At 65.9% G+C, this 57,550-nt stretch carries 50 protein-coding genes (1 of these 50 cut by a window edge); 32 read left to right on the forward strand and 18 right to left on the reverse strand.

Annotated elements, in window-relative coordinates; all coding sequences use genetic code 11:
- Both V5F77_RS21695 and V5F77_RS21700 read right to left on the reverse strand, forming a co-directional pair.
- Positions 1–836: ABC transporter substrate-binding protein (locus tag V5F77_RS21695; protein WP_429007434.1), on the reverse strand; the 836-nt coding region annotated here is incomplete at its 3' end.
- A gap of 129 nt (positions 837–965) precedes the next feature.
- Positions 966–2,048, reverse strand: a complete 1,083-nt coding sequence (locus V5F77_RS21700; protein WP_429007435.1) for an ABC transporter ATP-binding protein — start codon at positions 2,046–2,048, stop codon at positions 966–968.
- Positions 2,049–2,313: 265 nt separating this feature from the next.
- Between V5F77_RS21700 and V5F77_RS21705 the strand changes: the two genes are divergently transcribed.
- The 6 genes from V5F77_RS21705 (at position 2,314) to V5F77_RS21730 (ending at position 12,978) form a co-directional block, all read left to right on the forward strand.
- Positions 2,314–3,279, forward strand: coding sequence for a 2-hydroxyacid dehydrogenase (locus tag V5F77_RS21705; RefSeq protein WP_429007436.1), 966 nt, complete (start codon positions 2,314–2,316; stop codon positions 3,277–3,279).
- Between the two features lie 314 nt (positions 3,280–3,593).
- Positions 3,594–4,412 carry a protease inhibitor Inh/omp19 family protein gene (locus V5F77_RS21710; protein ID WP_429007437.1) on the forward strand — a complete coding sequence of 273 codons (819 nt, stop codon included), beginning with the start codon at positions 3,594–3,596 and terminating at the stop codon, positions 4,410–4,412.
- A gap of 223 nt (positions 4,413–4,635) precedes the next feature.
- The gene (locus tag V5F77_RS21715) at positions 4,636–5,538 is read left to right on the forward strand and encodes a TorF family putative porin (RefSeq protein WP_429007438.1); all 903 of its coding nucleotides are present in this window, start codon (positions 4,636–4,638) and stop codon (positions 5,536–5,538) included.
- Between the two features lie 458 nt (positions 5,539–5,996).
- On the forward strand, positions 5,997–10,703 hold the full coding sequence (gene gltB, locus V5F77_RS21720) for a glutamate synthase large subunit (RefSeq protein ID WP_429007439.1): 4,707 nt from the start codon (positions 5,997–5,999) through the stop codon (positions 10,701–10,703).
- Positions 10,704–10,959: 256 nt separating this feature from the next.
- A complete protein-coding gene (locus V5F77_RS21725; RefSeq protein ID WP_429007440.1) occupies positions 10,960–12,384 on the forward strand; it encodes a glutamate synthase subunit beta in 1,425 nt (474 codons plus the stop codon).
- Positions 12,385–12,723: 339 nt separating this feature from the next.
- Complete coding sequence (locus V5F77_RS21730; RefSeq protein ID WP_429007441.1) at positions 12,724–12,978, forward strand: hypothetical protein; 255 nt, start codon at positions 12,724–12,726, stop codon at positions 12,976–12,978.
- A gap of 141 nt (positions 12,979–13,119) precedes the next feature.
- Here the strand turns inward: V5F77_RS21730 and V5F77_RS21735 are convergent, their stop codons facing one another.
- On the reverse strand, positions 13,120–13,701 hold the full coding sequence (locus V5F77_RS21735) for a YqaA family protein (protein WP_429007442.1): 582 nt from the start codon (positions 13,699–13,701) through the stop codon (positions 13,120–13,122).
- 704 nt (positions 13,702–14,405) lie between these two features.
- Positions 14,406–15,443, reverse strand: coding sequence for a 2-dehydropantoate 2-reductase (locus tag V5F77_RS21740; protein ID WP_429007443.1), 1,038 nt, complete (start codon positions 15,441–15,443; stop codon positions 14,406–14,408).
- Between the two features lie 222 nt (positions 15,444–15,665).
- Here V5F77_RS21740 and V5F77_RS21745 point away from each other — a divergent pair, with 222 nt between their 5' ends.
- The 17 genes from V5F77_RS21745 to V5F77_RS21825 all read left to right on the forward strand — a co-directional run bounded on the left by V5F77_RS21745 (position 15,666) and on the right by V5F77_RS21825 (position 33,959).
- Entirely contained in the window at positions 15,666–16,517 is an 852-nt protein-coding gene (locus V5F77_RS21745) for an IclR family transcriptional regulator (RefSeq protein ID WP_429007444.1), read from the forward strand.
- A gap of 346 nt (positions 16,518–16,863) precedes the next feature.
- Positions 16,864–17,877 (forward strand): Bug family tripartite tricarboxylate transporter substrate binding protein, encoded by a 1,014-nt coding sequence (locus V5F77_RS21750; protein WP_429007445.1) that lies wholly within the window; start codon positions 16,864–16,866, stop codon positions 17,875–17,877.
- A gap of 71 nt (positions 17,878–17,948) precedes the next feature.
- On the forward strand, positions 17,949–18,455 hold the full coding sequence (locus V5F77_RS21755) for a tripartite tricarboxylate transporter TctB family protein (protein WP_429007446.1): 507 nt from the start codon (positions 17,949–17,951) through the stop codon (positions 18,453–18,455).
- A gap of 148 nt (positions 18,456–18,603) precedes the next feature.
- A complete protein-coding gene (locus V5F77_RS21760) occupies positions 18,604–20,118 on the forward strand; it encodes a tripartite tricarboxylate transporter permease (RefSeq protein WP_429007447.1) in 1,515 nt (504 codons plus the stop codon).
- Positions 20,119–20,541: 423 nt separating this feature from the next.
- A complete protein-coding gene (locus tag V5F77_RS21765; RefSeq protein WP_429007483.1) occupies positions 20,542–21,177 on the forward strand; it encodes a GntR family transcriptional regulator in 636 nt (211 codons plus the stop codon).
- A 50-nt stretch (positions 21,178–21,227) separates the two neighbouring features.
- Positions 21,228–21,374 (forward strand): hypothetical protein, encoded by a 147-nt coding sequence (locus tag V5F77_RS21770; RefSeq protein WP_429007448.1) that lies wholly within the window; start codon positions 21,228–21,230, stop codon positions 21,372–21,374.
- A 49-nt stretch (positions 21,375–21,423) separates the two neighbouring features.
- Positions 21,424–23,163: an oxalyl-CoA decarboxylase gene (oxc, locus tag V5F77_RS21775; protein WP_429007449.1), complete on the forward strand. Its 1,740-nt coding sequence runs from the start codon at positions 21,424–21,426 to the stop codon at positions 23,161–23,163.
- Between the two features lie 122 nt (positions 23,164–23,285).
- A complete protein-coding gene (gene frc, locus V5F77_RS21780) occupies positions 23,286–24,563 on the forward strand; it encodes a formyl-CoA transferase (RefSeq protein ID WP_429007450.1) in 1,278 nt (425 codons plus the stop codon).
- Positions 24,564–25,123: 560 nt separating this feature from the next.
- The gene (gene frc, locus V5F77_RS21785; RefSeq protein ID WP_429007451.1) at positions 25,124–26,374 is read left to right on the forward strand and encodes a formyl-CoA transferase; all 1,251 of its coding nucleotides are present in this window, start codon (positions 25,124–25,126) and stop codon (positions 26,372–26,374) included.
- Positions 26,375–27,003: 629 nt separating this feature from the next.
- A complete protein-coding gene (sucC, locus tag V5F77_RS21790) occupies positions 27,004–28,221 on the forward strand; it encodes an ADP-forming succinate--CoA ligase subunit beta (protein WP_429007452.1) in 1,218 nt (405 codons plus the stop codon).
- Entirely contained in the window at positions 28,221–29,105 is an 885-nt protein-coding gene (gene sucD / locus V5F77_RS21795; protein ID WP_429006915.1) for a succinate--CoA ligase subunit alpha, read from the forward strand. Before sucC ends, sucD begins: the two co-directional genes overlap by 1 nt.
- A gap of 63 nt (positions 29,106–29,168) precedes the next feature.
- A complete protein-coding gene (locus tag V5F77_RS21800) occupies positions 29,169–29,942 on the forward strand; it encodes a fumarylacetoacetate hydrolase family protein (RefSeq protein WP_429007453.1) in 774 nt (257 codons plus the stop codon).
- A 79-nt stretch (positions 29,943–30,021) separates the two neighbouring features.
- Positions 30,022–30,483, forward strand: coding sequence for a PaaI family thioesterase (locus V5F77_RS21805; RefSeq protein ID WP_429007454.1), 462 nt, complete (start codon positions 30,022–30,024; stop codon positions 30,481–30,483).
- Positions 30,483–31,196, forward strand: a complete 714-nt coding sequence (gene sfsA / locus V5F77_RS21810) for a DNA/RNA nuclease SfsA (protein ID WP_429007455.1) — start codon at positions 30,483–30,485, stop codon at positions 31,194–31,196. The genes V5F77_RS21805 and sfsA overlap by 1 nt, the downstream gene beginning before the upstream one ends.
- Before the next feature lie 125 nt (positions 31,197–31,321).
- Positions 31,322–32,149 (forward strand): type I methionyl aminopeptidase, encoded by an 828-nt coding sequence (gene map / locus V5F77_RS21815; protein WP_429007456.1) that lies wholly within the window; start codon positions 31,322–31,324, stop codon positions 32,147–32,149.
- Between the two features lie 2 nt (positions 32,150–32,151).
- Positions 32,152–32,859 carry a RadC family protein gene (gene radC / locus V5F77_RS21820; protein ID WP_429007457.1) on the forward strand — a complete coding sequence of 236 codons (708 nt, stop codon included), beginning with the start codon at positions 32,152–32,154 and terminating at the stop codon, positions 32,857–32,859.
- Between the two features lie 140 nt (positions 32,860–32,999).
- Positions 33,000–33,959: a hypothetical protein gene (locus V5F77_RS21825; protein ID WP_429007458.1), complete on the forward strand. Its 960-nt coding sequence runs from the start codon at positions 33,000–33,002 to the stop codon at positions 33,957–33,959.
- Positions 33,960–33,965: 6 nt separating this feature from the next.
- On the opposite strand, the gene V5F77_RS21830 is transcribed toward V5F77_RS21825, so the two are convergent.
- Positions 33,966–35,324 carry an ABC1 kinase family protein gene (locus tag V5F77_RS21830; RefSeq protein WP_429007459.1) on the reverse strand — a complete coding sequence of 453 codons (1,359 nt, stop codon included), beginning with the start codon at positions 35,322–35,324 and terminating at the stop codon, positions 33,966–33,968.
- Between the two features lie 30 nt (positions 35,325–35,354).
- Positions 35,355–35,843, reverse strand: a complete 489-nt coding sequence (locus V5F77_RS21835) for a DUF6790 family protein (protein WP_429007460.1) — start codon at positions 35,841–35,843, stop codon at positions 35,355–35,357.
- Between the two features lie 151 nt (positions 35,844–35,994).
- Here V5F77_RS21835 and V5F77_RS21840 point away from each other — a divergent pair, with 151 nt between their 5' ends.
- The gene (locus tag V5F77_RS21840) at positions 35,995–36,360 is read left to right on the forward strand and encodes a hypothetical protein (protein ID WP_429007461.1); all 366 of its coding nucleotides are present in this window, start codon (positions 35,995–35,997) and stop codon (positions 36,358–36,360) included.
- A 42-nt stretch (positions 36,361–36,402) separates the two neighbouring features.
- A complete protein-coding gene (locus tag V5F77_RS21845; protein ID WP_429007462.1) occupies positions 36,403–37,392 on the forward strand; it encodes a DUF1775 domain-containing protein in 990 nt (329 codons plus the stop codon).
- 36 nt (positions 37,393–37,428) lie between these two features.
- On the opposite strand, the gene V5F77_RS21850 is transcribed toward V5F77_RS21845, so the two are convergent.
- Positions 37,429–38,304: a LysR substrate-binding domain-containing protein gene (locus V5F77_RS21850; protein ID WP_429007463.1), complete on the reverse strand. Its 876-nt coding sequence runs from the start codon at positions 38,302–38,304 to the stop codon at positions 37,429–37,431.
- Between the two features lie 97 nt (positions 38,305–38,401).
- Between V5F77_RS21850 and V5F77_RS21855 the strand changes: the two genes are divergently transcribed.
- From V5F77_RS21855 to V5F77_RS21865, 3 genes are all read left to right on the forward strand, one after another.
- A complete protein-coding gene (locus tag V5F77_RS21855; RefSeq protein WP_429007464.1) occupies positions 38,402–38,809 on the forward strand; it encodes a tautomerase family protein in 408 nt (135 codons plus the stop codon).
- A 57-nt stretch (positions 38,810–38,866) separates the two neighbouring features.
- A complete protein-coding gene (locus V5F77_RS21860) occupies positions 38,867–39,130 on the forward strand; it encodes a hypothetical protein (RefSeq protein WP_429007465.1) in 264 nt (87 codons plus the stop codon).
- A 129-nt stretch (positions 39,131–39,259) separates the two neighbouring features.
- Positions 39,260–40,135 (forward strand): alpha/beta fold hydrolase, encoded by an 876-nt coding sequence (locus V5F77_RS21865; RefSeq protein ID WP_429007466.1) that lies wholly within the window; start codon positions 39,260–39,262, stop codon positions 40,133–40,135.
- Positions 40,136–40,278: 143 nt separating this feature from the next.
- Here V5F77_RS21865 and V5F77_RS21870 read toward each other — a convergent pair whose 3' ends face one another.
- The 4 genes from V5F77_RS21870 to V5F77_RS21885 are packed head-to-tail and all read right to left on the reverse strand — an operon-like array spanning position 40,279 to position 43,474.
- Entirely contained in the window at positions 40,279–41,676 is a 1,398-nt protein-coding gene (locus tag V5F77_RS21870) for an NAD(P)(+) transhydrogenase (Re/Si-specific) subunit beta (protein WP_429007467.1), read from the reverse strand.
- A 10-nt stretch (positions 41,677–41,686) separates the two neighbouring features.
- Positions 41,687–42,142 carry a proton-translocating transhydrogenase family protein gene (locus V5F77_RS21875; protein WP_394086197.1) on the reverse strand — a complete coding sequence of 152 codons (456 nt, stop codon included), beginning with the start codon at positions 42,140–42,142 and terminating at the stop codon, positions 41,687–41,689.
- Positions 42,139–43,290: a Re/Si-specific NAD(P)(+) transhydrogenase subunit alpha gene (locus V5F77_RS21880; protein ID WP_429007468.1), complete on the reverse strand. Its 1,152-nt coding sequence runs from the start codon at positions 43,288–43,290 to the stop codon at positions 42,139–42,141. Before V5F77_RS21880 ends, V5F77_RS21875 begins: the two co-directional genes overlap by 4 nt.
- A 31-nt stretch (positions 43,291–43,321) precedes the next feature.
- Positions 43,322–43,474 (reverse strand): aa3-type cytochrome c oxidase subunit IV, encoded by a 153-nt coding sequence (locus V5F77_RS21885; RefSeq protein WP_429007469.1) that lies wholly within the window; start codon positions 43,472–43,474, stop codon positions 43,322–43,324.
- 437 nt (positions 43,475–43,911) lie between these two features.
- Between V5F77_RS21885 and V5F77_RS21890 the strand changes: the two genes are divergently transcribed.
- Together V5F77_RS21890 and V5F77_RS21895 are read left to right on the forward strand one after the other, a co-directional pair.
- The gene (locus tag V5F77_RS21890; RefSeq protein ID WP_429007484.1) at positions 43,912–45,015 is read left to right on the forward strand and encodes a PA0069 family radical SAM protein; all 1,104 of its coding nucleotides are present in this window, start codon (positions 43,912–43,914) and stop codon (positions 45,013–45,015) included.
- Between the two features lie 10 nt (positions 45,016–45,025).
- On the forward strand, positions 45,026–45,508 hold the full coding sequence (locus V5F77_RS21895; protein ID WP_429007470.1) for a VOC family protein: 483 nt from the start codon (positions 45,026–45,028) through the stop codon (positions 45,506–45,508).
- 173 nt (positions 45,509–45,681) lie between these two features.
- On the opposite strand, the gene V5F77_RS21900 is transcribed toward V5F77_RS21895, so the two are convergent.
- Together V5F77_RS21900 and V5F77_RS21905 are read right to left on the reverse strand one after the other, a co-directional pair.
- On the reverse strand, positions 45,682–47,511 hold the full coding sequence (locus tag V5F77_RS21900) for an ABC-F family ATP-binding cassette domain-containing protein (RefSeq protein WP_429007471.1): 1,830 nt from the start codon (positions 47,509–47,511) through the stop codon (positions 45,682–45,684).
- Between the two features lie 140 nt (positions 47,512–47,651).
- Entirely contained in the window at positions 47,652–48,077 is a 426-nt protein-coding gene (locus V5F77_RS21905; protein WP_429007472.1) for a YdcH family protein, read from the reverse strand.
- Here V5F77_RS21905 and V5F77_RS21910 point away from each other — a divergent pair.
- Positions 47,998–48,204: a YdcH family protein gene (locus V5F77_RS21910; RefSeq protein WP_429007473.1), complete on the forward strand. Its 207-nt coding sequence runs from the start codon at positions 47,998–48,000 to the stop codon at positions 48,202–48,204. The genes V5F77_RS21905 and V5F77_RS21910 overlap by 80 nt on opposite strands.
- 57 nt (positions 48,205–48,261) lie before the next feature.
- Here the strand turns inward: V5F77_RS21910 and V5F77_RS21915 are convergent, their stop codons facing one another.
- Together V5F77_RS21915 and V5F77_RS21920 are read right to left on the reverse strand one after the other, a co-directional pair.
- Complete coding sequence (locus V5F77_RS21915; protein WP_429007474.1) at positions 48,262–48,747, reverse strand: peroxiredoxin; 486 nt, start codon at positions 48,745–48,747, stop codon at positions 48,262–48,264.
- A gap of 97 nt (positions 48,748–48,844) precedes the next feature.
- Positions 48,845–49,732 (reverse strand): protein-disulfide reductase DsbD domain-containing protein, encoded by an 888-nt coding sequence (locus V5F77_RS21920; RefSeq protein WP_429007475.1) that lies wholly within the window; start codon positions 49,730–49,732, stop codon positions 48,845–48,847.
- 156 nt (positions 49,733–49,888) lie between these two features.
- Between V5F77_RS21920 and V5F77_RS21925 the strand changes: the two genes are divergently transcribed.
- The gene (locus V5F77_RS21925) at positions 49,889–50,506 is read left to right on the forward strand and encodes a YqgE/AlgH family protein (protein WP_429007476.1); all 618 of its coding nucleotides are present in this window, start codon (positions 49,889–49,891) and stop codon (positions 50,504–50,506) included.
- A gap of 61 nt (positions 50,507–50,567) precedes the next feature.
- Here the strand turns inward: V5F77_RS21925 and V5F77_RS21930 are convergent, their stop codons facing one another.
- The 3 genes from V5F77_RS21930 to V5F77_RS21940 form a co-directional block, all read right to left on the reverse strand.
- On the reverse strand, positions 50,568–54,866 hold the full coding sequence (locus V5F77_RS21930) for a translocation/assembly module TamB domain-containing protein (RefSeq protein WP_429007477.1): 4,299 nt from the start codon (positions 54,864–54,866) through the stop codon (positions 50,568–50,570).
- 8 nt (positions 54,867–54,874) lie between these two features.
- Positions 54,875–56,710: an autotransporter assembly complex protein TamA gene (locus V5F77_RS21935; protein WP_429007478.1), complete on the reverse strand. Its 1,836-nt coding sequence runs from the start codon at positions 56,708–56,710 to the stop codon at positions 54,875–54,877.
- Between the two features lie 440 nt (positions 56,711–57,150).
- Positions 57,151–57,550, reverse strand: partial view of a TetR/AcrR family transcriptional regulator gene (locus V5F77_RS21940; RefSeq protein WP_429007479.1) — the 3' portion only. The gene runs 200 nt beyond the window's last position; the window shows 400 of its 600 coding nt (coding positions 201–600); its start codon lies off the right edge, out of view; it ends in the stop codon at positions 57,151–57,153.

Consider the following 57,550-nt stretch of genomic DNA (forward strand, 5'->3'; position numbering starts at 1 on the left):
CCGTTGGCGGTCACCGAAATCTCGCCCGCGATGAACGCGCGGTTGTTGTTGACGTCGAGCCAGCTTTCGGTGCCGGGAATGAAAGTCTTGTAGAGCTCGGCGGCATATTTCAACGCGGCGACCGTCTCAGGGCTATTGATCACAACCTTGGACTTTTCATCCACCATCTTGCCGCCGTGGCTCCACAGCACCCAATGGCAGAAATTATTGCCGTCGCCCACACCGTGGCCCAGCGTGAAGCCCATGGGATGATTCTTCGCCTTCAGGGCCTTGGCGAGCTCAAGGAAGCCCTTGGTCTCGTTCGGAAACTGCGAGAATCCGGCGTCCTTCACCCGGCTGTCGCGATAGCACACCGCATTGCCGATGGTGGCGAGCGGCAATGCGATGAACTTGCCGTCGGCTTTCGCATAGGCCTCGTTGCCGGGATACCAGCCGCCATATTTCGCGCCGAGGGCGTTGGCGAGCGGGGTCACGTCCAGAAGCTTGTCGGGATATTGCTGCGCATCGTCGAACCAGACCCAGACGATGTCGGGGCCGGAGCCCACGTTCGCCGCCACCGCGGCCTTGGGCCGAATGTCTTCCCAGCTCTCCTTGTCGATCCGCACTTCGATGCCGGTCGCCTCTGTGAACTTCTTGGTATTGGCGATCCAGGCATCCTCCTCGCCCTTCACGAACGGGGCCCAGCGCAGCACCCGCAGGGCCGCGCCCTGCTCGGGCTTGAACTGGGGCATCGCGGCGCCTTGGGCGAAGGCAGGCATCGCGCCGAGGCCCGGCAGGGCCGCCGCGCCGGCAAGCCCGGCACCGCCGAGCAGAACATTACGTCTGGAAATGGTCATTGCGTTCCTCCACAGTGACTTTGTTTGGCGTTGTCACTTCATACCGGCCGCGTGGGTCTTTTTGCCCTTCGGTCTTTCGGCAGAGTCGGTTGGGCGCGCTTTCCGCGCGCGCCTTCGAAGCGTCCCGCTTCACGCCTCCAGGCGTGCGCCGGTGGCCTCGTCAAACAGATGCTGCAATCCCAGCATGGGGGCGACGTGGATCGTCTCCCCCGGCGAGAACATCAGTCGTTCGCGGAACAGCAGTGTGACCTCCTGCGAGGTCGCCTCGTCCGCCCCGAGGCGCGCGACCACCAGCAACTCGGAGCCCGTGGGCTCCACCACCACCACGCGCGCCGGCACGCCGTCCTCGTCGATCCGCACATGCTCGGGTCGCAGGCCGTAGACGGCGCGGCGACCGCTGGCCGACCCGGGCACCCGATCGAGCGGCAGCACCACGCCTCCGTCGGTCATGAAACGGGCGCTGCCATTAACCTGCACGGTGCCCTTGATGAAGTTCATCGAGGGCGAACCGATGAAGCCGGCAACGAACTGGTTCGCCGGGCGATCATAGAGGTCGAGGGGCGCGCCGATCTGCTCCACGACGCCGTCGTGCATCACCACGATCTTGTCCGCCATGGTCATGGCCTCGATCTGATCATGGGTGACGTAGACGGTCGTGGTCTTGAGGCGCTGATGCAACTCCTTTATCTCGGTGCGCATCTGCACGCGCAGCTTGGCGTCGAGGTTGGAGAGCGGCTCGTCGAACAGGAACACCTGGGGATCGCGCACGATGGCGCGGCCCATGGCGACGCGCTGGCGCTGGCCGCCCGACAACTGGCGCGGAAAGCGATCCAGCAGCTGGGAGAGCCCGAGAATCTCGGCCGCCCGCGCCACCCGAGCATCGATCTCGGCTTTGGGCGCACTCCGCAGCTTGAGCGAGAAGCCCATGTTCGCGCCCACCGTCATGTGCGGATAGAGCGCGTAATTCTGGAACACCATGGCGATGTCGCGTTCCTTGGGCGGAACGTCGTTCACCACGCGGTTGCCGATGAGGATTTCGCCCCCGGTGATATTCTCCAGGCCGGCGATCATGCGCAGCAGGGTGGACTTGCCGCATCCGGAGGGACCAACGAGGACGACGAATTCGCCGTCGCAAATATCCACATCAACGCCGTGGATGACCGCAGTCGATCCATAGGCTTTCTTCACACCGCGAATATCGACGGTCGCCATCCCGCTCCGCTCCTTGAACCATCCGCCCGATGCGCTCTTTAAGCTCCGCCGCGTGCGGAGAATGGCGCTTCAATTGGGCTGCCATGCGGCAGCCATGCCCCGGCTTGTGCCGGGTGCGCGGCGATCATGGTGCGGCGCCGATTTTGGATCAAGTGCTTTTTAAAACGATTGAACCAAAGCATAAGGCGGCTTATCCAGAACCCCTGGGCCTGCGTCCGCGCCCTCCGGACGCAGGCCGCCCGCCACACGAACCCCGAGCGCTGTCATGACAGAAGACTCACGCCCCAAGTTGCTCCTCACCGGCCCAATCATGGACACCGTGGTCGAGCGCCAGTTGGCCGAACGCTTCACCTTGCTGGGGCTCGACGATTTCGAGGCCGCAATCACCACCCACGGGCCTGAGATTCGCGGCATCGCCACAAAGGGCAAGCGCAAGGTGGACGCCGCCCTGATGGCGCGCCTGCCGAAGCTTGAGATCGTCTCCAATTTCGGCGTCGGATACGACACCGTGGACGCCGCCGCAGCCGCTGCCCGCGGGGTCCTGGTGAGCAACACCCCCGACGTGCTGAACGAAGAGGTTGCCGACCTCGCCCTGGGTCTGCTGCTGGCGACGGTGCGCGAGATTCCCCAGGCTGACCGGTTCACCCGCTCGGGCGCCTGGAAGACCGGCACGTTCCGGCTCGGCGCGACCCTGCGCGACCGCACCATCGGCATCGTCGGCATGGGTCGCATCGGCAAGGCGATAGCCAAGCGCATCGAAGCGTTCGGGCTGCCGGTGGTCTACCACACCCGCCGCGCCCAGCCGGATGTCGCCTATAAGCATTACGAGAACCTCGTCGCCATGGCGAAGGACGTGGACACCATGATCCTGATCCTTCCTGGCGGCGCAGCCACGCGCGGCCTCATCAATGCCGAGGTGCTGGCGGCGCTCGGACCGAACGGCATTCTCATCAATGTGGCCCGCGGCACCGTGGTGGATGAGCCCGCCCTGGTGGACGCCCTGGTGAACAAGACCATCCTCGCCGCCGGCCTCGACGTGTTCGTGGACGAGCCCAATGTTCCCGAAACCCTGTTCGGCCTCGACAACGTGGTGCTGCTGCCGCACGTCGGCTCGGCCACGCACTTCACCCGGACCGCCATGGGGCAGTTGGTGGTGGACAATCTCGTCTCGTGGTTCGACGGCAAGGGACCCGTGACTCCGGTCGCCGAGACACCTTGGCCGCGGAGCTGAAAGGCCACGCTTTCTGGCGATTCTTGAAATAGGACCGAGAAGCGGCCGGACCGGTCGCCTCTGCGGCACACGCCCGGCCGCCAGGCGGAGCATGTGCGGGCCATCCCCTTCCGCCGTCCGCCCTCCCGCACCGCATGGCGCGAATGCGCCGTGACGACTCCGCGTTGGGACCGGCATAAACATCAAGCCCAAAATTGCCCGCCTTGAGCCTGCGCAAACCTGGGCGCGATGTGATGACGCCAGCGGCAAGCGTTCTTTTTTGCCCCGACATGCTTTAGCTTGCGCCATTCGCCGTGATGGAACGGATTTGGACCATGCGCCGCCTTCGCCTTGCCTGCGCGCTCGCGCTGGCCGCCCCTGCTCTCACGTTGGCTCCCTTTCCCACAGCGGCACAAACCCAGACTGACATCCTGGCGCAGACCGGCCCATCCACCTCGAAACCAGCCCCCGCCAGACCCGCCCCGCCCCCCAAGCCGTCTGCCGCGAAGCCGGAGCCGGCGAAGACTGACCCTGCCTTGCGCGCACAGGCAGAGCAGGCGGCGGGGACATTCGTTCTCACAAGCGCGGATGGCGAGCGCAAATGCCCGCTCACGCTGAAGACCGATCCGGCCGCCCCGGCTTTCTCGCTCGTGTTCGACGGCATGGCCTGCGCGGGGATCGGCTTCATGCAGCAGGTCACGGCATGGACGCCGGATTCCTCGGGATCGATCCGGATGCTGAACGCACAGGGCCGGCTGGTGGTGGAGTTCGATCAAGCGACCGCCGGCAATTACGAAGCGCTACGCGAAGGCGATGGGGTCTATTTTCTCGCAAGCCCGACGTCGACTGACGAGAGCAATGTGCGCGTCGAAGACATGCTCGGCGCGTGGGATCTCGCCCGAACCGCCGGCGCGCCCATCTGCCATGTGACGTTCCTGGAAGATCCCGTGCCCGGCGGCGGCCGTGGCCTGCGACTTGGGACCCCATGCGACGCGGCCATCACTCAGTTCGGGCCGGTGTCCTGGAGCATCGAGGGTGGGAATGTGCTGATGGCATCCGGTTCTGGCACTCCGCTGCGATTCGCGCGGCAGGAGGATGGAAACTGGGCGAAGGTGCCGGAACGGGGCAGGCCACTGCTTCTGTTGCGTCAGTAACACATCAAGAGCCCATAAAATAATTGTGGCATAGCCTCGCCGCGGTTTCGCCCGAGCAGCCGGTTGTATCGGTTTCATCTACGCGTTGCACTTTTGCAACATGAAAACCTAGCATCCACGGCGTTTTGCCTAAAGTGCGGGCAGATCATGCCTTAATTTTCTCATTGGAACGGCTGCAAAAATTTGGTCTCAATCTGGGCAGATATCCATTGGGGGTCACTTGATGAAGAAGATCGTTCTCGCCGCCGCCGCCAGCTTGATGCTGACGGGCGCCGCTTCCGCCGCCGACCTGAGCACGATGCCGGTGAAGGCCGTTGCCCCCGCGCCTGTCGCTCCGATGTGGGATCTGGCGTTCGGCGTGACCGGGACCTCTGATTACCTCTTCCGCGGTATCAGCCAGACGAACAACAACCCCGCCATTCAGGGCTTCGTCGAGCTCCAGCTGTTCGACTGGGTCTACTTCAACGTGTGGGCGTCCAACCAGAACTGGGTCGAGAACTTCCTCTGGGACGGCAACAGCTCGCTTGAAGTCGACTTCGCCGGTGGCCTGCGCCACACCTGGGGTAACTTCAGCCTCGACGTCGGCGGCGCCTACTACACCTATCCCGGCAGCAGCAACAGCCTTGACCCTGTGACCCTGCTGAAGACCGCCAACGGCTCGACCGACTACAATTACTGGGAAATCTATGCGAAGCCCAGCTATGTGGTCGCTCCTTGGCTGACCGTCGGCCTGAACCTGTTCTGGTCCAGCGACTTCGCCGCCACCGGCACGGACGGCACCGCCCTGTCGGGCACCGCCAAGGTTCCTCTGCCGGCGTTCGGCCCGGGTGGCGACTTCGGCTGGTACCTGTCGGGTGAGTTCGGCCATCAGTGGCTTGACACCAACTCCTACAATTATGCCGTGACCAATTTCTCTGGCATCACCTTCGACCAGACGATCCCCGGCTACAACTGGTGGAATGCTGGCATTGCCTTCACCTACAAGGCTGCTACGCTTGACCTGCGCTATTCCGGCACAGACCTGAGCGGCAACGACTGCAACTTCATCATCGGCAACAACAATGCCTGCGGTGACAAGATCGTCGCCAGCCTGTCGTTCGCGACCTCCTTCAACGCTCTGAAGTGATCATTAGTCCCCGTCTTCGGACGGGGACTTCTTAAGCGCCGCGTACCACGCGGCGCTTTTTTTATGCCTGCTCGTCCGTCCGGGCTTCAGGCCTTGCTCGCGCCGCATGGGTCGCGAAGAGGCGCCGCTCTCGTCCAGCGCCGGCGCGACGCCGGCCGCACCGCAGCAACACCATTGCGCGGAAGCCTTCGCCGCCGTACCGTTCTTTCGTCAAGCGGCAGCTATGCGCAATTTCCTCTGCTGGGCCCAGCCAAAAGCGGGGGCGGTGAGCTTGTGAGTTTGCCGCTTTTCTGTCATGTTCGATGAGATAGGGCAGCGCTACTGCCCTATCAGATGCGTCTCAGCGGTCGGCCATGGCGTGCGTCTTCCGGACGTGCGCCTTTTCGCGCCAAGGTGCGGCCCGCCTGCGAGACGAGCGGTCTGCCGGCATGGCCCGGCGTCAGGGAGAGGGCGAAATCATGGATGCGACCGATCGCAAGGAAGGTTTGACCGGACAGGTGGCCCAGCGCGCCGCCGCCGTGAATGCCGGCGCGATTGTGGGTCGGCCCAAAGCCTTCGGCCTGTTCGATCCCGCGCAGGAGCGCGACGCCTGCGGCGTCGGCTTCATCGCCGACATCAAGGGCCGCAAGTCCCATCGCATCATCGAGGACGGCATCCAGATCCTGCTCAACCTGGAGCATCGCGGCGCCGTGGGCGCTGACCCCCGCGCGGGCGACGGCGCGGGCATGCTGGTTCAGATCCCCCACCGCTTCTTTTCCAAGGAGGCGGCACGCCTCGGCTTCTCCCTGCCCGAGCCCGGCCAATACGCCGTGGGTCATATCTTCCTGCCCCGCGACGCCGAGGGCGAAGCCATCGTGCGCGCCGCGTTCGAGCGCCTGGTTGCAGAAGAGGGCCTGAGCCTGCTCGGCTGGCGCGACGTGCCCACCGACAATTCCTCGCTCGGCGCAAGCGTGCTGCCCACCGAGCCGCGCCACGTGCAGATCTTCCTTGGCCGGAGCGAGAGCATCGCCGACGAGGATGCTTTCGAGCGCCGCCTGTTCGTGCTGCGCAAGGTGATCTCCAACGTCATCTATGACGCCAAGGACCCGCGCACGGCCGGATACTATCCCGTGTCCCTGTCCTGCCGCACGCTGGTCTACAAGGGCATGTTCCTGGCGGACCAGTTGGGCGCCTATTATCCCGACCTGCACGATCCCGACTTCGAGAGCGCGCTCGCGCTGGTGCACCAGCGCTTCTCCACCAACACCTTCCCCGCCTGGCCGCTGGCCCATCCCTACCGAATGGTCGCCCATAACGGCGAGATCAACACGTTGCGCGGCAACGTGAACTGGATGGCGGCCCGGCAGGCGTCGGTCGACACTGAATTGTTCGGCGCCGACATCTCCAAGCTGTGGCCGATCTCCTATGAGGGGCAGTCGGACACCGCCTGCTTCGACAATGCGCTCGAATTCCTGACCCAGGGCGGCTATTCGCTGCCCCACGCGGCCATGATGCTGGTGCCCGAGGCCTGGGCGGGCAATCCGCTCATGGATGAGGAGCGGCGCGCCTTCTATGAATACCACGCCGCCCTCATGGAGCCGTGGGACGGGCCGGCGGCCATCGTCGCCACCGACGGGCGCCAGATCATCGCCACCCTCGACCGCAACGGCCTGCGGCCGGCGCGCTATATGGTGACCAGCGACGACACCATCGTGCTCGCGTCCGAAATGGGCGTGCTGACCCTGCCGGAAGAGAAGATCGTCACCAAGTGGCGCCTTCAGCCCGGCAAGATGCTGCTGGTGGATCTGGTGGAAGGTCGCCTCGTGCCCGACGAGGAGATCAAGACTACGCTCGCCCGCGCCCATCCCTACAAGGAATGGCTCAAGCGCACCCAATTGGTGCTGGAAGACCTGCGCAAGGTGGAGGCGCGCGAGGTGCGCACCGACGTGTCGCTGCTCGATCGCCAGCAGGTCTTCGGCTATACCCAGGAAGACCTCAAGCTGCTCATGGCCCCCATGGCCGTGACCGGCCAGGAAGCGGTCGGCTCCATGGGCACCGACACCCCCATCTCGGTGCTCTCCAACAAGTCGAAGCTGCTCTATTCCTACTTCCAGCAGAATTTCGCGCAGGTGACCAACCCGCCCATCGACCCGATCCGCGAGGAACTGGTCATGAGCCTGGTGTCGTTCATCGGCCCGCGGCCGAACATCTTCGATCTGGAAGGCAACGCCCGCCGCAAGCGGCTGGAAGTGCGCCAGCCCATCCTGACCAATGAGGATCTGGAGAAGATCCGCTCCATCGGCTTTATGGAGGAGCGGTTCGACACCCGCACGCTCGACATCACCTACGCCTCCGACAAGGGAGCGGCGGGCATGGAAGGCGCGCTGGAGCGTTTGTGCGAACGCGCCGAGGCGGCGGTGCATGGCGGCTACAACATCATCATCCTTTCGGACCGCATGACCGGGCCGGACCGCATCCCGATCCCCTCCTTGCTGGCGACGGCGGCGGTGCACCATCACCTCATCCGCACCGGCCTGCGCACCTCCGTGGGTCTTGTGGTGGAAACCGGCGAAGCCCGCGAAGTGCACCATTTCGCCTGCCTCGCCGGCTATGGCGCAGAGGCGATCAACCCCTATCTTGCCTTCGAAACCCTGCTGGGCATGAAGGAAGACATCCCCGAAGAGGTAGACGAGACCGAGATCGTCAAGCGCTTCATCAAGTCGGTGGACAAGGGATTGCTGAAGGTGATGTCCAAGATGGGCATCTCCACCTATCAATCCTATTGCGGCGCGCAGATCTTCGACGCGGTCGGCATCTCGTCCGAACTGGTGGCGAAGTATTTCTTCGGCACCGCCACCACCATCGAAGGCGTGGGCCTCGCCGAGGTGGCGGAAGAGACCGTGCGCCGGCACAAGCTCGCCTTCTCCGACGCTCCGGTCTTCCGGCTCGCGCTGGATGTGGGCGGGGAATATGCCTATCGCATCCGCGGCGAGGAGCACGCTTGGTCGCCGGATAGCGTCGCGACGCTCCAGCACGCCGTGCGCGGCAATGCCCAGGATCATTATCGCGCCTTCGCCAAGATGATGAACGCGCCGGGCGACAACCAGGCGTTGACCATCCGCTCGCTGTTCCGCCTGCGCGACGCGGGCGAGATCGGCAATGCCCCGGTGGACCTCGCCGAGGTCGAGCCGGCGGCCGAGATCGTCAAGCGCTTCTCCACCGGCGCCATGTCGTTCGGCTCCATCTCGCGCGAAGCGCACACCACCCTCGCCATCGCCATGAACCGGATCGGCGGCAAGTCGAACACCGGCGAGGGTGGCGAGGAGGCGGAACGCTACAAGCCGCTGCCCAACGGCGATTCCATGCGCTCGGCCATCAAGCAGGTGGCCTCTGGCCGGTTCGGCGTGACCACGGAATATCTGGTTAATTCCGACGTCATGCAGATCAAGGTCGCGCAGGGCGCAAAGCCCGGCGAAGGCGGACAATTGCCCGGCCATAAGGTCGATGCGGTGATCGCCAAGGTGCGCCACTCCACTCCCGGCGTCGGCCTCATCTCGCCGCCGCCGCACCACGACATCTATTCCATCGAAGATCTGGCGCAGCTCATCTATGACCTGAAGAACGTCAACCCGGCGGCGGACGTCTCGGTGAAGCTGGTGTCGGAAGTGGGAGTCGGCACGGTCGCGGCGGGCGTCGCCAAGGCACGAGCCGACCACATCACCATTTCCGGCTTCGAGGGCGGCACGGGCGCGTCCCCGCTCACCGCCATCAAGCACGCCGGCTCGCCCTGGGAGATCGGCCTTGCCGAGACCCAGCAGACGCTGGTAGCCAACCGCCTGCGCGGCCGCATCGTGCTGCAGGTGGACGGCGGGCTGCGTACCGGCCGCGATGCCGTGATCGGCGCGCTGCTGGGCGCCGACGAGTTCGGCTTCTCCACCGCGCCCTTGATTGCGGCGGGCTGCATCATGATGCGCAAATGCCACCTCAACACCTGCCCGGTGGGCGTGGCGACCCAGGATCCGGTGCTGCGCAAGCGCTTCAAGGGCACGCCCGAGCACGTGATCAATTATTTCTTCTTCATCGCGGAGGAGATGCGCGAGATCATGGCGCAGCTCGGCTTCCGCTCGGTGGAAGAGATGGTGGGCCGGGTGGACGCCTTGGACCGCCAGCCGGCCATCGACCATTGGAAGGCCAAGGGCCTCGACTTTTCCAGGATCTTCGCCCAGCCGAACATGCCGGCGGACGTCTCGATCCGGCACAATGAGCGCCAACACCACCCGATCGAGAAGGTGCTCGACCGCACCCTCATCGCCAAGGCCATGCCCGCGCTGGAGCGCGGCGAGAAGGTGGTGATCGACAGCCCGATCCGCAGCGTCGACCGGTCGGTGGGCGCCATGCTCTCGGGCGAGGTGGCCAAGCGCTACGGCGGGGCGGGCCTGCCCGACGACACCATCGAGGTGAACCTTTCCGGCACCGCGGGCCAAGCGTTCGGCGCCTTCCTGATGACCGGCGTGACGCTGAACCTCGTCGGCGAAGCCAATGACTATGTGGGCAAGGGGCTATCGGGTGGCCGCATCGTAGTGCGCCCGCCGGCCAACTCGATCATCATCGCGGAAGAGTCGATCATCGTCGGCAACACCGTGATGTATGGTGCCACCGACGGCGAATGCTATTTCCGCGGCGTCGCCGGCGAACGCTTCGCCGTGCGCAATTCCGGGGCAATCGCCGTAGTTGAAGGCACTGGCGACCATGGCTGCGAATATATGACCGGCGGCATCGTGGTGGTGATCGGCCAGACCGGGCGCAATTTCGCCGCCGGCATGTCGGGCGGCGTCGCCTATGTGCTGGACGAGGACAAGAGCTTCGCCAAGCGCTGCAATCTTTCCATGGTGGATATCGAGCCGGTGGAGGAGGAGGAAGACCTTCTCGAACGCCTGCACCACCATGGCGGAGATCTGGAATTCAAGGGCCGCATCGACGTGCAGGGCGACATGTCCCGCCACGACGAGGAGCGCTTGCACCAGCTCATCGCCAAGCACCTGCATTATACCGGCTCGACGCGTGCCCAGATGATCCTGGACAATTGGGCCGACTACCGCAGCAAATTCGTCAAGGTGATGCCGGTCGAGTACCGCCGCGCCTTGCGCGAAATGGAAAAGCGCCGCGGTCTTCAGGCGGCCGAATAGCTTTCGGGGCGACGCGCCGCACGCCCCCTCCCGCTTGCGGGGGTGGGCTCGGGAGGGCGCCGAGCGAAACAAGCAGGCGTCCTGCGGCTCCCAACGATGACATCCGCCGCTGCGCAGCGCCCCTCCCAGCCCTCCCCCGCAAGCGAGAGAGGGCTTCCAGGGCGCACGCCGCAAAAGCGGAGTCCTCAAGCTGGAACAATTCTTGTAATGGAGCTACCGGCGCCGTGCGCGCGACGCGGCTCCTGGAGGGGATCGAATGGGTAAGGTTACGGGGTTCCTGGAAATTGATCGGCGCGAGCAGAAGTATCAGCCCGCGTCCGACCGCATTCGCCATTTTCGCGAATTCACCTTGCCCCTGCCCGACCCCGAGGTGGCAAATCAGGCCGCCCGCTGCATGGATTGCGGCATTCCCTTCTGCCACGGTCCCACCGGCTGCCCGGTGCACAACCAGATCCCGGACTGGAACGACCTCGTCTACCAGGGCGATTGGGAAGAGGCCTCGCGCAACCTCCATTCCACCAATAATTTCCCCGAGTTCACCGGTCGCATCTGCCCCGCCCCGTGCGAGGAAGCCTGCACGCTGAACCTGGAAGACGTGCCGGTCACCATCAAGACCGTGGAGCAGGCGATCGCCGACAAGGCGTGGAAGAACGGCTGGATCAAGCCGGAGCTGGCGCAGGTGAAGACCGGGCGCGCAGTGGCCGTGATCGGCTCCGGCCCGGCCGGCCTTGCCGCCGCCCAGCAGCTTGCCCGTGCCGGCCACGACGTGCATGTGTTCGAGCGCGAGCCCAAGGCTGGCGGCCTGCTGCGCTACGGCATCCCCGACTTCAAGATGGAGAAGGTGCACATCGATCGCCGCGTCGCCCAGATGGAGGCGGAAGGCGTCACCTTCCATTACGGCGTGAATGTCGGCGTGACCAAGCCGATCCAGGAATTGCTGGATAATTACGACGCTGTCCTGCTCGCCGGCGGCTCGGAATCGCCCCGCGACCCGCGTCTACCGGGTCAGGAGTTCGAGGGCGTGCATTTCGCCATGCCCTATCTGGTGCAGCAGAACCGCCGGGTCGGCGGCGAGGATGTCGGCCGCGAACAGCCGCTGCTGGCTTCGGGCCGTCATGTGGTGGTGGTCGGCGGCGGCGATACCGCCTCCGACTGCGTGGGCACGGCGTTCCGCCAGGGCGCGCTCTCGGTGTCCCAGCTCGACATCCGCCAGGTGCCGCCCATGAAGGAGGACAAGCTGGCGGTGTGGCCCTATTGGCCCACCAAGTTCCGCACCTCCTCCTCCCAGGCGGAAGGGGCCGAGCGCGAGTTCGCCTGCGCCACCCTCGGCATCGAGGGCCGCAACGGCCGCGTCACCGGCGTGAAGTGCGTGCGTGTGGACGAGAGCCGCCAGCCCATCCCCGGCACGGAATTCGTGCTGCGCGCCGACCTGGTGTTCCTCGCCATCGGCTTCGCCGCGCCGGTGCACGAAGGGATGCTGGACCAGTCCGGCGCCGCCTATGACAAGCGCGGCAACGTGGTGGCCGACGAGACCACCTATCTCACCTCGGTTCCCAAGCTGTATGCGGCGGGCGACATGCGGCGCGGCCAGTCGCTGGTGGTGTGGGCGATCCGCGAAGGCCGCCAGGCCGCCCACGCCATCGACAAGGACCTCATGGGCGAGACCACGCTGCCGCGCTGACGCGGCCGGCGCCCAGCGCTTTTTGCGACACACTGCAAGGGCCGCCCGCGCCACGTGGGCGGCCCTTGCGCGCATTCGTGGATGGCGCCCGCTTTGACGTGTCAAAGCGGGCGGCCTGCGGCACAGGGCCGGTGCAATCGCGAAATCTTGAGAGAGAACAAGCCGGAAGTTGACCACGATCACCTTCTCGTGCACCCTGTCACATCGTCGATATCCATCCATATACCAAAGTATTCAACTGACATTGCGTCAGATTGAGATTTTTAACCCTTGATATGACTGATTGTAACAGGCGTCTGGAGCTGAATGCGGGCACCGTTAACCGCAGGAGTTTAGCCCATGCGCACGATCTCCAAGACTGTTCTCTCCGTCAGCTTCCTTATTTCGCTTTCAGCGGCTGCCGCGCCGGCCTTTGCTGCGGGAACCGTGACCCACAAGCACCACGCATTCAACGAGCGGCAGCTTCCCGCCGAGGCTCAGCCGGCCGCGCTGATGACCGGCACCAACCCATCCCCGTTCGCGCCGACGCACGAAGATCCCGCCAAAGACGCGCATTGGGGCCCTGCCCACAATGTCAGCCCCGCCCTTTGGTGAGCCGCACCGCAAATGCTGAGCTGCCACGGGACGAGCCCGTGACAGCATGCCCTGTTTGCCGATGATACGAAGCGCCGCCGCCCCGCAGCGGCGCTCATAGGCCTGACGTCAGGCAGCAAGGCTCCTCAGCCAGATTGCCCCTCAGACCAGATAGGCGGCTGCGGCGAGACCGATGACCACCACGGCAAGAAGCCCGAGGGTGACCAGGCCGAGCCTTTTCTCGATGAATTCCCGTGCCGCCGGCCCGAAATAGCGCAGCAGCGCCGCGAGCAGGAAGAAGCGGGCGCCTCGGGTGATCAGCGACAGCACCACGAACCAGAACAGATTGTAGTTTGCGAAGCCGGACGTGATCGTCACCAGCTTGTAGGGAATGGGCGTGATGCCCTTCAGCAGGATCACCCAATGCCCGTAATGGGCATAGGCGGCGCGGAACCCCTCCACCTTCTGCCCGTAGCCATACAGGTTGATCAAAAACTGCCCGACGCTGTCATAGAGCAGCGCCCCGATCGCATAGCCCACGAGGCCCCCGACCACAGAGGACAAGGTGGCAATGAGCGCATAGGTCCAGGCCTTGTCCGGCCGCGCCAATGTCATCGGAACCAGCAGGACATCGGGCGGAATGGGAAAGATGGAGCTTTCCGCAAACGAGACGATACCAAGCGCCCAGGGCGCGGACGGGCGCGCCGAATAGGCGATCACCCAATCATAAAGTTTGCGAAGCATCGAGACTCTTTGCGTGCTTGGGGGCTCGGGCGGGGGTCTAGACGCGGCGCGCCATCCTGTCCAGCCGGGTGTGGACGGCATCTGTTCGTATAGTTGCATGCTGCGGCGCAGAAAGGTAGGAACCACTCGCAAGTCTCTGACATTAACCCTCTTGAAAAGCGGACGGGGCACAAACCTCTCCGGGCGGGCGGGTTTAACCAGACGGCAACCAGTGTGGCGGCACCGTGTCGTCACTTCGGGCCCGAAGGTGGCCATATCAGTGCGAGAGTCGTCATGTTGAAGCGTATTGCCGTGTTTGCCGTCCTTGTCCTGGGCTACGCTCTCACGGGCGTCGCGCTGAATGCCGGCGATTTCACCCATTCCGGCGCTCCAGTGGACATGGCGGTCGAGTGAGCCTTTCCGCTGCAGCCTGCTGCGCAGCCGGTTCGATTCAGTCCCTTTAGCACTCCGCGCCGGCCCTGCCGGCCCTCCCATTTCAGGCAAAAGAGAGGCCGGCCCGAGATCGGACCGGCCCAAGATGCCCTGGAGGGAGTTATGGTCCGCCGCGGCGGATGAAATGAGATGACGGGCCCCGGCGCCGGTGCCCCGCCCGGCCCTGGCCGCGACGAGGCCCGTCTTGCCCCGGGGCGCGGATTGGGCACGCACCCAGGGCAACCGTTTCGCACGGAGAAGATGAGCCGGCGGGAGAAGCCCCGGCTTTCTTCTCAGTGCGTCGCAGTCTTTGCCGAAGCGAGATCGGCTGCGGTCAGCGGCGGGCACGAGAGATGCCCCCCGAGGCCGGCCACCGCCGCCCGCTGGCGCACCAGCGCGAGCACCACGTCGAGGGTCGGGGTGGGCACATCCACCAGCCGCGCCATTTCCTGCACCACGGTCACCAGCGGATCGATTTCCATGGGCCGGTCGCGTTCCAGATCCTGCAGCATGGAGGTCTTGTGCGCGCCAACCGCGCCTGCGCCGCTGATCCGGCGTTCCACGTCCACGCGGAAGTTCACACCCAGCTTGTTAGCCACGGTCTGCGCCTCGATCATCATCGCGCGGGCGACGGCGCGGGTATCGGGATCGGAGGCGATCACATCAAGGGTGGCATGGGTCAAGGCGCTGATGGGATTGAAGCAGAGGTTGCCCCATAGCTTCAGCCACAGTTCATCGCGGATATTGTCCAGCACCGGCGCGCGCAAGCCGGCCTTGCCCATCATCTCGCTGAGGCGCTCGACACGGGCGCTCTTTTCGCCGGAGGGTTCGCCGATCGGGAATTTGTCGCCATAGACGTGCTGGATGACGCCCGGCGCCACCACCTCCGTCGCGGGATAGACGATGCACCCGATGGCGCGCTCCGGGCGCAGGACATCCCACTGCTTTCCGCCGGGATCGATGCTCTCAAGCGTGCGTCCTTCGAGGGCGCCGCCCGACTTGTAGAAATACCAATAGGGCACGCCGTTCACGGCGGTGACGACGCTGGTATCATTGCCGAGCAGCGGACGCATGCGGTCCACCACGCCCGGCACCGAATGGGCCTTGAGCGCGATGAACACATAATCCTGCGGCCCGAGCTCTGCGGGATCGTCGGTGGCGCGCACCTTGGCGACCCGCTCTTCACCATTGATCAGCAGCTTCACGCCGTTCTGCTGCATAGCCTCCAGATGTCCGCCGCGCGCAACGAGGCTCACCTCGGCTCCCGCCAGCGAAAGTTGCACGCCCAGATACCCGCCGATGGCCCCCGCCCCGTAAATGCAAACCTTCATGGCGCCGCCTCCTCGTGCCCCGAACTTCCCGCTCGGATGCCGTATAATGTATACCAGAAAATCAGACGATCGCTGCCGCCGTCAATCCCATTTCATGATATTCGTGAGAAATCATTCCAGAATGTGGAAAATTGTCACAGCGGGTCGCCGCACCCCCTTTTCGCTGTAAAGTGCCCGTCGCAGGCCTGCGTTACGGAGGCCTTGAATTGGGCGAAACCACCCATGCCAGAAACTGAGATCCTTCCCCGCCGCCGCGGTCGCCCCGCCTCCACCACCCCGGAGGCCGGCGGAGAGGTGCAATCGCTGGATCGCGCGGTCGCGCTGCTGCGCGTGCTGGCGGAAGCCGATGGGATGAGCCTGTCGGATATCGCCAAGAAGGCCGACCTGCCGGCCTCGACGGTGCACCGTCTGCTGGCGACGCTGCAGAAGCGACAATTGGTCAATCATGACCACGAGAACGGCCTATGGACGGTGGGGCTCGGCCTGTTCCGGATCGGCGCGGCCTATCTGCGCATCCGCAAGTTGCCGGACATCGGCCGCCCGGTGATCCGCCGCCTGCTGCACGAGACCGACGAGACCGTGAATCTCGCGATGTTCGACGGAAACGAGCTGGTGGTGGTGGCGCAGGCGGAAGGGCATTCGGCGGTCCGCGCCTTTTTCCGCCTGGGCGCCCGCCTGCCGCTGCACGCCACGGCGGCCGGGAAATGCATCCTGGCGGTGGCGACCCCGGCGTTCCGGGGCGCCTGCCTCGCGCAGATGCGCTACGAGGCCTTCACAGTGCGGACCCATCGCACCGAGCGTTCGCTTATGGACGACATCGGGGCCATCGAGGCGCGGGGCTACGCCATCGACGATGAAGAACACACCCTCGGCATGCGGGCAGTCGCAGCGCCGATCTTCAACGAGTGGCGCGAGCCGATCGGCGCGGTCTCGGTCTCGGGGCCGGCGGTGCGGATGAGCGACGATCGGATTCAGCGCCTGGGTCGGCGCGTAGCGTCTGCGGCGGAGCAGATGACCCGCCTGTATTCGGGCGCCGACGAAGTCTTGCCTCCGGAATTCGTGATTTATCGCTGATATTTCGCTGCGACGAATCCGGTGTTCGGGCCGGATTCGTCAAGCTTCTCGGGGTGATTTCAGGCTCCGGCGGAATTTTACCGCAGCGCACACGCCCACCTCTGGTGCTGTGCAGCAAATGACAGCATTCATTCCGAAGCTTTCTGGCATATTGTATAAAATATTTTAATTGAAAGTATTCGGCGGACGTTATGCCGAACCGTCAATTTCGTTTGCGTGCCTTTGACATACAATATACTCTTTCCAAATCCGCTCCTAGCCAGAGCGGCAATAAAAGCAGCTACGTCAGCACGTTAGGGAATGCGATCCGCTTACTTAAAACGCGGACGATCGGGAGGAAAAACGAATGCGTTTGGCCCTTGCCAAGTCCATCAAGCAATTTGCGGCGGTCGCGCTCGCGGCGGCGGCCCTGTCGCCTTTGCCCGCGCTCGCGTGGGAACCCACGAAGAACGTAGAATTCATCGTCCCCGCCGGCACCGGCGGCGGCGCTGATCAAATGGCCCGCGTGATTCAGGGCATCATTCAGAAGAACAAGCTGATGACCCAGTCCATGGTGGTCATCAACAAGTCTGGCGGCGCCGGTGCCGAAGGCTTCCTCGACATGAAGGGTTCCGCAGGAAACCCTCATAAGATCATCATCTCGCTGTCCAACATTTTCACCACGCCGCTCGCCACCGGCGTGCCGTTCAAATGGGACGATCTGACCCCGGTCGCCATGCTGGCGCTCGACGAATTCGTGCTGTGGGTCAATGCCAAGGCGCCCTATTCGGACGTCAAAGGCTATCTGGAGGCCCTGAAGAACGCGGCGCCCGGCGGCGAATTCAAGATGGGCGGCACCGGTTCCAAGCAGGAAGACCAGATCATCACCGCAGCCATCGAGCAGAAGACCGGCGCCAAGTTCATCTACGTCCCGTACAAGGGCGGTGGAGACGTGGCGGCGCAGTTGGTCGGCGGGCACGTGACCTCCTCCGTCAACAACCCGATCGAGGCGGTCTCGCAATGGCGCGCAGGCGAACTGAAGCCGTTGTGCGTATTCGACAGCACCCGCCTTGCCTATAAGACCCCGGTTGCCGGCGACCAGTCGTGGGGCTCCATTCCCACCTGCAAGGAAGGCGGCCTCGACATCGAATACCTGATGCTGCGCGGTATCTTCATGGCGCCCAAGGTCACCAAGGAACAGACCGATTATTATGTCGATCTGTTCAAGCGTGTCCGGGCGACCCAGGACTGGACCGACTTCATGGAGAAGGGCGCGTTCAACACCTCCGCCCTGACCGGTGAGGAATACAAGGCCTGGCTCGGCAAGGCTGCCGATACGCACCGCGCCCTCATGGAGAAGGCGGGCTTCATCGCCAAGTGATGGACCGCCGGGACGGCTGCGCCGTCCCGGCACCCATCTGCAGCGGTGATCTCCAAAGGGAGGTTGCAAGCATGTCATCGGACGTCGAAAAGACCCAGAAAACAGTATCAAATCGCACGATGGACATCATCGTTGCGCTGATCTTCATGGCCCTGGCGGTGGTGGTCATGGCCGATAGCTGGCGCGTCGGCGCGCGGTGGGCGGAAGACGGCCCGCAGGCCGGTTATTTCCCCTTCTACATCGGCCTCATCATGTTCATCGCCAGCATGGGCACGATGGTACAGAACATCATCACGAAGACTCCCGACCTGACCAATTTCGTCGATCGCGAGCCCTTCATGCAGGTGCTGAAGGTTCTGGTGCCCACCATCGTCTATGCGATCCTGATTACGCTGATCGGCATCTACGTTGCCTCAGTGATCTTCATCGCCTTCTTCATGTGGTGGCTCGGCAAGTACAAGCTGCCCGTCATCCTCCCGGTCGCCTTCGGCGTGCCGTTGGCCTTGTTCGTGATGTTCGAGATCTGGTTCCTGGTGCCCTTGCCCAAGGGCCCGCTGGAAACGGCCTTCGGCTATTGATCGCGGCCGCCCGCGCCGGGCGCCCGCCAATTCGCAGGTCCCGCGCCCGTCCCGGCTCAGCCGCGATGCAGAACGGACCGCATCCGCCGCCAAAACATAACACCCGCATGTCCAGGCAAGCCTTGCCAGGGCCGAGGGGAGGAATTCCGTGGAAGCGCTTTCATCACTCATCGGAGGTTTTTCCGTCCTCGCCGACCCGATGAACATCGTCTACATGTTCGTCGGTATCGCGTTGGGCGTGCTGATCGGCGTGCTGCCAGGTCTCGGAGGCGCCAACGGCGTCGCCATCCTGTTGCCGCTGACCTTCTCGATGTCGCCGGTCTCGGCGATCATCATGCTCTCATCCATCTATTGGGGAGCGCTCTTCGGCGGTGCGATCACGTCGATCCTGTTCAACATTCCAGGCGAACCCTGGTCCGTTGCGACAACATTCGACGGGCACCCCATGGCCCAGAAGGGTCGAGCCGGCGAGGCTTTGACCGGAGCCTTCACCGGCTCCTTCATCGGCGCCTTCTTCGCCGTGCTGCTCATCACCTTCCTTGCCCCTGTCATCGCCAAATTCGCGTTGCAGTTCGGCCCGGCCGAATTCTTCGCGGTCTACCTGCTTACCTTCTGCTCGTTTGTCGGCATGGGGCGTGAATCCCCGTTCAAGGTTCTCGCGGCCATGACGCTGGGCTTCGCCCTGGCGGCAGTGGGCATCGATACCGTGACCGGCCAGTTGCGCATGACCTTCGGGTCGGTGGAACTGCTGCGCGGCTTCGACTTCCTGGTGGCGGTCATCGGCCTATTCGGCGTCGGCGAAATCCTGCTGACCATGGAAGAGGGCTTGGCCTTCAAGGGCAAGAGCGCCAAGATCAACGCCCGCGTGGTGTTCCAGACCTGGGCCCAATTGCCCAAATACTGGGCCGGCATGCTGCGCTCGGCGATCGTCGGCTGCTGGATGGGCATCACCCCCGGCGGCGCGACCCCGGCCTCCTTCATGAGCTATGGCCTCGCCAAGAAGTTCTCCAAGAACGGGAAAAACTTCGGCAAGGGTGAGCTGGAAGGCGTCGTGATGCCGGAAGTGGCGGCCCATGCGGCCGGCACCTCGGCCCTGCTGCCCATGCTCACGCTCGGCATCCCGGGTTCGCCCACGGCGGCTGTACTGCTGGGCGGCCTGCTCATCTGGGGCCTCCAGCCCGGTCCGCTCCTGTTCGTGGAACAGAAGGATTTTGTGTGGGGCCTGATCGCCTCGATCTATCTCGGCAATATCGCCGGTCTGCTGGTGGTGCTCACCACCGTGCCGCTGTTCGCCGCGATCCTGCGCATTCCGTTCAGCGTCATCGCCCCGATCATCCTCGTGATCTGCGCGGTCGGTGCCTATACGGTGCACAATGCCGGGCTCGACATCGCCGTCATGCTGGTCTTCGGCGTCGTCGGCTATGTGTTCAAGAAGCTCGACTATCCCCTGGCCCCTCTGGTGCTTGCCCTGGTTCTCGGCGACATGGCGGAAAGCTCCTTCCGCCAAGCCATGCTGGTCTCGCAGGGGCACCTGTCGATCTTCTGGTCGAACCCGCTGGTAGGCTCCATTGTCACCCTCGCCCTGGTGATGCTGTTCTGGCCGGCCATCAGCGCCATCAAGGCGCGGCTCACCAAGGGCTCGCAGCACGCAGCGGCTGAATAAGCCGGCACGACGGGGGAAGCCGGCGGTTCGCGCCGCCGGCTTCCCCCGAAGACCAGGATAGGTGCGCGTACGGGCCGGATTGCGCGGGCACCGCGCAGGTCGGTCGCATCGGCAGCGCCGCTCGAACCCACGCCGCTCAGTGGCTGGCGCTCACCCGAGAATCCTGAACTCCGCACGGGGCAACGAACTGGTCAGTCGCAGCACCAGTCGCCGCACCCACTGCCCGGAAGTCGTTGCACCGCAGCATGTTTCGGGGCTCCGAGGGTCTTGCACCCCCGCCTAGCATACAGTACACAGTATTTCACCGACGGCGCGCGCCCGCCAGAAGGCGCTGGCCACAGGGAAGGGAACAACGTCGTGCATCAGGTCGCCGACACACCAAAGCTCAATGTGGAACCGCTCGGCGCTTCCTCGAGCTTGCGCATGCTGGCTTATGACGCACTGAAGCGGGCCATTACCGAAATGGACATCTATGGGTCGACCACGGAGTTCCGGCTCGACGAGCGCCAGCTCTCGGAAGATCTCGGCGTGAGCCGAACGCCCATTCGCGAAGCCATGACGGTGCTGGAGCAGGAAGGCTTCGTGCGCTCCGTGCCGCGGCGCGGCATCTTCGTGGTCCGCAAGACCAAGCGCGAAATCCTCGAGATGATCACGGTCTGGGCCGCGCTCGAAGGCATGGCCGCGCACCTCGCCGCAACGCGCGCGAGCGCCGCTGACCTCAAGGGCCTGCGCCGCCTGTTCAACGATTTTGAACAGGAAGTGCCGCATGCCCACACCAATGAATATTCGCAAGCCAACATCGCCTTCCATCAGGCGATCATCCGCATGGGCGGCTGCAACCTGATCGTCGACATGACGCAGAACCTGCTGCTTCACATGCGCGCGATCCGCGCCGTTTCCATTCGACAGGAAAATCGGCTGGAGACGTCCATGCGCGAGCACATGGCAATCATCGACGCGCTCGAAAGCCGCGACCCCGAGCTTTCCGAACGCCTGGTGCGCGAGCACACGATGGGTCTTGCGGCCCACGTCGAGAAACACGGGGTTTTTCCCGAATAGCCCGCACGCGCGGCGAGCCGGGAAAACTGGACATCGCAAGGAGACGCGATATGTCAACGACGGACATCATGACGGCCGAGACCCTGGAGACCCTCCGGTCTCAGGATTGGCCCCGCAGCAGCCGCATCGTCCAGCCGGACCGCGGCCGCCGTTTCATGCGCGTTCGTCTTGAGCGGAGCGCCATCCGCGCGCTCTAGGACTCCACAGCCGAATCTTCACAGTCAAGATTTTCCGGGAGGAAGCGGAATGTCCGCAGTAGCACAGATCATCGATCCCCAATCTGCCGAAGCCAGCGCCCAGGACCTGACCGACGGTTTCCACCTCGTCATCGACGCGCTCAAGCTGAACGGCATCGAGACCATCTACGGCGTGCCCGGCATTCCGATCACCGATCTCGGCCGCATGGCGCAGGCCGAAGGCATCCGCGTGGTGTCGTTCCGCCACGAGCAGAACGCCGGCAACGCCGCCGCAATCGCCGGCTTCCTCACCAAGAAGCCCGGTGTCTGCCTGACGGTTTCCGCGCCCGGCTTCCTCAATGGCCTGACCGCGCTCGCCAACGCCACCACCAACTGCTTCCCGATGATCCTCATCTCCGGCTCGTCCGAGCGCGAGATCGTCGATCTCCAGCAGGGCGACTATGAGGAGATGGACCAACTCGCCATCGCCAAGCCGCTGTGCAAGGCCGCCTTCCGCGTGCTGCATGCGGCCGACATCGGCATCGGCGTCGCCCGCGCGATCCGCGCGGCCGTCTCGGGCCGTCCCGGCGGCGTCTATCTCGACCTGCCCGCCAAGCTGTTCTCGCAGGTGATGGACGCACAAGCCGGCGCCAAATCGCTGGTCAAGGTGATCGATCCCGCTCCGGCCCAGATCCCCGGCCCCGACGCCGTGAAGCGCGCGCTCGACGTGCTCAAGGGTGCCAAGCGCCCGCTCATCATCCTCGGCAAGGGCGCCGCCTATGCCCAGGCCGACGACGCGATCCGCGACCTGATCGAGAAGAGCGGCATCCCCTTCCTGCCCATGAGCATGGCCAAGGGCCTGCTGCCCGACAACCATCCCCAGTCCGCCGGTGCGGCGCGCTCCACCGCGCTGAAGGATGCCGACGTGGTGGTGCTGATCGGCGCCCGGCTCAACTGGCTGCTGTCCCACGGCAAGGGCAAGACCTGGGGTGACGCGCCCAAGCAGTTCATCCAGGTGGACATCGAGCCCAAGGAGATGGACTCGAACGTCGAGATCGCCGCACCGTTGGTGGGCGACATCGGCTCGGTCGTGTCCGCCCTGCTGGCCGGCATCGACGGCAACTGGCAGGCTCCGCCGGCGGACTGGATCAAGACCATCGTCACCAAACGCGACGAGAACATCGCCAAGATGGCGCCGCGCCTGATGAAGAACTCCGCGCCCATGGATTTTCACGGGGCGCTCGGCGCGCTGCGCACGGTCATCAAGGAGCGGCCAGACGCCATCCTGGTGAACGAGGGCGCCAACACCCTGGACCTCGCCCGCGGCATCATCGACATGTACCAGCCGCGCAAGCGCTTGGACGTGGGCACCTGGGGCGTGATGGGCATCGGCATGGGCTTCGCCATCGCCGCCGCCATCGAGACCGGAAAGCCGGTGCTGGCCGTTGAAGGCGATAGCGCGTTCGGCTTCTCCGGGATGGAAGTGGAGACGATCTGCCGGTACAACCTGCCGGTCTGCATCGTCATCTTCAACAATAACGGCATCTATCGCGGCCTCGACACCGACCCGACCGGCCGCGATCCCGGCACCACGGTGTTCGTCAAGGACTCGCGCTACGACAAGATGATGGAAGCCTTCGGCGGCGTCGGCGTCAATGTGACGACCCCCGACGAGCTGAAGCGTGCCGTGGACGAAGCCATGGACAGCGGCAAGCCCACCCTCATCAATGCGGTGATCGACCCCGCCGCCGGCACCGAGAGCGGCCGCATCGGCAACCTCAACCCGCAAAGCGTGGTCAAGAAGAAGTAGGCCTGCCGCACGAGAACCGGGCGGGGCCCAAGGTCCCGCCCATCCCCTTCACCCGCGTCGATAACCAACGAACAAGACCAAGCGTTGCTTAAGGCGCGCGCGGAGAGGAAAAGAGGAAATAGATGGCCAAGGCTCTGGATGGTGTCCGCATTCTCGATTTCACCCACGTCCAGTCAGGACCGACCTGCACCCAATTGCTCGCCTGGTTCGGCGCCGACGTGATCAAGGTGGAGCGCCCCGGCGAGGGCGACGTCACGCGCACCCAGCTGCGCGACGTGCCCAATGCCGACAGCCTCTATTTCACCATGCTGAATTCCAATAAGCGTTCGATCACGCTCGATACCAAGAACAAGGAAGGCAAGTCCGTCCTCGAAGACTTGGTGAAGGTGTGCGACGTGCTGGTGGAGAATTTCGCTCCTGGCGCCCTCGACCGCATGGGCTTCACCTGGGAACGCCTGCAGGAGCTGAACCCGCGCCTGATCGTGGCCTCCGTGAAGGGCTTCGGCCCCGGCCCGTTCGAGGATTGCAAGGTGTATGAAAACGTCGCCCAATGCACCGGCGGCGCGGCCTCCACCACCGGCTTCCGCGACGGCCTACCGACCGTGACCGGCGCCCAGATCGGTGACAGCGGCACGGGCCTCCACCTCGCCCTCGGCATCGTTACCGCCCTGTTCCAGCGCGAGCACACCGGCCGCGGCCAGAAGGTGCTGTGCGCCATGCAGGACAGCGTGCTGAATCTGTGCCGCGTAAAGATGCGCGACCAGCAGCGCCTGGCGCGCGGGCCGCTGCGTGAATACAGCCAGTTCGGCGAAGGCGTGCCGTTCGGCGACACCGTGCCCCGCGCGGGCAATGATTCCGGCGGCGGCCAGCCCGGGCGCATCCTGCGCTGCAAGGGGTGGGAGCACGACGACAACGCCTATCTCTATTTCATCACTCAGGCTCCGGTCTGGGAGAAGATCTGCGACGTGATCGGCGAGCCCACCTGGAAGACCAATCCGGATTACGCCACGCCCGCCGGCCGCCTGCCGCACCTCAACGAAATCTTCACGCGCATCGAAGCCTGGACCATGGCCCACACCAAGTTCGAGGCCATGGATGTGCTGAACAAATACGACATTCCCTGCGGCCCGATCCTCTCCATGAAGGAGATCGCCGAGGACAAGTCGCTGTATGCCACCGGCACGCTGGTGGAGGTGGAGCACCCGGCGCGCGGGAGCTACCTGACGGTCGGCAACCCCATAAAGCTGTCGGACAATGAGGTCCCAGTGGAGCGCTCGCCGCTGCTCGGGGAACACACCGACGAGATCCTCGCCCAGGTCCTGGGCTTCGACGCGGACCGCATCGCGGCCGTGAAGCAGTCGGGCGCGGTGGGCGAGCCCTTCCGCCAGGCGGCGGAATAGGAGTTTCAAGCGGCGGCGCGGTTCCGCAGGGGCCGCGCCGCCGCAGCAACCGAGACCCTGGCACCATGGAAGCCAGGCCTCGCGACAAACGGAACGACCGGCGCCTTCCGGCGGCGGGCGATGGACAGGGGCGGTGATCGCCGAAAGAGTGAGACGATGCACGCGCATGAGAAACCGGCCGCATCTGCGGCAGTATCTGCCGGCACGATCATCGTGCCGGCCCCGCAAGGCGCCCCCGCCCGGCCGATGCCGGCGCGTGTGCAGCGCCCGTTCCGCCATTCAATTTGCGCGCCCAAGGTCGCGCCGCCCGTGCGCTGTCGTTCTGCGCCGGGCAGGCCCGCGGTACCTGCGCCAGCCCGTCTTTTCAATATTCCAGATCCGTCCCGCCTCGCGGCCGGGCGGCCCAAATAATGGAATAAAATAAGCTAGTAAAAAACTAGCGCCCCTTCCGCGTCCCAGGTCGAACGGCCAGGCGGGGAAGGTTTTCACTTCCTGGCTGAAGCCGATGGGTGCAGAACGCCGGGAATAAAGTCAAACGCTCGAAAGGGAATTCGACGATCATGAGCAAGCCACTGGAAGGCATTAAGATTATCGACTTCACGCACGTACAGGCCGGACCGGCCTGTACGCAGCTTCTCGCTTGGTTCGGCGCGGACGTGATCAAGGTCGAGCGGCCCGGCTCGGGCGATGTCACCCGCTCCCAGCTGCGCGACATCAGCAATGCCGACGCGCTCTATTTCACCATGCTGAACAGCAACAAGCGCTCGCTGACGCTGGACACCAAGACCGCCGAAGGCAAGGAAGTCCTCACCAAGCTCATCAAGGAATCCGATGTGCTGGTGGAGAATTTCGGCCCCGGCGCGCTCGACCGCATGGGCTTCACTTGGGAGCACATCAACGAGCTGAACCCCGGCATGATCGTCGCGTCCGTCAAGGGCTTCAGCGACGGCCATCATTACGAAGACCTCAAAGTCTATGAAAACGTCGCGCAGTGCGCCGGCGGTGCCGCTTCCACCACCGGCTTCTGGGATGGCCCTCCGACTGTCTCCTCCGCTGCGCTGGGCGACAGCAACACCGGCATGCACCTTGCCATCGGCATCCTCACCGCCCTGCACGGCCGCAACAAGACCGGCAAGGGCCAGAAGGTCGCCGTCTCCATGCAGGATGCGGTCATCAACCTGTGCCGCGTCAAGCTGCGCGACCAGCAGCGCCTCGACCGCGTCGGCTATCTGGAGGAATATCCCCAGTATCCGCACGGCACCTTCTCGGACGTGGTTCCCCGTGGCGGCAATGCCGGCGGCGGCGGTCAGCCGGGCTGGGTTCTGAAGTGCAAGGGCTGGGAGACCGATCCCAACGCCTATATCTACTTCACCATCCAGGGCCATGCCTGGGCGCCCATCTGCAAGGCGCTGGGCAAGGAAGAGTGGATCTCCGATCCCGCTTACAACACCGCTGAAGCCCGTCAGGACAAGATCTTCGACATCTTCGCCTATATTGAGAACTGGCTCTCGGACAAGACCAAGTTCGAGGCGGTGGATATCCTGCGCAAGTTCGATATCCCCTGCGCGCCCGTGCTCACCATGAAGGAAATCGCCGAGGATCCGTCCCTGCGCGAGAGCGGCACCATCGTGGAAGTCGATCACAAGGAGCGTGGCAAGTATCTGACCGTCGGTAGCCCGATCAAGTTCTCGGACACCTCGGTTGAGATCACCGGCTCCCCGCTGCTCGGCGAGCACACCGACGAAGTGCTGGCCCAGCTCGGCTATAACGAAGAGCAGATCAAGCAGCTTCACGCCGCCCGCGCGGTCTGAGGCTTCGGCCTGAACGAAGCTTCAGTTTGAACGAAGGCTTTGGCCTTCCCGGACGGCGCGCCCACGTGCGCCGTCTTCTTTACCCCAGCATCCCCGGCTGACCTTGCTCGAGCCTCGCCCCGCATGCGCCGCGGGCTTGGTCTTTTCAACCTTCCGCCTGCCGACTTTGTGCCCTGCGGAACAGCATTTTCCCTATGTGCCACGGCCCCGCCGCTCGCGGCATCCGCCATGGAGCGTTTTCGAGCGAAGTGGAATCCGGTTCGCGTGAAGAAAACGCGCCCACACAATGAGATAGAGTGGTTTCCCGACTCCATGAAACGGGAAAGCGCTCTAGCCGCACAGGACGGTTTTTTCGGGCATCCTCGACATGGGATGACCCCCTTTGGCTTCTCCGCGATGCGGGTTGAAGCGGGACGAGATCGGCGCGTTGCCGGACCTGCGGGCTGAGCCTGCGGCCCGGCCCTCTCATGGGAGAGGCTCGGTTTGGCGAGGCCGCGCGCCCGCCCAGTATCATCCTCGTCCGCCGGGCGCGTCACGCCGCCGGCATCCATCCCGGCCCGGCGCGCCCATGCGCCGAAACGCCGGAGCCGCGACCAACGCGGCCCACCCACGCAAGGGGGAACACCCTCATGAACATCCATGAATATCAGGCGAAGGCGATCCTTCGCGATTACGGTGCGCCGGTCTCGCGCGGCATTCCCGCTTTCACCCCCGAGGAAGCCGAGGCGGCGGCCAAACAGCTCGGCGCGAAGGAGCTTGGCGGCCTCGTCGTGGTCGTGAAGTCGCAGATCCATGCCGGTGGCCGCGGCAAGGGCACGTTCAAGGAATTGCCGACCGGCTCCAAGGGCGGCGTGCGCGTGGTGCGCACCCCCGGGGAGGTCAAGGCGGCCGCGCAGGAGATGCTCGGCAACACCCTCGTCACCATCCAGACCGGCGCGGCCGGCAAGCAGGTGAACCGCCTCTATATCGAGGAAGGGGCAGCCATCGCGAAGGAGTTCTACATCTCCCTCCTGGTGGATCGCACCACCTCGCGGGTCTCGTTCGTTGTGTCCACCGAAGGCGGCATGGACATCGAGGACGTCGCCCACAATAGCCCTGAGAAGATCGTGACTTTCTCGGTCGATACCGCCACTGGCATCCAGCCGCATCATGGCCGCCGCGTTGCCGATGCGCTCGGCCTGTCGGGCGATCTCGCCAAGCAGGTCCAGGCCCTCACCACGACGCTCTTCACGGCGTTCGTGGAGAAGGACATGGAGATGCTTGAGATCAACCCGCTGGTGGTGACCAAGGACGGCAAGATCAAGGTGCTGGACGCGAAAGTGGGCTTCGACGGCAATGCCCTGTTCCGCCATCCCGACATCGCCTCGCTGCGCGACGAGAGCGAAGAAGATGCCAAGGAAATCGAAGCCTCCCGGTACGATCTCAATTACATCACGCTCGATGGCACCATCGGCTGCATGGTCAACGGCGCCGGCCTTGCCATGGCGACCATGGACATCATCAAGCTGTACGGGCTTGCCCCCGCGAACTTCCTGGATGTCGGCGGCGGCGCCACCAAGGAGAAGGTCACAGCGGCGTTCAAGATCATCACCGCGGACCCCAATGTAAAGGGCATCTTGGTGAACATCTTCGGCGGCATCATGCGCTGCGACGTAATTGCCGAAGGCGTGCTGGCGGCGGTGAAGGAGGTGGGGCTCGGCGTTCCCCTCGTCGTGCGCCTCGAAGGCACGAACGTGGACCTCGGGAAAAAGATCATCCGCGAGAGCGGCTTGAATGTGATCCCCGCCGATGACCTCGACGACGCCGCGCAGAAGATCGTGGGCGCGGTGAAGAAGGAAGCTGCGTGATGTCCGTGCTTATCGACGCCAATACCAAGGTCATCACCCAGGGCTTCACCGGCAAGAACGGCACCTTCCATTCCGAACAGGCGATCGCCTACGGAACCAAGGTGGTCGGCGGCACCTCGCCGGGCAAGGGCGGCACCACCCATCTCGGCCTGCCGGTGTTCGACACCGTGATCGAGGCCCGCGAAGCCACCGGCGCCGATGCCAGCGTGATCTATGTGCCGCCTCCGGGCGCGGCCGACGCGATCCTGGAAGCCATCGACGCGGAAATCCCGCTGATCGTCTGCATCACCGAGGGCATCCCGGTGCTGGACATGGTGAAGGTGAAGCGGGCGCTGTCGGGCTCCAAGTCGCGTCTGATCGGGCCGAACTGCCCGGGCGTGATGACCGCTGGCGAATGCAAGATCGGCATCATGCCGGGCAATATCTTCAAGAAGGGCTCGGTGGGCGTCGTGTCGCGCTCGGGCACGCTGACCTATGAGGCGGTGTTCCAGACCACGCAGGAAGGCCTTGGCCAGACCAGCGCGGTGGGCATCGGCGGCGACCCGGTGAAGGGCACCGAGTTCATCGACGTGCTGGAGCTGTTCCTGGCCGATCCGCACACCTTGTCGATCGTGATGATCGGCGAGATCGGCGGCTCCGCGGAAGAAGATGCGGCGCAGTTTATCGCGGATGAGGCCAAGCGCGGTCGCAAGAAGCCGATGGTTGGCTTCATCGCCGGCCGCACGGCGCCTCCGGGTCGGCGCATGGGCCATGCGGGCGCGATCATCTCGGGCGGCAAGGGCGGTGCGGAAGACAAGATCGCGGCCATGGAAGCGGCCGGCATCCGCGTCTCCCCCTCGCCGGCGCGTCTCGGCAAGACCCTGGTCGAAGTCCTCAAGGGCTGAACCCACAAAGGCCCGGCGCACCCGCGCCGGGCCGTTCGTCCTTTCGTTTTCAGGAGACGCCATATGGCGAAATGGGTCCGTTTCACCAAGAACGGCAGCACCGGCTTCGGCACGCTGGAGGGCGAAGCCATCGCCGTGCACCAGGGCGACATGTTCGTCGGCGCGACGCCGACCGGCGAGAGCCTGGCGCTCTCGTCCGTGACGCTCGAAGCCCCGAGCGTGCCGAGCAAGATCATCGCCCTGTGGAACAATTTCCACGGCCTTGCCGCCAAGCTCAATGTCGCCGAGCCGGCCGAGCCGCTCTATCTGCTCAAGGCCACCACCTCGGTCGCCGCACCGGGGAGCATCGTGCATCGCCCGCCGGCCTATTCCGGCAAGACGGTCTATGAGGGCGAGCTCGGCATCGTCATCGGCAAGACCACGAGCAATATCTCAGAGGACGAGGCGGCCGCCCACATCTTCGGCTATACCATCGTCAACGACATCACGGCCGCCGACATCCTGAACAAGGATCCCACCTTCCCGCAATGGGCGCGCGCCAAGGGCTTCGACCAATATGGCCCGTTCGGTCCCTGGATCGAGACCGCGTTCGACGCCGCCAGCGCCAGCGTGCGCACCATCCTCAACGGTGCCGAGCGGCAGAATTATCCGCTCGCCGACATGATCTTCCCGCCGCACCGCCTCGTGGCCCTGCTCTCGCAGGACATGACCCTCAATCCCGGCGATCTGATCGCCTGCGGCACTTCGGTAGGCGTCGGCTCCATGAAGGACCCGTCGAACGAGATTGACATCGTCATCGATGGCATCGGCACACTGAAGAACATCTTCGTGCAGTGAGGCGTGCGCCGGGGGGCTCGCGCGGCCCGGCACTTGATGTAAGAGGGTCCCGGAGCATCGTGTTCCGGGACCCTTTTTCATGCCAGCCCTCGCCTTCCCGCCCCCCGACCCCGATTTCGAGCAGCGCGTACGCGACAGCTTCGCCCGCCAGCCATTCATGGCGACCATCGGCGCGCAGCTGGGGCGCGTGGAAGCGGGACGGGTGGACGTCATCCTCCCCTTTGCCGAAGGCCTCACCCAGCAGCATGGCTATTTTCACGGCGGCTCCATCGGGGCCATCGCCGACACCGCCGGCGGATATGCCGCCTTTACTCTTTTCCCCGCCGATTCCAGCGTTGTGACGGTGGAATACAAGGTGAACATCATGTCGCCGGGCCGAGGCGAGCGCCTGATCGCGATCGGCGAGGTGCTGAAGGCCGGGCGCACCCTCACCATTGTCCGCATCGATGTGTTCGCCGAGGCGGACGGCGAGCGCATCCATTGCGCCGCCGGAACGCAGACTCTGTTCTGCCTCGCCGGCCGCAGCGACGCCCGGGCCTGATGCGCTTCCCCCACGCCCTCGAACCGGCGACCCTGGTGCGCCGCTACAAACGCTTTCTCGCTGACGTAGTGCTGGCGGACGGGACCGAGACCATTGTCCATGTGGCCAATTCCGGCGCCATGAGCGGGCTCGCGACGCCGGGCGCGCGGATTTGGCTGTCGCGCTCGCCCGTTCCCACACGCAAGCTGCCGCTGAGCTGGGAGATGGTGGAGGCGGATTTCGGCGCGGGGCTGGAGTTGGTGGGGGTCAACACCATGCATCCCAACGCCCTGGTCGCCGACGCGGTGCGGGCCGGGGCCATTCCCGAACTCGCCGGCTACGACAGTCTGCGGCGCGAGGTGCCCTATGGCCTCAACAGCCGCATCGACCTGCTGCTGGAAAGCGCGGGCCGGCCGCCCTGCTTCGTCGAGGTGAAGAACGTGCACCTCATGCGCCGCCCGCACTTTTCCGAATTTCCCGATTGCGTCACCGCGCGCGGCACCAAGCATCTGGTGGAATTGGCCGCTCAGGCGCGCGACGGCGCGCGCGCGGTGATGGTCTATCTGTGCCAGATCGGCTCGGCGCAGAGCGTGGCGCTCGCCCGCGACATCGATCCCGCCTATGGCGCGGCGTTCGACCTTGCCCGCGCGGCTGGAGTGGAGGCGCTAGCCTTCGCATGCCGGCTCGATGCCGGCGGCATCGCCTTGGACCGCCCCATTCCCATGCTGGGCTGAGGCGTGGCTTCCGTGCGCCGGTGACATGCAAAGGCGCGCCGAGACTTGCTTTGCGCGCCACATGGCCTAAATCTGATGCAAATGCAATCAATGCTGGCAGCCCATGCCGGCGCAGGACCAATGCGATGAATTATGTGGATGCGGCCCAGGCGCCGCTCAGGAAGACCGGCCATATCAAGCTCTATAGCCCTGCCGCCTTCGAGGGCATGCGTAAGGCCGGCCAGCTCACCGCCCGGGCGCTCGATGCCGTGGCCGAGATGGTCGGGCCGGGTGTCTCCACCGCCGCCATCGACGACCTGATCTATCAGTTCGCCATGGACAACGGTGCCCTGCCGGCGACGCTGATGTATCGCGGCTATCGCTATTCGGTGTGCACCTCCATCAATCACGTGGTCTGCCACGGCATGCCCAATCCGCGCCCGCTGCGGGAAGGGGACATCGTCAACGTGGACGTGACCCTGATCGTCGACGGTTGGTACGGCGATTCCAGCCGCATGTTCGCCATCGGGGAAATCCCCCGCCGGGCCGAGCGGCTGATCGAGGTGACCTATGATTCCATGATGCTCGGCATCGAGGCCATCAAGCCCGGCGGCCATGTGGGCGACATCGGCGCGGCGATCCAGGATTTCGTCGAGCCGCAGCACATGAGTGTGGTGCGCGATTTCTGCGGCCATGGCGTCGGCCAAGTGTTCCACGACGAGCCGAACATCGTCCATGTGGGCCGGCGCGGCGAGGGGCCTGAATTGAAGCCGGGCATGATCTTCACGGTCGAGCCCATGATCAATCTCGGCCGCCCCCATGTGAAGGTGCTCTCGGACGGCTGGACCGCCGTGACGCGCGATCGCTCGCTTTCCGCCCAGTTCGAGCACACGGTTGGCGTCACCCAGACTGGAGTGGAGATCTTCACCCTAAGCCCGAAGGGCTACCACAAGCCGCCTTATCTGCCGGCCTGACCATGGCGGGGGAGCCCGAGGACGGCATTGCCGAGGCGTCTCCCCATTTCCTGGGGCATCGCGACCGGTTGCGTGCCCGCTTCCGCGAGGCGGGGCCGGCGGCGCTGGCCGATTACGAATTGCTTGAACTGGTGCTGTTCCGCGCCGTGCCACGGCGCGACGTGAAGCCGCTCGCGAAGGCACTCGTGGAGCGCTTCGGCTCGTTCGCGGAGGTGGTGACCGCTCCGGCGTCCCTGCTCGCCGAAATCCCCGGTGTGAAGGATGCCATCGTCACCGAGCTGAAGATCGTGGAAGCCGCCGCCCATCGCCTCGCCAAGGGGCAGGTGAAGCGGCGCCCCGTCCTGTCTTCCTGGAGTTCGGTGCTCGATTATTGCCGCGCCTCCATGGCGTTTGCGGAACGCGAGCAGGTGCGGGTGCTGTTTCTCGACAAGCGCAACCAGCTCATCGCCGACGAGGTGGTTCAGCACGGCACCGTGGATCACGCCCCGGTCTATCCCCGCGAGGTGGTGAAGCGGGCCCTGGAGCTTTCGGCCACCGCCATCATCTTGTGCCACAATCATCCCTCGGGCGACCCGACCCCCTCGCGCGCCGATATCGACATGACACGCAAGATCATTGATGTCGCAAAGCCGCTGGGCATCGATGTGCATGACCACATCATCGTCGGCCGCGACGGCCATGCCAGCCTCAAGGGCCTGCGGTTGATCTGAGGCCCGTCCGTCCGCAGAAGGGCGAGCGTCGGCCCGGATACGGTCGGCAATCTTCGCGCACGCTTGCGCCTGCATATGGTCCTAACGGTGCCTCATTGAACGGGCTTGGTACGGTCATGAAGCTTTCCGGCAGACCCCCCATGCCCTTTCGCTCCTTCTCCGGCGGCAAGCCACTCACAGAGGCGCGCCACGCCCGGAACCAGCCTGGGAGGCGCCTCGCCTCTCTGGGCCTGCTGGCGCTCGGCGCCGCAGCGCTCGCGGCCGAGCCCGCGCGGGCTCAGTATTATCCCTATCCCCCCACGGTTTATGGCGCCCCGGCCGAGATGCCGCGCGTCTATCGCGCGCCGCCCGCCTATGTGCCCGGCGCTGCGATGCTACCGCCCCAGGAAATCCGCTCCATCGTGCTGAACCTCGGCTATGGCCGGGTCGGTCGGCCGGTCCTGCGCGGGCGGACCTACATGGTGGATGCGGTGGACGGGCGCGGGCCGCTGATCCTGGCGGTGGATGCTTTTTCCGGCCGCGTCCAGCCGGCGGACCCCTCCATGTACGGCGCTCCGGGCGGCCCTTACGCGCCCGCCCCCGCCTATGGGGCCGCGCCGCCTCCGCCGGCCTACGGCGCGCCGGCACCCGAGCAGCGTACCCAACCGATCGCGCGCGCGCCGCTGCCCAAGCCACGGCCCGCCGACAGCGAGATCGCCAGCGCATCGGCACCAGACCTCGCCGCACCCGCCGCGCCGCCAGGTCACGACGGAACGGCCGATGCACCCGAGAACCCCGCGGTCGCCGCCGCGCCGCCGGAAGGCGCCCATGCACCCAAATCGGCAGATCCCACCCTCGCCTCGCCGGCGCCGAGCATGTCCGCCCCAGTGACGGGCCAGCAACAGCCGGCACAGACCGCATCGGGCGAGGCCCAGACCGCGCGCGCGGCGGCAGCATCCGCTCCGGCCAAGCCGGTCGCGGTTACGCCGGTCGCGGATAAGCCGGCCGCTGCCCAGCCCGCGCCCCAGGGGCCGACGGGCGCGGGGGCAGCGACGCCCGGCGACGGCGTCTCTGCCGGGACCGCCTCAGTCCTCTCACGCACCGCCGCGCCGGCCAATTGAGGTTGTTTAGCTGAGGCCGACCTGAGCCAGCGCCGCAGACTGGCGGGCCGCGACGCCCTCCAGGCTGAAGTTCGCCACCGTCTCCTCGAACAGGCGATGGAAGTTCAGTTCCGCCTTGAGATGCAGGAACACCGCGCCTAGGCCGATAGCGGCGCGGTCCATGAAGACGAACTCGCGCGGCACGGTCACGGGGCCGAGCTGCTTCAGCGCCGTGTGCACCCGGAACGCTTCGCGCCGGCCATATTCGCCCGGCGCCACGCCATCGGCGATGGTGCGGACCCGATCGTCCATCAGCGGGCCATAGATGAAGCGCGCCCAGATGTTCAGCACGTCGATCAGCTCGCGCTTGAGGCCCTTGAAGCCCCAGGTCTCATAGGCATGCACCACCCGCGCCTCGTCGTCGTCCTGAAGGCCGCGATAGAGATCCACCACCCCGGCCACGAAGGCCGGCGGGAAAATGCGGATGCAACCGTAATCCAGCAGATTGATGCCGCCGGGCGTTCCGGCCTCATTGGTGAAGACGGTATAATTGCCAAGGTGGGGATCGCCATGGATCACCCCGAACCGACTGAACGGCAACCACCACGCCGTGAACATAGCGCGGGCCAATTGGTTGCGCTCCTCCAGGGCGTGGTCGGTGAAGCCCAGGATCTTACGGCCCTCCAGCCAATGCAGCGTCAGCAGGCGGCCGGTGGAGAGATCGAGCCGCACACTTGGCACGCGCACATGGTCCTGCCCCTCCAGCATCAAGGCGTAGAGGGCGGCGTGCTTGGCCTCGCGGCGATAATCCAGCTCCTCGCGCACCCGCGCGCCGATCTCCCCAGCGATCTCGCGGGTGTCGATGGCGGGGTCCATGCGGCGATGGAGCGAGAACAGAAGATCAAGCTGGCTGAGATCCGCCTCCACCGCGGCCTGCATGTCGGGATATTGCAGCTTGCAGGCCAGTTCCTCGCCGTCGAGCGCCACGGCGCGGTGCACCTGCCCGAGCGAGGCGGCGGCGGCCGGCTTGTGCTCGAAGGAGGCGAACCGGCTTTCCCAGTCGCGCCCCAGCTCGGCCATCATGCGCCGGCGCACGAAGGCCCAGCCCATGGGTGGGGCGTCGTTCTGCAGCTTCTGAAGCTCGGCGGCATACTCCGGCGGCAGCACATCGGGAATGGTGGACATGAGCTGCGCCACCTTCATCAGCGGGCCCTTCAGCCCGCCCAATGCCGCCGCCAGGGCCGCCGCATTGCCTCCCCCCGCCCTATCGAGCCCGAGCAGGCGCGTTCCGGCCATGCGCGCCGCCACGCCCCCCACATTGGCACCGACACGGGCATAGCGGGCGGCGCGGGCGGAGAAGCGGTTGCGCTCGGCATCTTCGGTCATGGGGGGCTCGCTGTGCCCGGTGCCGGGCGCTCAGGCCCGCGCGGTGTGCCGGGAGAGCGCCAACAACACCAGGAGGGTGAGGGGCGTCAGAATGTCCGTATAGAGAATGGGGCCCGCATTTCCCGCCGCAAGGTTCCCCGTCTCGACAATCTGCACCAGATGGACTGTCGCCGCGCCGCCGAGGAAGCCCGCCGTTACCACGGCGACACCCAGGCGAAAGCCCCAATTGCCATAGAAAGCCGCAATCAGCCCGCCCATGCCGATGCCGAGATTGGCCATGCCCACCTCGGACTGGAACGGGCTCGGTTCCCAGCCGATGGCGCGCGCCGCCTCTGAGGCGAAGAAGACATGGCCAAGCGCGCCCCACAGGCCCATCAGCCCCACCGGCAGCAGGAACAGGTAGCGCATCAGCCGATCAGCAACGAAGCCCGGCGGCAGTGGACGCGGCGCACGCGCCACCGCAAGCGCCGCCAACGCGAGGGCAAGCGTCCAGCTCAGCAACGGAACCCAGAAAACCATAGCCCCCTCCCCCAGCGTCACAGCCCCATTCCCGGGACAGCGTGCCACCGAAACCGGCGCGCGGCCAGCCTGAGGCTCCCGCAGGCTTGCAGGCGCCTGTGCCGCAGCCTATGGCAGGGATATGATCGGGTCCGGCAGCGCGAGATCGACCGTGGCGGGGTGGGCCTCCCGCCTGTTGCTCGCCTATGCGCTCCTGCTGCAGATGGTGCTGTCGTCCGCTGCGATGGTCCAGCACACCGGGGTTCCCGCTACCGACCTGTGGGGCGCGACCTGCACCGGCACCCCCTCCCCCGCTGGCACACCGGCCCCCCAGGATGGAGGCCCGCCGCACCAGGGGCTCTGCTGCGTGCTCGGATGCATGGCCGGCCCGTCGCCTCTGCTGTCGCCCACCGACGCGGCCGAGCTTCAGCCCGCACCGCGCATCACCAAAATCGCCTTCCCCACCCGCGTCGCGTACGCACGGGCGGGCGATTCACACCACGCCTTCCACGCCCGGGGACCTCCCGCACGGGTTTGAGCCTGATTTTCAGATTCTCAAACCCATTCGGAGAGACATTCCATGTCCGTTTCGTTCGCGCGCACTGCGCCGCTGAGCCTTGTCGCCGCCGCTGCTCTTCTCGCCCTCTCCGGCCCCGCCCTGGCCCACATCACACTTGCTGAGGGGCAGGCCACCTCAGGCACCTATTACAAGGCGGTCCTGAAGGTCCCACACGGCTGCGGGGAGGCTGCCACCACCGGCATCAAGGTGAGCATTCCCGAGGGCGTCCTCACCGTAAAGCCCCAGCCCAAGGCCGGCTGGACCCTCGCCGTCGAGAACGGCCCTTATGAAAAGAACTATGCGGTGATGCACGGCGAGCCGGTGAAGGACGGGGTGAAGACCATCACCTGGTCCGGCGGCAACCTGCCCAATGCCTATTATGACGAGTTCGCCTTCATCGCCTATCTCGCGCCCCAGGCGCAGGCGACCAAGCTGTACTTCCCAGTCCTGCAAACCTGCGAAGGGGCGAGCGCCGATTGGGCGCAAATTCCCAAGGAGGGCGGCGCGCGCCTCGAATATCCGGCCCCTGCACTGAAGCTCGCCGCTGCCGCCATGCCGGCGCCAGCCGGAATCTATAAAGTCGGAACGCTGACAATCGAGCAGCCCTGGAGCCGCGCCACACCCGGCGGCGCCAAGGTGGCCGGCGGCTATGTGAAGATCACCAATACCGGCACCCTGCCCGACAAGCTGGTCGGTGGCTCGTTCGAGCAGGCGGGGCGCTTCGAGGTGCATGAGATGGCCATGAACAACGGCATCATGACCATGCGCCCGGTCTCCGGCGGGCTGGAAATCGCGCCCGGCGCCAGTGTGATGCTCGCACCCGGCGGGTTCCACATGATGTTCATGGATCTCAAGCGGCCATTGAAGGAAGGCGAGAGCATCAAGGGAACGCTGACCTTCGAGAAGGCGGGCACGGTGGACGTGGTGTTCGCCGTGCGCGGCATCGGCGCCGGCGCGCCGACCAGCGGCGGCACGATGGGTGGCGGTGCGATGGGCGGAATGGACCACTAGCACTAACGCCGCCCGACGAATGCCGCGAGAAGGCGCTCAGGCGGCAGCGAACAGCGGCCGCTCGCGCTGCAATTCCTCGCGCATCACCTCCTGCGCGAGGCGCAGGGCGGGCGACAGGCTCTCGGCCCGCGCATAAAGGATGAGTTCAACAAACGGCAGCGGCGCGGGGCCAAGGCCGGCGACGGTGACGATATCCGCCCGCCGCGCGCGGGCGGTGCGCACCGTAACGCCCAGTCCCGCGCCGACGGCCGCCAGCAGGCCCGGCAGGCTCGGGCTGGTGAAGGCGATGCGAAACCCGCGCCCTGCCGCATTGAGGGTGGAGATCGCCGCATCTCTGAAGACGCACGGCGCCTCGAACACGAGAAGCGGCACCGGCGCGTCGGCGGCAAGGCGCAACGCGTGCGCGCCGAGCCATTCCATGGGCTCGCGGGACAGGTCGAGCGCAGGCAGATCGCCGTCGCCGCGAAAGCCGGCGGCGAGGTCCAGGTTTCCGGCCTTCAGCGCGGCCATCAACCGGCCGGTGGAGGCGATTTGCACCGTCAGTTGCGCGCCGGGCAGGACGGCGGCGATGCGCGCAAGGATCCGTTGCAGGGCCGCTTCTCCCACATCCTGGACGAAGCCGAGGCGCACCGGCTCGCTCCCGCCCCCGGCCGTATGGTGTCCGAGCACGCGGTCATTGAGATCCAGCAGGGCGCGCGCATCGTCGAGGAAGACAAGGCCGCGCGGGGTCAGCGCCACGCCGCGCCCACGCCGCTCCAGCAGGGCGAAGCCCAGCATGTCCGAGAGCCGATCCATCTGCAGGCTGACCGCCGATTGCGATCTCCCGACGCGCGCGCTCGCCGCCGAGACGGAGCCGAGCGTTGCCACGGCGAGGAAACTGCGGAGCAGGTCGAGATCCAGATTGCGTGCCATATATATGAGTTAAACGAAATTCTAACCGCTGATAATTCAATTTTTCTCAAATGATATGCAGCGCTAGGTTCGGGCATCCAAACAGGAGATCGAACCCATGCCGATCCTTCAGCTCAAACTCTCCGGCACCGCCGACACCGCCCGCGCTTCCGCCGTTGCCGCCACACTCTCGGCCCTCAGCGCCAGGATCCTGCGCAAGGATCCGGCCCTGACCTCGGTGGCGGTGGATTTCCTGGACCCGGCGCTCTGGTTCGTCGGTGGGCGCAGCCTTGCCGAGGCCGGGCTTGCCAGCTTCTGGCTCGATATCGCGGTGGTGGACGGCACCAACACCAAGGACGAAAAAGCCACCTATCTCGCCGCCGTCTTCGCCGCCATGGGCGATCTGCTCGGTCCTCTGCATCCCGAGAGCTACATTCTGGTGCGCGAGGTGAAGGCCGATGCCTATGGTTATGGCGGGCGCACCCAGGAAAGCCGCTATGTGGAGAAGACCCTGAGGGCGGCGTGACGCAAGCGAGCGGCACGCGCTCTTGCGTGCCGCCGGGCGGGATGCGAGCCTGAGGCGATGAACGAGACCCCCGCAGAAGACCCACAGCCGAAGCCGTCCAATAGCTGGGCGGTGACCGGCGGCGTCAGCGTGATCCTGCTGACCGGCATGGCCGCCGCCGCCAAACTTCACGAGGACGGCGGCAGCCTCGGCTTCATGGGCTTCATCCTGGTGCTCACGGCGGTAGGCGCCTTCGCGCTCGCCCGTTTCATCTCGCGCCACGGCCATGAGATCGGCGAAGCCCGCTTCGACACCACGCCAAAGGAACCGCCGGCCGCCTGACGGATTCCCGGCGGATCTGCCCCGTTAGGATGGCCGCGCAGGCGGCCCATATCTGCGAGCGACCAGCCGCTGCCGCCGACTTTCGTGATATCGTGGCGGCGAGTTCGTGACGGTACGGGGGACGCCGACATGGTTGCAGAAGCGAACGCCGAAGGATCATTCCCAGGGGCGGAAGGAATCGAGAGCCAATTCGCTGACCTCGGCGAGGTTCGCCTTCACTATCTCACCGCCGGTTCTGGCGACCCGATCCTGCTGCTGCACGGCTACGCCCAGACGAGCCACATGTGGCGGCCGCTGATCGCGGAACTTGCAAAGACCCATCGTGTCGTCGCTCCGGACCTGCGCGGCTTCGGCGCGTCGTCCAAGCCTGAGAGCGGATACGACAAGAAGACCATGGCGCAGGATGTCCGTGCACTTGCATCCGCACTTGGTATCGACCGCGCCGGCGTGGTCGGCCACGATATCGGGCTCATGGTGGCCTATGCCTATGCCGCACAATATCCCGAGGCCGTGACGCGTATCGCGCTGATGGACGCCTTTCTTCCCGGCGTCGGCGATTGGACGCATGTCTGGCTGATGCGCGACCTCTGGCATTTTCATTTCTACGGCAAGACGCCGCTCGCGCTCGTCGAGGGCCGCGAGCGGATCTATTTCGAGCATTTCTGGAACGACTTCGCAGCCGACCCTAGCCATTCGGTGTCCGAGGCGGACCGCCAAATTTACGCGGCGGCCTACGCACAGCCCGGCGGCATGAAGGCCGGGTTCGAAGTCTTCCGCGCGTTCGAGCAGGACGCAAGCGACTTTGCTGCCTTTGCCGAAACCAAGCTGGCCATGCCCATGCTGGTGCTGACAGCGGAGAAGGCATCCGGTGAATTCCTGATCGCGCAGGGCCGGCTCGTGGCAGAGCACGTGGAGGGCGTCGTGGTGGAAGGTTCGGGCCATTGGCTGATGGACGAGGCGCCCGCGCAGGTTATCCCCCGCCTGGCGGCGTTCTTCGCCGCCTGAGCGCGGTTGCGCGCGCCGCCGTCGATCAACCCGCCGTCGCGCGCGCAACGCACCAGCGATGGGCTCCAATCAATAAAAAGGCCGCCGGACTTGCGTCCCGGCGGCCTTTCTTTTTCGTCCCGTCCCGCCGCAGCGGGCGGCGATCAGAGGTTTTTGACGATTTCCTCGGTGACCTTCTTGGCGTCGCCGAACAGCATCATTGTGTTGTCGCGGAAGAACAATTCGTTCTCCACGCCGGCATAGCCGGAACCCATGCCGCGCTTGATGAACAGCACCGTCTTCGCCTTTTCGACATCCAGGATCGGCATGCCGTAGATGGCGGAGGTCGGGTCGGTCTTCGCGGCCGGGTTGGTCACGTCGTTGGCGCCGATGACGAAGGCGACGTCGGCCTGAGCGAACTCGGAGTTGATGTCTTCCAGTTCGAAGACCTCGTCATAGGGAACCTGGGCTTCCGCCAGCAGCACGTTCATGTGCCCGGGCATGCGGCCCGCCACCGGATGGATGGCGTACTTCACCTCGACGCCCTCTTCCTTCAGCTTGTCGGCCATCTCGCGCAAAGCGTGCTGGGCCTGGGCCACCGCCATGCCGTAGCCCGGCACGATGATAACCTTCTGGGCGTTCTTCAAGATGTAGGCGGCATCGTCCGCCGAGCCCTGCTTCACCGGGCGGGTCTCCGCCGCGCCACCGGCGCCGGCCGCCACCTCGCCGCCGAAGCCGCCGAGGATGACCGAGATGAAGGAGCGGTTCATGCCCTTGCACATGATGTAGGACAGGATCGCGCCCGAGGAGCCCACCAGAGCACCCGTGATGATGAGCGCGGTATTGCCCAGCGTGAAGCCGATGCCGGCCGCCGCCCAACCCGAGTAGGAGTTGAGCATGGACACCACCACCGGCATGTCTGCGCCGCCGATCGGAATGATCAGCAGGCCGCCCAGCGCCAGCGAAAGGATGGTGATGATCCAGAACAGCGGGATCGAGCCGGTCATCACGAAGGCGATGATCAGCACCAGCAGCAGCAGCGCGAGACCGCCATTAATGAAGTGGCGCATGGGCAGCATGATCGGCTTGCCGGACATGTTGCCGTTGAGCTTGGCGAAGGCGATGATCGAGCCGGTGAAGGTGATCGCGCCGATGGCAACGCCGAGCGTCATTTCCACAAGGCTCGCCCCGTGGATGTTGCCGGGTTCGCCGATGCCGAACGCCGCCGGAGCATAGAGCGCCGCCGCCGCCACCAGCACCGCCGCGAGACCGACCAGCGAGTGGAAGGCCGCGACCAGCTGAGGCATCGCGGTCATGGCGATGCGGCGGGCGACAACCGCGCCGATGCCGCCGCCGATGCCGATGCCGGCGATCACCAGAACCCAGCCGAGAATGTCGGAGGGCGGCGAGAGCGCGAGCGTGGTGAGCACAGCAATCGCCATGCCGACCATGCCGAACATGTTGCCCTGGCGCGAAGTGGTCGGGTGCGAGAGCCCGCGCAGCGCAAGAACGAAGAGGATGCCCGCTACCAGGTAAAGAAGCGCGGCCAGATTGGCGTTCATGGGTCCGCCCTCACTTCTTCTTTTGGTACATGGCGAGCATGCGGCTGGTCACGAGGAACCCGCCGAAGATGTTCACCGATGCAAAGATCAGAGCGATGAAGCCGAAGCCGCGCGCCCACAGAGAATGGCCGGCATCGCCGACCGTGTTAACGCCGACCGCGAGCAACGCGCCGACCACGATCACCGAGGAGATGGCGTTGGTGACCGACATCAGCGGTGTGTGCAGCGCCGGGGTCACCGACCACACCACGTAATAGCCGACGAACACCGCCAGCACGAAGATGGAAAGGCGGAACACGAACGGGTCGATGGCGCCGCCGGTGGCGGCATGGGCGACCGCGCCGAGGGCGGTGGCCGCTTGGTCGGCATAGATCTGGGCGGCTTCGGCAGCCTGGCGGGCCACCTCGGCGGCAGCGCGCGCCTGGGCGGCGGCGTCTGCGGCGGTTTGTGCGGTGATCGGGTTCATTGGGCGGCTCCCTCAACCTTGGGGGCGAAGTTCGGGTGAACCACGGCGCCGTCGCGGGTGAGGAGCGTCGCCTTCACGAGCTCATCGTCCCACTTCACGGCGAGGGCCTTGGCCTGTTTGTCCACCAGGGTCTCGACGAAGGCGTAGAGGTTCCTGGCGTAAAGCAGCGAAGCCGAGGCAGCGATGCGGCCGGGCACGTTGAGATAGCCGACGATCTTCACACCGTTCGCGTCGACCACCTGGCCGGGCTCTGCGCCCTCCACATTGCCGCCGCGCTCGACCGCGAGGTCGATCAGCACGGAACCCGGCTTCATGGAGGCCACCATGGCCGCCGAAATCAGCTTCGGCGCCGGGCGGCCGGGGATCAGGGCCGTCGTGATGACGATGTCCTGCTTCTTGATGTGCTCGGCGACCAGGGCCGCCTGCTTGGCCTGGTATTCGGCCGACATGGGCTTGGCGTAGCCGGCGGCGGTTTCCGCCTGCTTGAACTCGTCGTCTTCCACGGCGACGAATTTCGCGCCGAGGGATTCGACCTGCTCCTTGGAGGCGGGGCGCACGTCGGTGGCGGTCACCACGGCGCCGAGGCGGCGGGCGGTGGCGATGGCCTGGAGGCCGGCAACACCGGCGCCCATGACGAACACGCGGGCGGCGGGAACCGTGCCGGCGGCGGTCATCATCATCGGCAGCGCGCGGCCGAACTGCTCGGCGGCATCGATCACCGCGCGATAGCCGGCGAGATTCGCCTGCGAGGACAGCACGTCCATCACCTGCGCGCGGGTGATGCGGGGCATCAGCTCCATGGCGAAGGCGGCCACGCCGGCGTCGGCCATGGCCTTCAGGGCCGCCTCGTTGCCGTAGGGGTCCATGATCGCGAACACCAGGGCGCCGCGCTTATAGGACGAAAGTTCGGCTTCCGTCGGACGGCGAACCTTGAGTACCACATCGGCATCGGTCACCGCATCGAACGCGGTCTGCGCAATGGTGGCACCGGCGGCAGCATAATCCGCGTCGAGAATGCCTGATTTCAGGCCCGCGCCGCTTTCGACCACGACGTTGGCGCCGAGCGCGGTCAGGCGCTTTACCGTATCGGGGCTCGCAGCGACCCGCGGCTCGCCGAGGTCAATCTCGGCGGGGACAGCGATTTTCATTGAAAACGTCTCCGAAGTCCGAGTGCGTGACTCAGAGCAGGAAAATCCACATGAGGGCGAGGATGACGGCTACCGTGATCGCGCCGTATTTCGTGAGCTGCGTGAAGAGCGTAAACGTCCGGGCATGCTCAGCGTAATCATTGCCCTCGGCAGTCAGATATTCAATCGTGCCGTGCTCGGCCATTGGCGTTTCCCCTCAGCTTACGGTGGCCTTGGCCCTTTAGCGGAGAAGGGCTTCTGTGGCAACTCGCGCTGGTGGACAATATACCAGATACGACAAGGTTCAAGATCAAAAACCGCGCCCTGAGCGAGGAGAAATGTTCTTGTTTTGTTCGCGCGTTCGCGTACGATCAAATCATGGATTTTCAGCGCGATTCTGCCCTTCCGGCATCTTCCGCCGACGCCCCGGCCGCCGGCATCCAGCCGCGTCCGCCTCGGGCGCAAGCGAGGCGTTCCGTCGGTTCCGCGACAAAAAAAAGCAACAAAAACGACCCGATTATCGGCCGCCTGAGTTCGGATCGGGCTTTGCGGGTCGCCGCCTTGGCCGACGCGCGTGCCGAAGCGGAAGCCGCGGTAGCAGATCTGGCCCCGATCGCGGCGCCCCGCGGGGTGCCGGACCACATGGTCACGGCGGTGGACGCGGACCCGCTGGCCCGGGTCGACAAGGCCCGACGCCGAGGGCGCGGCGCGGTCTCCAACGCTGCGGGGCGCTACGAGCCCGCTGCCCGCATCCTGTTCGACGATGGATGGGAAAGCCTGGAGGATTTGCCGGCCTTCCGCACCGAGGTGGTGGAAGAGCGGGCCCGCACGGTAATTACCCGCAATACCTCTCCGGACATCGCCTTCGACCGCTCCATTAATGCCTATCGCGGCTGCGAGCACGGCTGCATCTATTGCTTCGCCCGGCCAACCCATGCCTATCACGGGCTCTCAGCGGGGCTGGACTTCGAAAGCAAGCTGTTCGTCAAGCCGGACGCGCCGGAATTGCTGGCGCGCGAGCTGATGCATCGCACCTATACCCCGCGCACCATCGCCATGGGCACCAACACCGACCCCTACCAGCCCATCGAGCGGCAATACCAGGTGACCCGGCGCTTGCTGGAGGTGCTGCGCGATTTCGGCCATCCCGTGGGCATCGTCACCAAGTCCGGCCTGGTGGCGCGGGACATCGACATCCTCGCCCCCATGGCCCAGCGCGGCTTGGTGAAGGTGGCGATCTCCATCACCACGCTCGATCCCAAGCTGGCACGCCTGATGGAACCGCGCGCGGCGAGCCCGGCGCGGCGGCTGGAGACCATCCGGCGGCTCAGCGATGCCGGCATTCCCACCGCCGTGCTCGCCGCTCCGCTGATCCCCGCGCTCAACGACATGGAGATCGAGCGCATTCTCGACAGCGCCAAGGCGGCCGGCGCCATTGAGGCCGGCTATGTCACGCTGCGCCTGCCGCTGGAGATCGCCGACATGTTCCGCGAGTGGCTGGCCGCCCATTTCCCGGAGAAAGCGCGCCACATCATGTCGCTGGTGCGCGAGATGCACGGCGGCAAGGATTATGATTCCGGCTTCGGCAAGCGCGGACGGGGGGAAGGCCCCTATGCCTGGACCATCGGCCGCCGGTTCGAGATCGCCGCCCGCCGGCTCGGTCTCGTGGGGCGCGGCCTGAAGCTGACCACCGAACATTTCAAGCGCGCCACGCAGGTAGGCGAGCAATTGTCGCTGTTCGAATGAGGCCAGGCTCATGACCGCATCCACCATGGCGTCCGCTGCCCCCTCCGCCGCACGTCCCAGTGCGCCGCCGCTTCGCCTGCATCTGGTGACGCTGGGGGTGGCCGATCTTCCCCGCGCCATCGCCTTTTATGAAACCCTCGGCCTTGCGCGGCGGGACCGGAGCACGCAGGGCGTCGCCTTCTTCGATGCCGGCGGGGCCGTGCTGTCCCTGTTCCCCCGGCCGGCGCTTGCCGCCGACGCGATGCAAGCGGACACTGGGACCGGCGGATTTTCCGGCATCGCGCTCGCCTTCAACGTCGCCGGCGAGGGCGAGGTGGACGCCACCCTCGCGGCCGCGCAGGCGGCCGGCGGGACGGTGGTGAAGGCGGGGCAGCGCGTGTTCTGGGGCGGCTATAGCGGCTATTTCACCGATCCCGACGGGCATGCCTGGGAAGTGGCGCACAATCCCTTCTTCCCCTTCGACGCCGCCGGCCGCCTGGTGCTGCCGGACTGAGTGCGACAGAAATTCCCCTGCGCGCAGACGATGCGCGCTCGGGGAGGGGCCGGCTCGCCTCCGCCGGACAGGTCTCGTCCGCCTGGACCTCACCCCTCCCCGCCCCTTTTCATGGGCCGCGCGGGCGCATCGGACACATGCCGGCGCGCCCGGTTGAGATGACGGTGCAAGTTTCAGCCGTCGAGTTCCTCGCGCAGGATTTCCAGCCGCAGCCATTCCTCCTCGGCCGCGTCCAGTTCCTTCTGCACCTTGGCCAACGCGGCCGAGGTGCGCTCAAAGGAGCCCGGATCGCGCTCATAGAGGATCGGATCGGACAGGACGGCGCCGAACTTGTCCGCCTCCGCCCGCAGCTTCTCCAAGGTCTTGGGAAGCGTCTGCAGCGCGTGCTTCTCGTGGAAGGTCAACCGCCGCTTGGTCCCTTCCCCACCGGCGTTGGCCGCCGGACCTAAGGCGGGCTTGCTCGCCGATTTCGCAGAACCGCCTGCGCCCCCGCGCTTTTCCTTCGCCTGCACCCCATGGCCGCGCTGGTTCACCATATCCGCATAACCGCCGGCATATTCGGTGAACCCGCCGGCCCCTTCCGCCGCGATCACGCTGGTGACCGTGCGGTCCAGGAAATCACGATCATGGCTGACCAGGATGACCGTGCCGGGATAGTCCGCCACCATCTCCTGCAGCAGGTCGAGGGTTTCCAGGTCCAGGTCGTTGGTGGGCTCGTCGAGGATCAGCATGTTGGATGGCAGTGCCAGGGCGCGGGCCAGCATCAGCCGCCCCCGCTCGCCGCCCGACAGCACCGACAGAGGCGAATTGGCCTGGTCGGGCGTGAACAGGAAGTCCTTAAGATAGCCCATCACGTGCTTCGGTACCCCGCCCACCAGCACCTGATCGCTGCCGCCGCCGGTCAAAGCGTCGCGCAAGGTGGTGTTGGGATCGAGCGCCGCGCGCTTCTGGTCCAGCGAGGCGATTTCCAGATTGGCGCCGAGCCGCACCGTTCCGCTGTCCGGGGCCAGCTCGCCCGTGAGCATCTTCAGCAAGGTGGTCTTGCCGGCGCCATTGGGGCCGACGATGCCGATCCGGTCGCCGCGCACGATCCGGGTGGAGAAATCGGTGACGATCGGCACGCCGTCATAGGCCTTGGAGATTCCCTTGGCCTCGATCACCAGCTTGCCGGAGGTCTCGGCCTCGGTGACGGTGATCTTCACGTTTCCCTGGGCACGGCGCTCGTCGCGCCGATCGGTGCGCATGGATTGCAGCAACCCGAGGCGCCGCACATTGCGCTTGCGTCGGGCGGTGACGCCATAACGCAGCCAATCCTGCTCCGCGACGATCTTGCGGTCGAGCTTGTGGCGGTCGGTTTCTTCCTGTTCCAGCACTTGATCGCGCCAAGCCTCGAAACTGGAGAAGCCCTGGTCCAGCCGGCGCGTGGTGCCCCGGTCGAGCCAGATGGTGGCGCGGGACAGATTTTGCAGGAACCGCCGGTCGTGGCTGATGACCACCAGCGCTGACCGCAGCGATTTCAGCTCGCTTTCCAGCCATTCGATGGCGGGCAGGTCGAGATGGTTCGTCGGCTCGTCCAGCAGCAACACGTCCGGCTCCGGCGCAATCACACGCGCCAAAGCGGCTCGGCGCGCCTCACCGCCGGAAAGGTTCGCCGGGTCTTCATTGCCGGTGAGGCCGAGCTGATCCAGCAGATACTGGGCCCGATAGTCTTCATCGCCCGGCCCGAGGCCGGCCTCGACGTAAGCAAGGGTGGTCGCGAAGCTGGAAAAGTCCGGCTCCTGCGGCAGATAGCGGACGGTTGCGCCGGGCTGGAAAAAGCGCACGGCAGAGTCGGCCTCAACCAGGCCGGCGGCAACCTTGAGCAGGGTCGATTTGCCCGACCCATTGCGCCCCACGAGGCACAGCCGATCCCCCGGCGACACGGAGATTTCCGCGCCGTCGAGCAGAGGGGTGGCGCCGAAGCGCAGATGGACGTCTTGAAGCGAGATCAGCGGTGGAGCCATGGCGTCGGCTTAGTGGGTTTTACCGACGGATGGAACCCACCGCCGCCCGCAAAGCACCCGACGCACCACGGCTTTCTGCCGATAGCGCCCCAACGCGGAGAGCACACCTCACCACGCCCGCCTATCACACTGATTTCCGATTAATGGACCGTCGCCTCGCCACGCAGGCGGGTGATTTGATCCTTGAGCAGCAATTTGCGGCGCTTGAGTTCGGCAACCCGGAGCGGGTCGGTAGCGGCGTGATGCAGTTCACGTTCTATTGCCGTCTGAAGAGCGGCGTGACGACGCTGAAGCTCTTCGAGGTGCGACTGGACGGACATGAGTTTCGTCTCCCTGTCTGCAACGAAGGGCAGTCTGTCATGGAGGCGGCAAAGAGTCGACCGGGTAATTTTGGTCTCTTTCCAGCCTGCGGCGCCGTGCGGCTTGCGGCTTGGGGAGACGGTGCGGTATTCGAGAGGGAGCAGCTCAGACCGCAACGGATATGGCATGACCAGTGACGAGGAAAGGGAGCTGAGATTGCTGCTGGAGCGCTTGCGGCAAGAACATCGGGACCTCGATGCCGCCATCGATGCGCTGACTGCGGTGACAGGCTCCGACGTCCTGCAGATTCAGCGGCTGAAGAAGCGGAAGCTCCAGCTCAAGGACCGGATTTCCCACCTGGAAGACGAGTTGTTCCCCGACATCATCGCGTAAAAAAGCCCCCCGGACGTGCCGGAGGGCTGAATCTTGAGGATCTTTGCCGCTGCCGCGTCAGAGCTGGCCAAGCATGGTCTGCGCGGAGGAGACATCCGCCTTGGAAGGCACGTCCTCGACATTGAGGGCCTTCACCACGCCGTCTTCCACCAGCATGGAATAGCGCTTTGAGCGCACGCCGAGGCCGGCCATGGAGCCATCAAAAGTCAGGTCCAGCGCCCGCGAGAATTCCCCGTTGCCGTCCGAGAGGAACACGATCTTGCCTTCGGCGCCGGAGGTCTTTTCCCACGCGCCCATGACGAACGGATCGTTCACCGCCACGACCGCGATGGTATCGATGCCCTTCGCCTTGATCTCGTCGGCGCGGGAAACATAACCCGGCAGATGGTTCTTATGGCACGTGGGGGTGAAGGCGCCGGGAACGGCGAACAGGACCACGCGCTTGCCCTTGAAGATGTCGTCGGTGCTCTTGGGCACCGGACCGTCTTCCGTGGAAACACGGAAGGTCGCCGTGGGCAGGGTATCGCCGACTTGGATTGCCATGGGTGGTTTCTCCGCACATTTCGGCGCTATTCCGCCGAATGCGGCGCAGAATAGGCAGATTTCCGGCCGATGAAAGTCGCGATGACGGCTCTCGGCTTCATTTCCCCTTGAGGGGTACCATCGTCTCCACCGCCTTGCCGCCGTCCACGAGGGTCAGGCGCACCTGCTTGCCTTCCCAGGTCTCGCCAGAGGGCAGTCCATCCAGTTCCAGCGTGAAGCGCGCCTCCCCATTGGGTCCGAGGGCGCGGGTCGGCAGTGGCAGAGCCCAGCTATTGTCCGGCCCCTCGACGAACAGGTCCGCCTTCTCCGAGCCGACCGTTGCGGTGACCACCAGCAGCGGAGCCGGCCCCTCCGGCGTTCCCGGTGCGGACGCCACGGGCCGCGCCTCCTGCGGGACCACCTCGGCGGCAAGCAGCGCCGGCGCAGGGCCTGGACCGAGGGTGATCGGCGTCGGCACCAGGGCGCGGGCCGCGGTGAGCACGGCGCTCGGCCCCTCCCCGGCGGCGGGAACATCGAGGCTCGCCTGCGCGTGCACCGGGACGCACAGCGCCTCGCAGACGGCGAAGTCGAGCGACAGGTCGAGCCGCGCCGCCTTGCCCGGCTCGGCAAGCTTCACCCGCAGCGGGAAGATGACGCTGCCACTCTTGTAGCCGATGGAAAAGCCGCTCGCGCCGTCGGAAAAGCGCTTGGGCGCCGGGAAGGACACATCCACCTGAGCCACATTGCGCGAGCCGGTCCAATCGAACCGGGGCGGCACGCCGCTATCGCCGGGATAGCGCCAATAGGTCTTCCATCCCGCGGCCAGGCGGATCTCGATTCCGGCCTCCACGATTCCGTCCGCCACCGCCCCGGTCATCAGCCGCACATCGGCATTCTCGGCGCGAACCCAGGGTGTCTCGGCCGCCGCAACCGGGGCCGACAGGGCCAGGAGCGCCAGAAGGAGTGCCGGGGCGAGGAAGACAGAGGGGAGGCGGATCACGTTCATGCCCTTGCGCGTACAGCCTCGCGCGTGTCAGCGCAAAGGGCCCGCGCGCACATTCCTGTCAGGGCACAAAGACGTGAGCCGCGCCTGCGCCAATGTGGCAGCGTTGACGCCCGGTTCACCGTTTTCAAATCCGGCGGGTCGGGTTAGGCTGTAGGCATGACGGTCGATCGCAAGACCCTTTCCCTCGGCGACCCGCCGGACTTTCTCGACGGGCAGATGCTCATTGCCATGCCGTCCATGCAGGACGAGCGCTTTTCCCGCACCCTGATCTATGTCTGCGCCCACTCCAACGAGGGCGCGATGGGCATCATCGTCAATCAGGCGGCGGCGCACATCAATTTCACCGATCTGCTGGTGCAACTCGACGTGGTGCCGGAGGATGCCCGCATTCTTCTTCCGCCGCGCGCGGGCGCCGTGAAGGTTTTGCGCGGCGGTCCGGTTGAGACAGGGCGCGGCTTCGTCCTGCACTCGTCCGATTATTTCATCGAGAACTCCACCTTGCCGATCGACGGCGGCATCTGCCTGACGGCGACGCTGGACATTCTCAAAGCGATTGCCGGCGGCACCGGGCCGCATAGCGCCGTGCTCGCGCTCGGCTATGCCGGCTGGGCGCCAGGGCAGCTCGAAACCGAGATCCAGGCCAATGGCTGGCTGCATTGCCCGGCCGATCCGGACCTGATCTTCGGCGAGAGAGTCGAGACCAAATACGATCTCGCCTTACGCAAGCTCGGCATCGACCCCGGCATGCTCTCGAGCGAAGCCGGCCACGCCTGAGGTTCCGGCAAGACCTTTCGGGCGCGGCCCTCCACCAACGCCGTCGAGGAGCGCCGGAGCGCTAATAATCCCACTGCGCGCCGATGCCCACTTCGGTGCCGCCATCGGCACCGGTCGCACCCTGCAGGCGAATGTTCCGGGTGATGTCGATGTCGATCGTCGCCGCGCTCGAACCCGATGTGGTGCCCTGCCGCACGCCGAGATAGATCCGGTCGTTGAGGCGCTTGCCGATACCGAACTGTCCGCCTGTTCCCTCGGCGTTTGTCCCCACGTCCACGCTGTCCACCCCGAGCGAACGGCGCAGGCTGCTGAGCGCCGCCGATCCGGTGCCCGACATGGTCGCAACCGTCTGCGCCACCTGCAAGGCCTGGCCGGCGCTGAGCTGTCCGGCCGAGCGGCCGAACAGCAGGCGCGCCACCACCTCGTCTTGCGGCAAGGTCGGTGTTGAGGAGAAGGTGATCTCGGGCCGCGAGGCGCGGCCCGAGATGGTGACACGGGCTGTCACCTCATTGGCCGTGCTCTCGGCGACAAAATCGAGGTCTGGGTCGGTCGTGCCGTTGAAGGTCACCCGGCCGCGGGTGAAATCCAGCCGCCGGCCGATGATGTCGAAGCGCCCACGCAGCAGCTCGAAGCCGCCAACGGTCACGGGCGCCGCGCTGGTGCCGCGCACGGTGAGATTTCCAGATAGCTCCGCATCCATGCCCATGCCGCGCACGAACACGCGGTTTGGCGCCGTCACGGCAAGATCCAAGCTGGCGAGGAAGGCCGGGGGCCGCGCGCCCCCCTGCCCCGGACGTGTCGGCGGCGCCGGGGGCACGGTGAAGGTTTTGCCAGGCGGCACGTTCACATGCCGCACGTTGAGCGCCCGCGCCCCGCCCGGCAGGCGGTCGGGAATGGTGATGTCGAGTGCCCGCACATTGATCTGGCCGCCGATGGTTGGGCGAATGGCGAATGCGCCGCCGATGGCGAGCCGCCCATCGGCGACGAAGCGAACGATCTCGCTGTTCACGAGGCCCGCATTGTTCAGCGTGAGGTCGAGCCGGCCAGGGAACCCGGCGCGGGGATCGAGCGTCACATTGCCGGTGCCCTGGATCGAGCCGCCATTGAGCGTCGCCGTCTGGAATGACGAGAGCGTAACCGAACGATCCGTGCCGGTGATGACCGCCTGGATGCGATCCAAAGTCACTCCATTGACCGCATCCTCATATCGGCCGCCGGCAATGCGCACCGTGCCGCCGGCGCGGGGATCGTCGAGGCTGCCGCGCAAGGTGGCATCCACCGTGGCGGTGCCCTGCGCCCGCGCGCCTGATGTGGCGAGGATCGCATTCGCAACCGCGAGCGAGATGGTGCCGCGCATGGAAAGATCAAGGCCATCGCCCTGGATCGGCACCGTACCCGTGATGGCGACCCCGGAGAGCGAAGGGCCGGTGATGGTGGCTGTGATGCGGGCGCGCCCGGCATCCAGCGTTCCATTGGCCCGCAAATCGAACGGCCCGGCGCCCGCCCGCGTAATATCGGGGCTGGTGGCCCGCAGCACCGAAAGATCGTAGCGCCCGGACGGCGCGGCGGCGGGTCCGGTGATTCGGGCGCTGCCGTTCAGCATGCCGGACAGGTTCAGCGCAGGATCGACGAGCGCTGCCAGCGCCAACGGCAAGGCGCGGATATCCACCGCAAGGTCGAGAGTATCCCCGGCGCTGCCCTGCACGCTCACGCTCCCACCGCCGGTGGCAAGGGCGAGGCGATCGATGGCAATTGTCCCATCGCGCAGGGTGAAGGTGGCCGGAGCGGAGAGTGTCACATTGGTGCCGGTGCGGGTGATGCGCAGATTTTCCAGGCGGAAGCTCTGCTCCTGCGCGCTCGCGGTGAGCCGCCCCGCCGCGACGATGGTCGCGCCCTGGGCATCGGCATTCAAGGTCAGAGCGGTGGCGCCGCCGGCCTCGCTGGCGACGAGGCGCAGGCGTGAAATCTGCAGCGCGCCCGCCGAAATGCCGGTGGCGTCCACATTGCCCCGAAGGCTTCCCGTCCCCGCGCGCGGATCGGCCAGCGCGAGATCGATGCGCGCGCTCTGCACCCACTGGCCCGCGGCGATCACATTGTCGAGGTCCGCCCGGATCGCGACCTGCTGCGTGCCGCTGGCCCCATCCAGCACGAGCGTACCATCGGCTTTGCCGGCAAGTTCGGTGAGGGCGAAAGCGGAGATATCGGCGAGGTTCCCGGCGGAGATGGCGATCTGCCCGGTCAGGAGCCCGCCGGGGGTGGCCGTCACAGCACCTTGGGCATTGACCGAACCCACGGCGATATCAAGGCCGGTGAGGGCGCGGCTACCGTCGGCGCCGGTTGAGAGCGTGGCCGCTCCGCGTGCCGGCTTGCCGCCCACCTGTCCCGCAAGGCGGGCCGTGCCGCCGAGGCGACCGGTGAGATCGCGCAGGTCCGCCTCCACGGTGAGCCCCTCGATCGGCTGCCCCATGGCCTTGCCCCGGTCCACCGAGAGGCGGGCAAGAACGTTCAGCGCAGTCAGATTGCCGGAAAAGCCCGCTCGCCCTTGCGCTTGCCCTTCCAGGCGCGGATCGAGCCGCGCGAGGTCGCGCAAAGTGAGGTCGCCGACGAGATCGGCGGCGCGGGCATCCACCTTGCCATTGACGGCGAGCGCGAGGCCGGTGGCGTCGAGCTTCAGATCCTGGACCGTCAGCGCCCCGTCCTGCGCATAGGACAGGCCGCCCGCCACCTGCGCCGCACCGCCAACGAGCCCGTCCAAAGCGGCAATGCCGGTCTCGACCTCGCGTGAGGTGCCGGTGAGGGTGAGCGCTGTGGCGCCGTTTGCCCCCGTGCGCTTGACCTGCGCATCCAGGGAAACCACGCCGCGCAAGGGTTGGCCGGCGAGCGGGGCGAGGGTCGCAAGGTCAAGGCGCGGCATGTGCAGCGTGCCGTCGATATCCTGTGTGCCGGCGCGTCCCGCAAATGTGAGGTCGAGGCCGGTGAGTGCCACCGCCAGATCGTGCAGTTCCCCCGCGCCGGTCCGGGGCAGGATGCCGGCGGCGGAGAATGTCCCGCGCGGACCGAGCGCCTTGGCGACCGAAGGATCAGCGGCGGAAAGACCCTCCGCCGTCCCGTCCGCGCGGAAATTGAGGCCGCCCTTGCCGTCGTCGGTAGTGCGCGCGAGCAAAGTGAAGCCTTGCGCGCCATAGCCGGCGCCCGTGAGCCCCTGCGCGGAAACGCTCACATCGGCGCGCGGCGCGGCCAGCGGACCGGCAACGGTGCCATCCGCCTTGAGGGCCGTCCAGCCGATTCCAGGCAATAAGGCAGAGAAGCTCGCTGCGTTCCCGGCGGTCGCGGAGAAGGTGAGGTCCGCCGTGCCCTCGGCGGTCTGCAGCGTGCCCCCCACATTGGCCTTGAGGCCAGCAGTGGTCAGCGCAAAGCGGCGGATCGAGAGGGTCGTCAGCGCGGGGTCCACCAGCACGGCCCCGGACAGCTCGGTGCGTCCCGCGAACAGCGGCGCGAAGGATGCGGGCAGCGCCTTCTCAAGGTCGCCGGTCATCGCGAGCGTTGCGAGATGGGACGTGCCCTGCGCCACGATCTCGGCCGTGCCGTCGAGGTGCAGCACCGAACCTGCGGTGGCATTGAGCGTGCCGCGCCAATTCTCCAGCGGTCCGGAGCCCTTCACCTGGGCATCGAGCGGCGGCAGGCCCTCCAGCGCCGCCATGCGGGCGACGAGGCCGCCGGCTGGCTCACGGGCGGTGAGATCGAGATCGAGCCTGCGCCCCTCGGGCACATAGCGGATCGTACCCGCGACCGAGCCCGGCTCGTCGCGCCGCTCCAGGTCGAATTGCAGCGAGATGCCCTTTGCCGGCTCCATCAGCCGCACGCCGCCCTCGAACTGCAATTGCGCCTTGCGCCCGAGCACCGGCTCGGCCAGGTCGATCCGCGCGAGCGCAAGCCGGTCGACGATCACGCGCAGCGCAAAGCCATTGCCCGAGCTTGGCGGGACGGGTTCGGCGGGGGGCGGCAGGTCGGGCGCGCGCAGGACGTTCATGCGCGCCGCCTCCATAAGGGAGACGTCCACGGTTCCCGACAGCAGGGCGAGCGGCGACCAACGCACCCGCACGTCTTCAAGCTCCAGGAAGGTGCCTGAGGGATCGGCCAGTTCGACCCGTGCAAGAGCGATGTCGCCGGGCACGAAGCCCGTGAGGCCCGAAAGCGTTACGCGCATCCCGCCAGTGGAGGCCAGTTCGGAGCCGAGCCGCGCCAAGAAAGCCTTACCGGGCGGCGTCTGCACCGCGCCGAAAGCCATGAGCGCGAAGGCGATGACCGCCACCAGGAGGATCGCCACCGCTTGCGCGGCGCCGAGGAGGATGCGGCGCATGATAGCCATCAGAAGGACTGCCCCAGGCTGACATAGAGGCCGTAATGGGTGCCGGCGACCTCCGGGTTCACGGGGAAGGCCAGATCCAGGCGGATCGGGCCGATGGCGGTATAATAACGTAGGCCGATGCCATAGCCATATTGCAGTTCCGAGAGGTCCGGCGTCTCCGAGGCAAAGGCCGCGCCCATGTCGAGGAAGGGCACGATGCCGATGGTGTCGGTCACGCGGATGCGCGCTTCAACGGACGCGGTGAAGAAGCTGAGCCCGCCGATGATATCGCCGAACGCATCGCGTGGGCTCGCCGACTGATAATCATAGCCGCGCAGCGAGCCGCCGCCGCCCACATAGAACAGGCGCTGGGGTGGCGCGTCATAGAAATCCGCGCCGAGGATCGAACCCGCCTGCACCCGCCCAGCCAGGATATAGCGCTTGTCCTCGTCCAGCGCATGATAGGTGGCGATGGAGCCCTTCATCAGCAGCGGCCCGGCGCCGGACTGGCCGAACATGGCGAACGGCTCGATGGTGGCGCTGGCGCGGATGCCGCGCGAGGCGTCCAGCAGGGAATCGGTGGAGTCGTAATTGGCATCCACCGGAATGCCGACAATGGTGTAATCGCGCAGGCCGATGGCGTTCTCCACCTGCGACTGCTCCAGATCCACGCTCACCTGAACATTCAGCTGATCGTCGAAGCGATGCCGGATGCCGCCCAAGAAGGTTTCGCCCTGGCGCACATAGGCATTGGTGACCTCGCGCAGGATCGCGGCCTGGGCAACGAGGTCGTCGTTCGGCGTGATGATGCCCGGCTTCATGAAGGTGGCGGCGAAGCGATAGCCGAACGGATCGGCATTGGGCACGGAGTCCGGCTCCTTGCCGAACCAGGACACCTGCCCGTCGAGCCGCAGGGTCTCGCCGCCGCCGAACAGATTGCGATGGCCCCAGAACACATTGGCCGCCGAGCCATCGGTATTTGAATATTTGGCGCCGAAGCCGACATAGCGCGGCTCGCGCTCGCTGATCTCCACCTCGATGGGCAATTGGCCCTGCGCGTTGAGGCGCTCCGCCTCCTTGAACCGCACGCCGCCGACGATCTCGAAGGTGAGCAGCCGCTTGCGCAACGCATCCAGCCGTCCGGGCGAGAACGGCTCGCCGGGGCGGATCTCGATCCGCTCCGAAACGAATTCCGGCTTGAGGGTCTTGGTGCCGGAAACGGTGAACGGGCCGAAGCTCGCGACCGGGCCGGGCGAAACATAAAAGGTAACGTTGAGCATTTGGCCGGCGTGGTCGGCCACAACATCCTTGCCCACCACCTTGGCAAAGGGATGGGCGCTGTCACGCAAGGTCGAAATGATGGTGTTCTCGGCACTCAGCACGAGTGTCGAGCGCGCCGGCTCCCCCGCGATCAGGCGCAGGCGGCGTGCCGGGGGCGCCTCGGCGAGCGGTTTTTTGGTCGCGGCATCCAACACCTGGATCGTGCCGAAGGTGAAGCGCGGCCCGGTGGCCACATGCACCACCACCGGCACGGGACCGGCGGCGCGGGCCGCATCCACCGCCGCGAACACGTCCGGCGCATCGGGCGCGCGGCCGGCGACACTGATGTCGAGAGTTCCCGCATAATAGCCCTGGGCATACAGGGCGGCGATGATGCGATCGCGGTCGGCAAGCGCCCGCCGCACCAGCCCGGCCGCACCCGAGGGCGCGTTGCGCTTCAGGGATTCAAGGTTGGAAGCGTCCGATACGTTGGAGCGCACGGAGGTGTCGCCCGTGACCTCGAACGTGACGCTATAAGGCACCGCATCTGGCGCCGGTGCATCCGCCTTCGCGCGATCGGGATCGAACCAGGCCATGGCCCGGTCGAAGAATGTGGCGCCGTCGTCCGAAGATGCAGGTTGGGTGGGGGCAGGCTGGGCCGGAGTCTGGGCTCGGGCCGGCGCGACGGCAAGCGGCGCGACGAAAAACGCGACGAGGCACCCGCGCAACATTCGGCCGGGAAGGCGAGACCCACGGAGCGCAGCCGCGCAAGGGGCAATGTTTCGCGACATTGGCCGCCGTGGTGCATCCCGCAAAATCGACCGCCCATGCGCCTCCATTTTGAGGGGCCATTGTAACGGCGCGGCCCCCGCCCGTCCATGGGTGGGGGCCGTCGAGCTTAATGATTTGTGAAGCTAAGCTGTTGAAATCAAAAGCTTGTGGTATTTATTGCTGCTTTGTGGCGTCGGCAGGAACCCCGCGGGGACGTCTCATACGGCGGCCCGGGCTGCGCGCAGAAGAGCCGACACGGCGACGGTCAGGCCTGTTGGCCGCCCTCTCCGGACAGGGCAAGCAATTGCCCGTGGAGGCGGTCGAGGATCTCGCGCGACAGCGCGGCATCGGACTCCGCAACCGCCCGCGCCAGCGCCATGCCGCCAACGAGACTTGACACCATCAAGATCGCCCGCCCCCGGCGCGCGGCGGGACTCTCTTGGATCGGGAGAAGGGCTTCGAAGGCGGCGATATAGGCCGCGATCCCCGAGGCGAAGCCCGCCTGCACCTGGGAATCCTGGCGCGTCACCTCGGTTGCCACTGCGGCCATGGGGCAGCCATCCCGCGGGGCATCGCGATGACGTGTCGAGAGATATGAGCCGAGATAGCGCGGCAAGCCCCCGCTATCCGCCCCAGAGCGGGCGGCGATCCGCGCGAGACTCCCG

The sequence above is a fragment of the Roseixanthobacter psychrophilus genome (assembly GCF_043195195.1).
Classification (GTDB): Bacteria; Pseudomonadota; Alphaproteobacteria; order Rhizobiales; family Xanthobacteraceae; genus NCEH01.

Coding starts and splice junctions, on each gene's coding strand:
- V5F77_RS21700 (WP_429007435.1), bottom strand. CDS start 2,048: ATGGCGACCGTCGATATTCGCGGTGTGAAGAAAGCCTATGGATCGACT.
- V5F77_RS21705 (WP_429007436.1), top strand. CDS start 2,314: ATGACAGAAGACTCACGCCCCAAGTTGCTCCTCACCGGCCCAATCATG.
- V5F77_RS21710 (WP_429007437.1), top strand. CDS start 3,594: ATGCGCCGCCTTCGCCTTGCCTGCGCGCTCGCGCTGGCCGCCCCTGCT.
- V5F77_RS21715 (WP_429007438.1), top strand. CDS start 4,636: ATGAAGAAGATCGTTCTCGCCGCCGCCGCCAGCTTGATGCTGACGGGC.
- gltB (WP_429007439.1), top strand. CDS start 5,997: ATGGATGCGACCGATCGCAAGGAAGGTTTGACCGGACAGGTGGCCCAG.
- V5F77_RS21725 (WP_429007440.1), top strand. CDS start 10,960: ATGGGTAAGGTTACGGGGTTCCTGGAAATTGATCGGCGCGAGCAGAAG.
- V5F77_RS21730 (WP_429007441.1), top strand. CDS start 12,724: ATGCGCACGATCTCCAAGACTGTTCTCTCCGTCAGCTTCCTTATTTCG.
- V5F77_RS21735 (WP_429007442.1), bottom strand. CDS start 13,701: ATGCTTCGCAAACTTTATGATTGGGTGATCGCCTATTCGGCGCGCCCG.
- V5F77_RS21740 (WP_429007443.1), bottom strand. CDS start 15,443: ATGAAGGTTTGCATTTACGGGGCGGGGGCCATCGGCGGGTATCTGGGC.
- V5F77_RS21745 (WP_429007444.1), top strand. CDS start 15,666: ATGCCAGAAACTGAGATCCTTCCCCGCCGCCGCGGTCGCCCCGCCTCC.
- V5F77_RS21750 (WP_429007445.1), top strand. CDS start 16,864: ATGCGTTTGGCCCTTGCCAAGTCCATCAAGCAATTTGCGGCGGTCGCG.
- V5F77_RS21755 (WP_429007446.1), top strand. CDS start 17,949: ATGTCATCGGACGTCGAAAAGACCCAGAAAACAGTATCAAATCGCACG.
- V5F77_RS21765 (WP_429007483.1), top strand. CDS start 20,542: ATGCTGGCTTATGACGCACTGAAGCGGGCCATTACCGAAATGGACATC.
- V5F77_RS21770 (WP_429007448.1), top strand. CDS start 21,228: ATGTCAACGACGGACATCATGACGGCCGAGACCCTGGAGACCCTCCGG.
- oxc (WP_429007449.1), top strand. CDS start 21,424: ATGTCCGCAGTAGCACAGATCATCGATCCCCAATCTGCCGAAGCCAGC.
- frc (WP_429007450.1), top strand. CDS start 23,286: ATGGCCAAGGCTCTGGATGGTGTCCGCATTCTCGATTTCACCCACGTC.
- frc (WP_429007451.1), top strand. CDS start 25,124: ATGAGCAAGCCACTGGAAGGCATTAAGATTATCGACTTCACGCACGTA.
- sucC (WP_429007452.1), top strand. CDS start 27,004: ATGAACATCCATGAATATCAGGCGAAGGCGATCCTTCGCGATTACGGT.
- sucD (WP_429006915.1), top strand. CDS start 28,221: ATGTCCGTGCTTATCGACGCCAATACCAAGGTCATCACCCAGGGCTTC.
- V5F77_RS21800 (WP_429007453.1), top strand. CDS start 29,169: ATGGCGAAATGGGTCCGTTTCACCAAGAACGGCAGCACCGGCTTCGGC.
- V5F77_RS21805 (WP_429007454.1), top strand. CDS start 30,022: ATGCCAGCCCTCGCCTTCCCGCCCCCCGACCCCGATTTCGAGCAGCGC.
- sfsA (WP_429007455.1), top strand. CDS start 30,483: ATGCGCTTCCCCCACGCCCTCGAACCGGCGACCCTGGTGCGCCGCTAC.
- map (WP_429007456.1), top strand. CDS start 31,322: ATGAATTATGTGGATGCGGCCCAGGCGCCGCTCAGGAAGACCGGCCAT.
- radC (WP_429007457.1), top strand. CDS start 32,152: ATGGCGGGGGAGCCCGAGGACGGCATTGCCGAGGCGTCTCCCCATTTC.
- V5F77_RS21825 (WP_429007458.1), top strand. CDS start 33,000: ATGCCCTTTCGCTCCTTCTCCGGCGGCAAGCCACTCACAGAGGCGCGC.
- V5F77_RS21830 (WP_429007459.1), bottom strand. CDS start 35,324: ATGACCGAAGATGCCGAGCGCAACCGCTTCTCCGCCCGCGCCGCCCGC.
- V5F77_RS21835 (WP_429007460.1), bottom strand. CDS start 35,843: ATGGTTTTCTGGGTTCCGTTGCTGAGCTGGACGCTTGCCCTCGCGTTG.
- V5F77_RS21845 (WP_429007462.1), top strand. CDS start 36,403: ATGTCCGTTTCGTTCGCGCGCACTGCGCCGCTGAGCCTTGTCGCCGCC.
- V5F77_RS21850 (WP_429007463.1), bottom strand. CDS start 38,304: ATGGCACGCAATCTGGATCTCGACCTGCTCCGCAGTTTCCTCGCCGTG.
- V5F77_RS21855 (WP_429007464.1), top strand. CDS start 38,402: ATGCCGATCCTTCAGCTCAAACTCTCCGGCACCGCCGACACCGCCCGC.
- V5F77_RS21860 (WP_429007465.1), top strand. CDS start 38,867: ATGAACGAGACCCCCGCAGAAGACCCACAGCCGAAGCCGTCCAATAGC.
- V5F77_RS21865 (WP_429007466.1), top strand. CDS start 39,260: ATGGTTGCAGAAGCGAACGCCGAAGGATCATTCCCAGGGGCGGAAGGA.
- V5F77_RS21870 (WP_429007467.1), bottom strand. CDS start 41,676: ATGAACGCCAATCTGGCCGCGCTTCTTTACCTGGTAGCGGGCATCCTC.
- V5F77_RS21875 (WP_394086197.1), bottom strand. CDS start 42,142: ATGAACCCGATCACCGCACAAACCGCCGCAGACGCCGCCGCCCAGGCG.
- V5F77_RS21880 (WP_429007468.1), bottom strand. CDS start 43,290: ATGAAAATCGCTGTCCCCGCCGAGATTGACCTCGGCGAGCCGCGGGTC.
- V5F77_RS21885 (WP_429007469.1), bottom strand. CDS start 43,474: ATGGCCGAGCACGGCACGATTGAATATCTGACTGCCGAGGGCAATGAT.
- V5F77_RS21890 (WP_429007484.1), top strand. CDS start 43,912: ATGGTCACGGCGGTGGACGCGGACCCGCTGGCCCGGGTCGACAAGGCC.
- V5F77_RS21895 (WP_429007470.1), top strand. CDS start 45,026: ATGACCGCATCCACCATGGCGTCCGCTGCCCCCTCCGCCGCACGTCCC.
- V5F77_RS21900 (WP_429007471.1), bottom strand. CDS start 47,511: ATGGCTCCACCGCTGATCTCGCTTCAAGACGTCCATCTGCGCTTCGGC.
- V5F77_RS21910 (WP_429007473.1), top strand. CDS start 47,998: ATGACCAGTGACGAGGAAAGGGAGCTGAGATTGCTGCTGGAGCGCTTG.
- V5F77_RS21905 (WP_429007472.1), bottom strand. CDS start 48,077: ATGGCGGCATCGAGGTCCCGATGTTCTTGCCGCAAGCGCTCCAGCAGC.
- V5F77_RS21915 (WP_429007474.1), bottom strand. CDS start 48,747: ATGGCAATCCAAGTCGGCGATACCCTGCCCACGGCGACCTTCCGTGTT.
- V5F77_RS21920 (WP_429007475.1), bottom strand. CDS start 49,732: ATGAACGTGATCCGCCTCCCCTCTGTCTTCCTCGCCCCGGCACTCCTT.
- V5F77_RS21925 (WP_429007476.1), top strand. CDS start 49,889: ATGACGGTCGATCGCAAGACCCTTTCCCTCGGCGACCCGCCGGACTTT.
- V5F77_RS21930 (WP_429007477.1), bottom strand. CDS start 54,866: ATGCGCCGCATCCTCCTCGGCGCCGCGCAAGCGGTGGCGATCCTCCTG.
- V5F77_RS21935 (WP_429007478.1), bottom strand. CDS start 56,710: ATGGCCTGGTTCGATCCCGATCGCGCGAAGGCGGATGCACCGGCGCCA.